General features: G+C 66.4%; 54 protein-coding genes and 1 pseudogene (2 of these 55 only partly in view). 26 read left to right on the plus strand and 29 right to left on the minus strand.

The features are described 5' to 3' along the window. Positions 1 to 605, plus strand: partial view of a YoaK family protein gene (locus HBE63_RS26420; protein WP_166907634.1) — the 3' portion only. Its footprint begins 82 nt before the window's first position; the window shows 605 of its 687 coding nt (coding positions 83–687); its start codon lies off the left edge, out of view; the stop codon is at positions 603 to 605. On the opposite strand, the gene HBE63_RS26425 is transcribed toward HBE63_RS26420, so the two are convergent. After that, on the minus strand, positions 568 to 1,320 hold the full coding sequence (locus HBE63_RS26425) for a DUF2919 domain-containing protein (RefSeq protein ID WP_166907636.1): 753 nt from the start codon (positions 1,318 to 1,320) through the stop codon (positions 568 to 570). The two genes, HBE63_RS26420 and HBE63_RS26425, sit on opposite strands and share 38 nt — an antisense overlap. A 413-nt stretch (positions 1,321 to 1,733) precedes the next feature. On the opposite strand from HBE63_RS26425, the gene HBE63_RS26430 reads away from it, so the two are divergent. After that, on the plus strand, positions 1,734 to 3,848 hold the full coding sequence (locus HBE63_RS26430) for an AAA family ATPase (RefSeq protein ID WP_208301217.1): 2,115 nt from the start codon (positions 1,734 to 1,736) through the stop codon (positions 3,846 to 3,848). A gap of 7 nt (positions 3,849 to 3,855) precedes the next feature. Here HBE63_RS26430 and HBE63_RS26435 read toward each other — a convergent pair whose 3' ends face one another. Both HBE63_RS26435 and HBE63_RS26440 read right to left on the minus strand, forming a co-directional pair. Continuing rightward, positions 3,856 to 4,134 (minus strand): antibiotic biosynthesis monooxygenase, encoded by a 279-nt coding sequence (locus HBE63_RS26435; RefSeq protein WP_243858299.1) that lies wholly within the window; start codon positions 4,132 to 4,134, stop codon positions 3,856 to 3,858. Between the two features lie 57 nt (positions 4,135 to 4,191). Next, a complete protein-coding gene (locus tag HBE63_RS26440) occupies positions 4,192 to 6,333 on the minus strand; it encodes an SGNH hydrolase domain-containing protein (protein WP_166910229.1) in 2,142 nt (713 codons plus the stop codon). A gap of 91 nt (positions 6,334 to 6,424) precedes the next feature. Between HBE63_RS26440 and HBE63_RS26445 the strand changes: the two genes are divergently transcribed. Both HBE63_RS26445 and HBE63_RS26450 read left to right on the plus strand, forming a co-directional pair. Beyond that, the gene (locus HBE63_RS26445) at positions 6,425 to 6,859 is read left to right on the plus strand and encodes a ribonuclease domain-containing protein (protein ID WP_243858301.1); all 435 of its coding nucleotides are present in this window, start codon (positions 6,425 to 6,427) and stop codon (positions 6,857 to 6,859) included. After that, on the plus strand, positions 6,856 to 7,134 hold the full coding sequence (locus HBE63_RS26450) for a barstar family protein (protein WP_166907640.1): 279 nt from the start codon (positions 6,856 to 6,858) through the stop codon (positions 7,132 to 7,134). The genes HBE63_RS26445 and HBE63_RS26450 overlap by 4 nt, the downstream gene beginning before the upstream one ends. A 3-nt stretch (positions 7,135 to 7,137) precedes the next feature. On the opposite strand, the gene HBE63_RS26455 is transcribed toward HBE63_RS26450, so the two are convergent. From HBE63_RS26455 to HBE63_RS26485, 7 genes are all read right to left on the minus strand, one after another. Next, complete coding sequence (locus HBE63_RS26455; protein ID WP_371814823.1) at positions 7,138 to 8,235, minus strand: phosphodiester glycosidase family protein; 1,098 nt, start codon at positions 8,233 to 8,235, stop codon at positions 7,138 to 7,140. Positions 8,236 to 8,280: 45 nt separating this feature from the next. Continuing rightward, positions 8,281 to 9,012 (minus strand): TMEM165/GDT1 family protein, encoded by a 732-nt coding sequence (locus tag HBE63_RS26460; RefSeq protein WP_166907642.1) that lies wholly within the window; start codon positions 9,010 to 9,012, stop codon positions 8,281 to 8,283. Between the two features lie 303 nt (positions 9,013 to 9,315). After that, positions 9,316 to 11,691, minus strand: a complete 2,376-nt coding sequence (locus HBE63_RS26465) for an excinuclease ABC subunit UvrA (protein WP_166907644.1) — start codon at positions 11,689 to 11,691, stop codon at positions 9,316 to 9,318. Positions 11,692 to 11,694: 3 nt separating this feature from the next. After that, positions 11,695 to 12,105 (minus strand): VOC family protein, encoded by a 411-nt coding sequence (locus HBE63_RS26470; RefSeq protein ID WP_166907646.1) that lies wholly within the window; start codon positions 12,103 to 12,105, stop codon positions 11,695 to 11,697. 5 nt (positions 12,106 to 12,110) lie between these two features. Continuing rightward, complete coding sequence (locus tag HBE63_RS26475; RefSeq protein ID WP_166907648.1) at positions 12,111 to 12,545, minus strand: helix-turn-helix transcriptional regulator; 435 nt, start codon at positions 12,543 to 12,545, stop codon at positions 12,111 to 12,113. A 15-nt stretch (positions 12,546 to 12,560) separates the two neighbouring features. Continuing rightward, the gene (locus HBE63_RS26480) at positions 12,561 to 13,802 is read right to left on the minus strand and encodes a sorbosone dehydrogenase family protein (protein WP_166907650.1); all 1,242 of its coding nucleotides are present in this window, start codon (positions 13,800 to 13,802) and stop codon (positions 12,561 to 12,563) included. Next, complete coding sequence (locus HBE63_RS26485; RefSeq protein WP_166907652.1) at positions 13,780 to 14,493, minus strand: pirin-like bicupin family protein; 714 nt, start codon at positions 14,491 to 14,493, stop codon at positions 13,780 to 13,782. The genes HBE63_RS26480 and HBE63_RS26485 overlap by 23 nt, the downstream gene beginning before the upstream one ends. Before the next feature lie 72 nt (positions 14,494 to 14,565). Between HBE63_RS26485 and HBE63_RS26490 the strand changes: the two genes are divergently transcribed. After that, complete coding sequence (locus tag HBE63_RS26490; protein ID WP_166907654.1) at positions 14,566 to 15,342, plus strand: SDR family NAD(P)-dependent oxidoreductase; 777 nt, start codon at positions 14,566 to 14,568, stop codon at positions 15,340 to 15,342. Positions 15,343 to 15,475: 133 nt separating this feature from the next. Then, complete coding sequence (locus HBE63_RS26495) at positions 15,476 to 16,348, plus strand: type IV toxin-antitoxin system AbiEi family antitoxin domain-containing protein (protein ID WP_166907656.1); 873 nt, start codon at positions 15,476 to 15,478, stop codon at positions 16,346 to 16,348. A gap of 79 nt (positions 16,349 to 16,427) precedes the next feature. On the opposite strand, the gene HBE63_RS26500 is transcribed toward HBE63_RS26495, so the two are convergent. After that, positions 16,428 to 17,552 carry an NDMA-dependent alcohol dehydrogenase gene (locus HBE63_RS26500; RefSeq protein WP_166907658.1) on the minus strand — a complete coding sequence of 375 codons (1,125 nt, stop codon included), beginning with the start codon at positions 17,550 to 17,552 and terminating at the stop codon, positions 16,428 to 16,430. Positions 17,553 to 17,727: 175 nt separating this feature from the next. Here HBE63_RS26500 and HBE63_RS26505 point away from each other — a divergent pair, with 175 nt between their 5' ends. Beyond that, positions 17,728 to 18,219, plus strand: a complete 492-nt coding sequence (locus tag HBE63_RS26505) for a VOC family protein (protein ID WP_166907660.1) — start codon at positions 17,728 to 17,730, stop codon at positions 18,217 to 18,219. A gap of 41 nt (positions 18,220 to 18,260) precedes the next feature. Here HBE63_RS26505 and HBE63_RS26510 read toward each other — a convergent pair whose 3' ends face one another. Continuing rightward, the gene (locus tag HBE63_RS26510; protein WP_166907662.1) at positions 18,261 to 19,286 is read right to left on the minus strand and encodes a sigma-70 family RNA polymerase sigma factor; all 1,026 of its coding nucleotides are present in this window, start codon (positions 19,284 to 19,286) and stop codon (positions 18,261 to 18,263) included. A 44-nt stretch (positions 19,287 to 19,330) separates the two neighbouring features. Between HBE63_RS26510 and HBE63_RS26515 the strand changes: the two genes are divergently transcribed. From HBE63_RS26515 to HBE63_RS26535, 5 genes are read left to right on the plus strand one after another with little or no spacing between them, the layout of a single operon-like run. After that, positions 19,331 to 20,170 carry an alpha/beta hydrolase gene (locus HBE63_RS26515; protein ID WP_166907664.1) on the plus strand — a complete coding sequence of 280 codons (840 nt, stop codon included), beginning with the start codon at positions 19,331 to 19,333 and terminating at the stop codon, positions 20,168 to 20,170. Then, positions 20,167 to 21,153: a hypothetical protein gene (locus tag HBE63_RS26520; protein ID WP_166907666.1), complete on the plus strand. Its 987-nt coding sequence runs from the start codon at positions 20,167 to 20,169 to the stop codon at positions 21,151 to 21,153. Before HBE63_RS26515 ends, HBE63_RS26520 begins: the two co-directional genes overlap by 4 nt. Before the next feature lie 9 nt (positions 21,154 to 21,162). Beyond that, positions 21,163 to 21,906, plus strand: a complete 744-nt coding sequence (locus tag HBE63_RS26525; protein ID WP_166907668.1) for a DUF2786 domain-containing protein — start codon at positions 21,163 to 21,165, stop codon at positions 21,904 to 21,906. Further along, on the plus strand, positions 21,903 to 22,373 hold the full coding sequence (locus HBE63_RS26530) for a TIGR04338 family metallohydrolase (protein ID WP_166907670.1): 471 nt from the start codon (positions 21,903 to 21,905) through the stop codon (positions 22,371 to 22,373). The genes HBE63_RS26525 and HBE63_RS26530 overlap by 4 nt, the downstream gene beginning before the upstream one ends. Before the next feature lie 22 nt (positions 22,374 to 22,395). Beyond that, the gene (locus HBE63_RS26535; RefSeq protein ID WP_166907672.1) at positions 22,396 to 23,052 is read left to right on the plus strand and encodes an O-methyltransferase; all 657 of its coding nucleotides are present in this window, start codon (positions 22,396 to 22,398) and stop codon (positions 23,050 to 23,052) included. Positions 23,053 to 23,145: 93 nt separating this feature from the next. On the opposite strand, the gene HBE63_RS26540 is transcribed toward HBE63_RS26535, so the two are convergent. Genes HBE63_RS26540 through HBE63_RS26550 form a run of 3 tightly spaced genes read right to left on the minus strand, consistent with a single transcriptional unit; the run spans position 23,146 to position 26,749 of the window. Continuing rightward, a complete protein-coding gene (locus HBE63_RS26540) occupies positions 23,146 to 26,052 on the minus strand; it encodes an RND family transporter (RefSeq protein WP_166907674.1) in 2,907 nt (968 codons plus the stop codon). Then, on the minus strand, positions 26,049 to 26,477 hold the full coding sequence (locus HBE63_RS26545; RefSeq protein ID WP_166907676.1) for an MmpS family protein: 429 nt from the start codon (positions 26,475 to 26,477) through the stop codon (positions 26,049 to 26,051). The genes HBE63_RS26540 and HBE63_RS26545 overlap by 4 nt, the downstream gene beginning before the upstream one ends. A 47-nt stretch (positions 26,478 to 26,524) precedes the next feature. Then, positions 26,525 to 26,749: a class I SAM-dependent methyltransferase gene (locus tag HBE63_RS26550; RefSeq protein ID WP_166907678.1), complete on the minus strand. Its 225-nt coding sequence runs from the start codon at positions 26,747 to 26,749 to the stop codon at positions 26,525 to 26,527. A 140-nt stretch (positions 26,750 to 26,889) separates the two neighbouring features. On the opposite strand from HBE63_RS26550, the gene HBE63_RS26555 reads away from it, so the two are divergent. Continuing rightward, positions 26,890 to 27,471, plus strand: a complete 582-nt coding sequence (locus HBE63_RS26555; RefSeq protein ID WP_166907680.1) for a TetR/AcrR family transcriptional regulator — start codon at positions 26,890 to 26,892, stop codon at positions 27,469 to 27,471. Between the two features lie 6 nt (positions 27,472 to 27,477). On the opposite strand, the gene HBE63_RS26560 is transcribed toward HBE63_RS26555, so the two are convergent. From HBE63_RS26560 to HBE63_RS26575, 4 genes are all read right to left on the minus strand, one after another. Continuing rightward, positions 27,478 to 29,181, minus strand: a complete 1,704-nt coding sequence (locus HBE63_RS26560) for an aldehyde dehydrogenase family protein (protein WP_166907682.1) — start codon at positions 29,179 to 29,181, stop codon at positions 27,478 to 27,480. A 146-nt stretch (positions 29,182 to 29,327) separates the two neighbouring features. Beyond that, entirely contained in the window at positions 29,328 to 30,143 is an 816-nt protein-coding gene (locus tag HBE63_RS26565) for a dienelactone hydrolase family protein (RefSeq protein ID WP_166907684.1), read from the minus strand. A gap of 32 nt (positions 30,144 to 30,175) precedes the next feature. Further along, complete coding sequence (locus HBE63_RS26570; RefSeq protein WP_243858303.1) at positions 30,176 to 31,012, minus strand: helix-turn-helix domain-containing protein; 837 nt, start codon at positions 31,010 to 31,012, stop codon at positions 30,176 to 30,178. 36 nt (positions 31,013 to 31,048) lie between these two features. After that, the gene (locus HBE63_RS26575; protein WP_166907686.1) at positions 31,049 to 32,503 is read right to left on the minus strand and encodes a hypothetical protein; all 1,455 of its coding nucleotides are present in this window, start codon (positions 32,501 to 32,503) and stop codon (positions 31,049 to 31,051) included. Between the two features lie 146 nt (positions 32,504 to 32,649). On the opposite strand from HBE63_RS26575, the gene HBE63_RS26580 reads away from it, so the two are divergent. The 3 genes from HBE63_RS26580 (at position 32,650) to HBE63_RS26590 (ending at position 36,938) form a co-directional block, all read left to right on the plus strand. Beyond that, the gene (locus HBE63_RS26580; RefSeq protein WP_166907688.1) at positions 32,650 to 33,090 is read left to right on the plus strand and encodes an SPW repeat protein; all 441 of its coding nucleotides are present in this window, start codon (positions 32,650 to 32,652) and stop codon (positions 33,088 to 33,090) included. Positions 33,091 to 33,277: 187 nt separating this feature from the next. Further along, positions 33,278 to 35,881: a LuxR C-terminal-related transcriptional regulator gene (locus HBE63_RS26585; protein WP_166907690.1), complete on the plus strand. Its 2,604-nt coding sequence runs from the start codon at positions 33,278 to 33,280 to the stop codon at positions 35,879 to 35,881. Positions 35,882 to 36,053: 172 nt separating this feature from the next. Continuing rightward, positions 36,054 to 36,938 carry an aldo/keto reductase gene (locus tag HBE63_RS26590; RefSeq protein ID WP_166907692.1) on the plus strand — a complete coding sequence of 295 codons (885 nt, stop codon included), beginning with the start codon at positions 36,054 to 36,056 and terminating at the stop codon, positions 36,936 to 36,938. 9 nt (positions 36,939 to 36,947) lie between these two features. Here the strand turns inward: HBE63_RS26590 and HBE63_RS26595 are convergent, their stop codons facing one another. From HBE63_RS26595 to HBE63_RS26605, 3 genes are all read right to left on the minus strand, one after another. Then, entirely contained in the window at positions 36,948 to 38,084 is a 1,137-nt protein-coding gene (locus tag HBE63_RS26595) for an ankyrin repeat domain-containing protein (protein WP_166907694.1), read from the minus strand. A 151-nt stretch (positions 38,085 to 38,235) separates the two neighbouring features. After that, positions 38,236 to 39,939 carry a dihydroxy-acid dehydratase gene (ilvD, locus tag HBE63_RS26600; protein WP_166907696.1) on the minus strand — a complete coding sequence of 568 codons (1,704 nt, stop codon included), beginning with the start codon at positions 39,937 to 39,939 and terminating at the stop codon, positions 38,236 to 38,238. Positions 39,940 to 40,003: 64 nt separating this feature from the next. Further along, the gene (locus tag HBE63_RS26605) at positions 40,004 to 40,429 is read right to left on the minus strand and encodes a hypothetical protein (RefSeq protein ID WP_166907698.1); all 426 of its coding nucleotides are present in this window, start codon (positions 40,427 to 40,429) and stop codon (positions 40,004 to 40,006) included. Positions 40,430 to 40,527: 98 nt separating this feature from the next. On the opposite strand from HBE63_RS26605, the gene HBE63_RS26610 reads away from it, so the two are divergent. Both HBE63_RS26610 and HBE63_RS26615 read left to right on the plus strand, forming a co-directional pair. After that, positions 40,528 to 40,833, plus strand: a complete 306-nt coding sequence (locus HBE63_RS26610) for a metal-sensitive transcriptional regulator (protein WP_166907700.1) — start codon at positions 40,528 to 40,530, stop codon at positions 40,831 to 40,833. Positions 40,834 to 40,835: 2 nt separating this feature from the next. Beyond that, positions 40,836 to 41,063, plus strand: coding sequence for a hypothetical protein (locus HBE63_RS26615; protein ID WP_166907702.1), 228 nt, complete (start codon positions 40,836 to 40,838; stop codon positions 41,061 to 41,063). Here HBE63_RS26615 and HBE63_RS26620 read toward each other — a convergent pair. Then, positions 41,060 to 41,359, minus strand: a complete 300-nt coding sequence (locus tag HBE63_RS26620; protein WP_166907703.1) for an MTH1187 family thiamine-binding protein — start codon at positions 41,357 to 41,359, stop codon at positions 41,060 to 41,062. The two genes, HBE63_RS26615 and HBE63_RS26620, sit on opposite strands and share 4 nt — an antisense overlap. A gap of 171 nt (positions 41,360 to 41,530) precedes the next feature. On the opposite strand from HBE63_RS26620, the gene HBE63_RS26625 reads away from it, so the two are divergent. Both HBE63_RS26625 and HBE63_RS26630 read left to right on the plus strand, forming a co-directional pair. Continuing rightward, complete coding sequence (locus tag HBE63_RS26625; protein ID WP_166907705.1) at positions 41,531 to 42,778, plus strand: MFS transporter; 1,248 nt, start codon at positions 41,531 to 41,533, stop codon at positions 42,776 to 42,778. Positions 42,779 to 42,920: 142 nt separating this feature from the next. Next, positions 42,921 to 43,937, plus strand: a complete 1,017-nt coding sequence (locus HBE63_RS26630) for a L,D-transpeptidase family protein (RefSeq protein WP_166907707.1) — start codon at positions 42,921 to 42,923, stop codon at positions 43,935 to 43,937. A 113-nt stretch (positions 43,938 to 44,050) separates the two neighbouring features. Here the strand turns inward: HBE63_RS26630 and HBE63_RS26635 are convergent, their stop codons facing one another. Beyond that, on the minus strand, positions 44,051 to 46,069 hold the full coding sequence (locus tag HBE63_RS26635; protein ID WP_166907709.1) for a M13 family metallopeptidase: 2,019 nt from the start codon (positions 46,067 to 46,069) through the stop codon (positions 44,051 to 44,053). A 65-nt stretch (positions 46,070 to 46,134) separates the two neighbouring features. On the opposite strand from HBE63_RS26635, the gene HBE63_RS26640 reads away from it, so the two are divergent. Beyond that, the gene (locus HBE63_RS26640; protein ID WP_166907711.1) at positions 46,135 to 46,734 is read left to right on the plus strand and encodes a hypothetical protein; all 600 of its coding nucleotides are present in this window, start codon (positions 46,135 to 46,137) and stop codon (positions 46,732 to 46,734) included. Further along, complete coding sequence (locus HBE63_RS26645) at positions 46,731 to 47,420, plus strand: hypothetical protein (RefSeq protein WP_166907713.1); 690 nt, start codon at positions 46,731 to 46,733, stop codon at positions 47,418 to 47,420. Before HBE63_RS26640 ends, HBE63_RS26645 begins: the two co-directional genes overlap by 4 nt. 24 nt (positions 47,421 to 47,444) lie before the next feature. Here the strand turns inward: HBE63_RS26645 and HBE63_RS26650 are convergent. Both HBE63_RS26650 and HBE63_RS26655 read right to left on the minus strand, forming a co-directional pair. After that, positions 47,445 to 47,906, minus strand: a pseudogene (locus HBE63_RS26650) (hypothetical protein); the annotation flags it as partial. 449 nt (positions 47,907 to 48,355) lie between these two features. Continuing rightward, positions 48,356 to 51,217: an MMPL family transporter gene (locus HBE63_RS26655; protein WP_166907715.1), complete on the minus strand. Its 2,862-nt coding sequence runs from the start codon at positions 51,215 to 51,217 to the stop codon at positions 48,356 to 48,358. Positions 51,218 to 51,485: 268 nt separating this feature from the next. Here HBE63_RS26655 and HBE63_RS26660 point away from each other — a divergent pair, with 268 nt between their 5' ends. The 4 genes from HBE63_RS26660 (at position 51,486) to HBE63_RS26675 (ending at position 54,710) form a co-directional block, all read left to right on the plus strand. After that, positions 51,486 to 52,040, plus strand: coding sequence for a hemophore (locus HBE63_RS26660; RefSeq protein ID WP_166907716.1), 555 nt, complete (start codon positions 51,486 to 51,488; stop codon positions 52,038 to 52,040). A gap of 168 nt (positions 52,041 to 52,208) precedes the next feature. Beyond that, positions 52,209 to 52,592 carry a heme-binding protein gene (locus HBE63_RS26665; protein WP_166907718.1) on the plus strand — a complete coding sequence of 128 codons (384 nt, stop codon included), beginning with the start codon at positions 52,209 to 52,211 and terminating at the stop codon, positions 52,590 to 52,592. Between the two features lie 4 nt (positions 52,593 to 52,596). Next, a complete protein-coding gene (locus tag HBE63_RS26670; RefSeq protein WP_305848713.1) occupies positions 52,597 to 53,337 on the plus strand; it encodes a response regulator transcription factor in 741 nt (246 codons plus the stop codon). Positions 53,338 to 53,363: 26 nt separating this feature from the next. Further along, on the plus strand, positions 53,364 to 54,710 hold the full coding sequence (locus HBE63_RS26675; RefSeq protein WP_166907720.1) for a HAMP domain-containing sensor histidine kinase: 1,347 nt from the start codon (positions 53,364 to 53,366) through the stop codon (positions 54,708 to 54,710). Positions 54,711 to 54,748: 38 nt separating this feature from the next. Here the strand turns inward: HBE63_RS26675 and HBE63_RS26680 are convergent, their stop codons facing one another. The 3 genes in view from HBE63_RS26680 to HBE63_RS26690 are tightly spaced (at most 23 nt apart) and all read right to left on the minus strand, a layout consistent with a single transcriptional unit that may run on beyond the window. Continuing rightward, the gene (locus tag HBE63_RS26680; RefSeq protein ID WP_208301219.1) at positions 54,749 to 55,147 is read right to left on the minus strand and encodes a DUF3054 domain-containing protein; all 399 of its coding nucleotides are present in this window, start codon (positions 55,145 to 55,147) and stop codon (positions 54,749 to 54,751) included. Continuing rightward, entirely contained in the window at positions 55,134 to 56,333 is a 1,200-nt protein-coding gene (locus tag HBE63_RS26685) for a M23 family metallopeptidase (protein ID WP_166907722.1), read from the minus strand. Before HBE63_RS26685 ends, HBE63_RS26680 begins: the two co-directional genes overlap by 14 nt. Positions 56,334 to 56,356: 23 nt before the next feature. After that, positions 56,357 to 57,036 carry the 3' portion of a YbhN family protein gene (locus tag HBE63_RS26690; RefSeq protein ID WP_166907724.1) on the minus strand. The gene runs 391 nt beyond the window's last position, so 680 of the gene's 1,071 nt are visible here — the last part of the coding sequence; its start codon lies off the right edge, out of view — the gene reads right to left on this strand; the stop codon is at positions 56,357 to 56,359.

The raw sequence follows: 57,036 nt of genomic DNA on the forward strand, positions 1-57,036 counted from the left end.
CGGTCAGTGTGCTGGTGCTGGGGCACGTGTTCGTCGCCAACATGACCGGGAACGTGATCTTCCTGGGCTTCTGGTTCGTGCCGCACTCGGGCGTAGATGTGACGGGGGCCCTGGTCGCGTTCGCCGGGTTCGTGCTGGGCACTGTGGTGGGTGGGCGGCTGCGACGCCATCTCGACAGCCACGTCCGGAACTGGCTGACCACTGCGTTGGGTGTGGAAGTCGTTCTGCTGACCGTACTTTCGATTCTCTGCGGAACGGGAGTGCTGGCCTATGACGGCAACCGGAAATTGATCCTCGTCGTTCTCGCGATGACGTTCGGGATCCAGAATGCGACGGCGCGTCAGTTCGGCATCCAGGAACTGAGCACCACGGTGCTGACGCAGACGATCGTCGGCATCGGCTTCGACAGCAGACTGGCCGGCGGTACCGGAGACCGCGAGAAGTTGCGTTACGGCGTGGTGTTGACGATGTGTGGCGGTGCGGTGCTCGGCGGAACGGTGTCGCAGTTCACCGTTGCGCCTGTGATCGGAGCGGCGGCGGTGGTGGTGGCGATCAGCGCGCTGATCTTCAGGTTCGGGCCGGCACCTCTGGAGAACGCGCGCTGATCCACGCCGCGCCCTCGTCGGCCGCGTGCCGCAGGGCGCTGAACTCGCCGAAGTAGTCGACCACCGCGCCTACCCCGGGCAGCATCCCGAGGTAGTGGTAAAGCTTTTGCGGGTGTGGCCTTTTCGTGAGTTCGTCACCCGCTGCGCGCAGCGTCCCGGCGAACTCCCACAGCTTCCCGGGCAGCGACTGCGAGGGCGCCGTATCGGGATCGTCGGCCGGCGCGTCGGTGTCGGTGTCAGCGAGTTGTCGGTTGCACAGCACGGCGCCCAGCAGCTGTACCTGATCGTCGTGGTCGGTCACGCCGTCCTCGCGCGCCACGGCGCACAGCACGATGGCCTGGTTGGAGAAGCCCAGGAAGTCCTGAATAGGGAGCCGATCGGTGATGGCCCCGAGTGCGCCGGGGAACGCGACGAGGATGGTGGTCACCGCGCCCACACGATGCACCCACCACTTCACGTGGCCATCCTGATCCATCTCGGACCAGGCCTTGGTGCCGGGCAGCTCGGCGAAGTTCAGCACCGCGGCCGCGACGTCGAGAGACTTGCCTACCGCCCCGTCGGCGGGCTCCTCGCGGTGGGTGCGCCGCCGTAGCCCGAGCGGGTCGAATCGGGCGAAGATGTCGAGCACAGGATTGATCACGGCCACCGCATTTTCGAGCGCGCCCGCGACGTCGGAGTCCGAGAGATGCACAGAAGGCAACAGGTTCATCCCCATCCCAGCTATCTTGCCGGATGCCCACGCGATGCCGACCCAGATGACGGCCGATTGACAGTTTGCCGTCGGCGTGTCAACGACAAGCGCGGAGGGCGCGGCAGACAGCAACCTAATCCCGCTGGAATTGACGGAGCTAAACCAGGTAACTGTCTATAGCGTCAATTTTGATAAACGCCGGGCATCGCCACTTGTCGCGAACATTAACAGTTTGCGGCCCGATGGAAACACGAAAGGTGAAATTCTTTTCAGCAATCTAGTGGCAAAGGTCACAGGAGTGTTAAGTTGCCTGAGATCAACCTGAGAAGACGGCCGAAGGGACTGGTCAGATGGCAGTTAAACATCGTAGGCAGCGGCGGCGCGTCAAGAGGGTTGCGACTCTCGGTGCGGCAACCGCAACAGTCACTGCGCTTACGGTGGGCGTTGCTCCGCCACCCGCCCAGGCGGCCGCGGTCCAGCGTGATCTTCGGCTGCAATCCGGGGTGCAGATCTTCCCGCCGCCCGATCAGATACCGGATCTCACGGGTGGCTTCGGAACACAGGTCTACAACCAGTTGCAGAACGTCGGCGCGCAGTTCGAAACGGCGTTCGTCAACAACTTCAACCTGCTGGCCCTCCTGCAGGCGGCCGGGATCGATCCGACCAGCCCGGTCAAGGGCGCACTCAACGACGCGTTGGGCGGGGCACTTGGTGCGCTGCCTGTCGACGTGGAGGCGCTGCTCGGAATCAATCTCGACGATCCGTTGTCCGCGGCCGGGGTCAACGTCATCACGACCGGCGGGCTCTTCACCCTCATCCGGTTGCTCGGTGTTGACCTCGGCTGGGTGCCGTCGTTCCCGAATTCGGTGGCCGACGAGATCAACAACACCCCGTACCTCGATGTCAGCCTCGAGTCGATCTTCGACGCGCTCGGTCTCCCCACGAGCGGCGCCGGGCTCGTGGCAATCCGCGTTGCGCTCGCAGCGATCGGCATACATCTGCCGGACCTCAGTACGAATGCCGCTGATGTTCGGATACCCATCGTGGCGGGCTGGGGCTTCGGTGCCTTCGCGGCGGGTGCGGCCTACCAACAGGTGGTTGACGATCTACCGAATCAACCGGGTGGCGCCAACTACACCGACACCAACCCGCTGCTGGGCAGTTTCACCATCCTGCCGATGATCCTGATCGACAACCCGGGCCGGGCCAACGGCGGCATCCTGGCGCGGGCCTACCCGCTCTTAGGGTTACTCGGGATCGACACGGTCACCCCCGACACTCAGGTGCAGAGCAGCGGGACCAGCATCGTCTCCGGCATCCCCGTGGTCGGTGACATCCCGTTGCTGGGGCTCACCCCCGGCGGTGCCAACCTGATCCCGATCAAGATCGACGCGACGGCCGAGTACCTGCCGCTCTCGGACTTCGCCGCCTGGCCCAACCCGTTCACGATGGCGAACAATGTTGCGGCAGGCCTGTTCCCGACGTACATCCTGAGAAACCAGTCGCTGGACACGCTCAGTACGGTGCTGATCGATCAGGTTGTGTCGCAACTCGGCTCGGACGTCACCGACTATCTGGACAATCCCGGGGACAACCCTCAATTGGGCCCCAAGCTCAACATCTACATCACGATCCCGGCCAACAGCCTGCCCCTGCTGGAGCCGACATATCTGGCGTACGACGTCGTCAACCTGCTCACCGGGGCGAACCTCAACAACCCGATCGGCACGGCGCTGAGCCCGGTACTGACCAGCCTGGTCAACCTCGGCTACACCGATGTGTCCTACAACGCGACGACGGGCATCTACGAGCGTTCACTCGACGAAGCCGATGTCCCAACGGCTTTCGGCACTCTTCCCGCGGATGTCGATTGGGGGCAGGTGCCCGCGCACCTGGTCGACAACCTCGTCACCGGCATTCAGAAGGCGATCAGCGACGGCCTGGTGAGCCAGACCCCGGTCTCCAATCCCATCAAGACCCTGCTTGGCCTGCTGGGCGTCGGTGGCACGTCGAACCTGACCGGGCTGGATCTTTCTGCTCTCACCGAAGCGCTGGACAACCTCACTCCGGAGGCTCTCGGTAACGCTGGGAATAACGTTGGGGCACGGAGCCTTGCGAAGACAAGTTTCGAACCGCAGGGGATCGCGCAGACCAACGTCGGCACGGACACGGTGAATCTGAAATCTGTTGTGGATGAACCTGCCGTGGATGACACCAAAGTGAAGGTCGAGGACGGCCCGAAGAAGCTGCCCACCGCGGCCGACGAGGCTCGCGTAGAGGTCCAGAAATCGGTCACGGAGGCCGGCGAGCGTGCAAAGGCTTCGGCGGAGAAGGCGCGAGAGCGGACGGCCAAGGCGGTCAAGAACGCTCAGGAGCGGGTGAACAAGCTCGCCGAGGATGGTCGCAAGCAGATCAAGTCAGCCGCCGACGGCATCCAGAAGGGCGCCGAGAAGGCGGTCAACGACGTGAAGGACAACGCCAAGAAGGCCGGCGATTCAGTGAAGCCCGCCAAGAAGACCGAGAAGAAGGACACCAAGAAAGACGCCGCCTGACGGCCATCTAGGCCGCCTGGTGCACCGATTCCACCGTGTAGATGTGGGGATCGAAACTGGTCGCGATGTCAGCGCACCGACTCATGTGCTCCCGTGCGGCGGGGTCGGCGAGCATGGCGCGGAAGTCCTCGGCCCTGCGCCACTGCGCGTAGTTGATGACGCGGGTGCCGTCCGTACTCACATGGATGTTGGCGGTGATGAATCCGGGTATGTGGCGCATCACGTCTTCGGTCGCCTGTCGTAGCAGCTCGACGATCCCGTCGCCGAGGCCTGGCTCCCGTTCCACCTGCCGATGAGCTACCACGGTGCGTTCACCGATCGCGTGGCCGCGCTGTAACCCGAGCTAATTGGGTGCCAGCGCACTGACTGCCAGGTGGTCCAACACCGGGGTCAGCAACTGGGCGTACTCGGCGGTGATGTGGTTGTCGTCGCGGAAGACCAACGTGTTGCCGATGATCACCGGGCAGCGCCGGTCGGTGCAGAAGAACTGGTCCAGCCGCGCGTACTGCCCACCGCCGGCCTGAACCGCCGCCGTTTCGGCAGCTATGCCGGTGTCGTTCAACGCGATCGAACGGGCAGGTGCGCAGACGGAGGCGTCGTCCATGTGCGCGGACAGGCAGGTCGGCACTGTGGTGTGCGGGTCGGGCACGGGGCCGAGCACCAGGACCCGCGCGCCGGTTCCGCGCAACTGCGACACCAGACGCGTCAACCCGTCCAGCCAGGTCGGGTCGTAGCTGACAAACCCGAAATCCGCGCCGTAGCGGCGCACCATGTCCAGCACTATCAGTGCCGGGCGTTCCTGGGCAATCCGGGCCAGCACGTCGGCCCGCCACTGCTGGCACTCGGTGAACTCGCGCTCGAGGTAGGGGCTCAGAATCGGGAGCTTCATCGGTGGGCAGGTAACTTTCGCAAAGGTCTCCAACCGCCAATGTCGCTGCTGTGCAGCGGTTTCCAGGGCCGGTTGCCACATCCCGGCGTGTGAATCGCCGATCAGCGCGACTTTGGTGGCCGACGCGGTGTCGCCGGAGGCGCAGTCCGGCACCGCGACGTCTTTCCAGGACAGAACGCAGCCGTTCACGAACGCCTCTGGTTTGGTGATATTGCCCAGCGGCGGTGACAGATTCGACGGCACCGCGCGCAGATCGGCCGAGGTGGCGACGGCCGCCTGTATCTGCTGTTCGGGCGTCAGAGCCCGCATCGGCGCGGCGGCTGGGGGTGGTCCGATGAGGGCGACCGGGACCGCTGCCGGTCCGGACCCCGTCGGAATCGGGCGCACCGCCAACAGCACCAGACCCGCGCAGACGGCCACGCCTGTCGCCGTCGCGCCGACGGCCAAACTGCGCCACGAGGACGCGCGCAGCGCCGCGGCGAACCGGGCCGGGTTCTCGACCAGATGCAACGTCAGGACCGCCAGGCCCAGCGATATCACCACCATCGCCAACCGGCCGGCGAGGCCCAGGTCGTGGCCGAACAGTGTGGGCGCCAACAGCAGCACCGGCCAGTGCCACAGGTACCACGAGTACGACAACCGGCCGATACCGCGCATCGCCGGTTTGGACAGCAGCCGTCCCACGCCGAGATCGGGTATCGCACAGCCGGCCCCGATCACCAGCGCGGTCCCCATCACCGGCAGCATTGCCGCCGTGCCCGGATAGGGCGTGGCAGTGCCGAGTTGTGTGCAGGTGGCCAGGATCAGCGCCAAGCCACCCCAGCCGACCAACGCCGCACATATCGGCGGCAGGGTGCGCCAGTGCGCCGCGGTCAACGCGATCAGGCCGCCGGCGGCCAACTCCCAGGCGCGGGTCGGCAGCGAGAAGAACGCCCACGGCGGCATGGTCTGGGTCCACGACACCGCCAGGGCGAGCGACGCGGCGGCCACCAGCGCCAGCACGCACGTGTACGGGACGGCGGAACGAGTGCCCCGCCCGCTGCGGGTCAGCAGCCACGCGGTGCCCAGGATCAGCGCGGGCCACAGCAGATAGAACTGTTCCTCCACACCGAGTGACCAATAGTGCTGCAGCGGTGACGCCGCCTTCTCGGCCGCCAGATAGTCGGTGCCCTCCGCCGCGAAGCGGTAGTTGCCGGAGTAGAGCGCACTGGCGATCGCGTCGGCCAGCACCGAGCGGGCCCGCAGCGGCGGGAGTAGGAGGGTGGCCGCAATCGATGTGACGACCAGGACCAGTGCAGCGGCCGGGAGCAGTCGACGGGCCCGTCCGGCATAGAACCGCGCCATTCGAACGGTCCCGGTGTTCGAGGCCTCGCGCCACAGCAGCCCGGTGATCAGGAATCCCGACACGACGAAGAACACGTCGACGCCGATGAACCCGCCGCCGAAACCGGGCACCCCGGCATGGAACAGCACCACGGCGAGCACCGCGACTGCCCGCAGCCCTTCGATGTCGGGGCGAAACTGTTTGTTCGACAGGGGGTTTCGCCCACTCGCGGTGCTGTCGCGGCGGGCGGCGGGCCTCGCGGAGGTGATCACTCTGTTCACTCGAGTAACGATCGTCGCACGGCAACCCGAGTTGACCCTGGATTTACCGGCCTGTTGCGCGCCGGTTGCTAGCCTTATCCCGATGGGGAAATCACGCATGGCGGCGCTGGCAGTGCTGTGCGGTCTGCTCTCGGGCTGCTGCGCCCCGACGCAACCCACGTCATCCCCGGCCGCGCCACCGGTATCGGCCTCGACATCGCCCACGAAGTCGGCGGCGGCCGACGGCACCTGTGATCTGAGCGGCCTCCCGCGGGAAGCCGACAAGACCGTGGAACTGATCCAATCCGGCGGGCCGTTTCCCTACCCGCGCAACGACGGGGTCATCTTCGGCAACTTCGAAGGCCGGCTGCCCAAACACGAGCGCGGCTACTACCACGAGTACACGGTCCCGACGCCGGGCAACAAGCATCGCGGCAAGCGGCGCATCGTCACCGGGGGAGCGCCGCAGAACGACCCGCCCGAGTACTACTACACCGGCGACCACTACGAATCGTTCTGCCTGATCGGAGGCATGTGAAGACGTATCGGATCGACGGGGCCAAGGTGGGTTCCAAGGCGGACTTCTTCACCGAGATCGGCCGTGCGGTCAATGGCGACGGCGGCTACTTCGGCTCAAACCTGGACGCGCTGGCCGACTGCCTGCGCGGTGGGTTCGGTACCCCCGACGATCGCCGCTTCCGGTTCGTCATGACGTCCTACCGCAACATCAAAGAGGCGCTCGGACAAGACACCTGGGGCACCGTGCTGTCGATCTTCACGACCGAGGGCGTCGACCTGTGGCTGGAGAACTGACACTCAATTGAAGGCGAGCCAGCTGGGCAGGGCCCGCTCGCGCGAATCGCACAGCACCTGACGGGTATCGCAGTTCCCGCGCGGTGATCCGGCGCCGCTCCACATGCCGCCGGTGTCGCGACGCAACACGATCGCCGACGAGCCGCCACCGTCGAGCAGCAGCGCGTTGTCGGCGCCCAGTCCGCGGAAAAGATCCTGGATGTTGTCCGGGGTGTAGCTGCCGCCCTGGAAGACGTAGAGCTGATCGGTGGCCCGGTTGTAGCCGACCGCGGTGCGTGCCGCGCTCGGGCCGTTGTCGTTGAGCTGACCGGTGTCGCCGGGCGCGAGCAACCCGATGCCGGCCACCGCGACGAACCGGGCGTTCTGATCGAGCAGGCGCTGGATCACCGGTGAGGCCGAGTCATAGTCGTCGGGCCCCTTGGGCATCACCACATACGGGGCGCCGCCCATCGGAAGGATCATGGTGGCCAATGCCGACCAGTGCTCGTTCCCGCCGGACAGGCCTTGCTTGCCGGCATAGGCCAGAGTGCCGGTGACCGCGGCGTTGGCCCGGCCCTGCCCGCGGGTGTTGTCCACGTAAGCGCCCAGCGGGGATGAGCACTTGGTGTCGCGCCACGAGCCGCCCTGCTGCCCGCGCACGTCGAAGAAGTTGGCATTGACCGCGATGGTCGGCTGACCCAGCACCTGCCAGGCGGCAAGGGGCGCATAGGTTTCCGACGCCTGCCACAGTCCTTCACCGGTGCGTGCACCGGGAGTGCGCTCGCAGCGGGACTGATACCCCTGATGGCTGTCGACGAGCAGGCGCGGATTGAGCCGCCCGGAGGCGTTCTTCATCGCCATCAGGTGGCCGCCGTTGTTGAGCGTGTAGGCACGGCCGTCAGCGGACAGGAACGGCGCGGCGAACTGGCCGCCGAAGTTGTAGACGAGGTACGCGCCCTTGGTATTGGCGATCGCCCCGAGCAGCATTGCCCTGGCGTCCTCGGCCCGCGCGACGGGGGAGCCCGTGGTGGCTAGCGCTGCGCAGACGGCAACGGCGGCCGCAGTAGCGACCGCACGCTGGAAGACTTTTGCCAGGCCTGGCACGAAGTACACAATAACCACACAGGAAACTCTGTCAACATACGTAACAGCCTGGTCACGGTTGAATCAAGACGGGATCGCACCTGGTTGATCGGTGTTAGCTGGCTCAGCGGCATTGCGCTTGCGGAGCACTGCCGGCCGCAAATGTGCGGGCAGCGCGCGCAGGCCGGCCGCGCCCAGGGCCGTCACCGCAATCGCCCCCGCGGTGGTCAGCAGCACCGGGGCCGCCGGGAACGCGCCCTCCAGCAGCATTGCGACACCGAAGATGACGAACAGGGCTGCCGCGCCCAACTGGATCGTCCGCTCGGGCAGGTGCTTGCCCGCGATCGCCCCGACCACGATGGCCAGCGCGTCAGCGGCCACCATGCCGATGGTCGAGCCGATCCACACCCCCACCCAGTCGTTGTCGGCGGCCAGCGTGATCGTCGCGAGCATCGTCTTGTCGCCGAGTTCGGCGAGCAGGAAGGCCGAGGTGACCGTGAAGAAGGCCGGCGCGGATGAACGCTGGGCGCGGGTCGCCTCGTCATCGGACAGCTTGTCGCCGCGCAGGGTCCACAGCCCGAAGAACACGAACGCCACACCGGCGAGGATGCCGAGCAGGTGTGTGGGCAGCGCCGCGCCGAGGTAGTGACCGACCGCGACGGAGATCAGGTGAACTGCGGTGGTGGCCGCGGTGATGCCGATGAGCACCACCCACCAGCGGTACCGCAGTGCAAAGGTCATGGCCATCAACTGCGACTTGTCGCCGAGCTCGGCGACGAAGATGACGGCGAAGCTCAAGAGCAGAGCAGCGAGCACTCAACAACTCCTCGGTCGTTGGCTGCCGTTCGGGGCTGAAATAGATGCCTCCGGCCGGCAAACCAATGGTCTACGGCCGAAGGTCTCGCCCACCGGGCAGTGACCGGTTCGGATATCCGGGCCGTCAACACGTCGCTGCGCGGCCAGTATGTCGAGTATCCGATTGGGGGCTACTCCCCTTCGCTGTCATCCACCATACGCACGCCGGCAGGGGCGGCGCAAACCGTCCCCGCCGAAAGTGCTTATTCGACAATAAGTTTGGGGATCAACACGAGAATGTTCGGGTTCCCTGACAATGCTGGTTCAGTTGCCCACATATTCGGCGAGGTGCTGACCTGTCAGCGTGGCCCGCTGGGCGACCAGGTCTGTCGGGGTGCCCTCGAAGACCACGCGACCGCCGTCGTGCCCGGCGCCCGGACCCAGGTCGATGATCCAGTCGGCATGCGTCATGACGGCCTGGTGATGCTCGATCACGATGACCGACTTCCCCGAATCCACCAACCGGTCCAGCAGGCCGAGCAGCTGCTCGACGTCGGCGAGGTGCAGGCCCGTGGTCGGCTCGTCGAGGATGTACGTATCGGCCTTCTCGGCTCCGGTATCGCCGAGCCGGGTAGCCAGCTTCAGCCGCTGCCGCTCCCCGCCGGACAGCGTGGTCAGTGGCTGCCCGAGCGTCAGATACCCGAGGCCCACATCGGACATCCGGGACAGGATCTTCTGTGCCGCAGGAGCTTTCGCTTCGCCGTCGGCGAAGAACCGCTCCGCCTCGCTGACCGGCATGGCCAGTACCTCGGCGATGTCGCGCCCGCCGAGGGTGTACTGCAACACCGAGGCGCCGAACCGTTTGCCCTCGCACTCCTCGCAGGTGGTCTCTACGGTGGCCATCACTCCGAGATCGGTGTAGATCACCCCGGCTCCGTTGCATGTCGGGCAGGCACCCTCGGAGTTCGAGCTGAACAGGGCCGGCTTGACGCCGTTGGCCTTCGCGAACGCCTTACGGATCGGCTCCAGCAGCCCGGTGTAGGTGGCCGGGTTACTGCGGCGCGAGCCGCGGATCGGGCTCTGATCGACCACCACCACGCCGTCGCGGCCGGCCACCGAGCCGTCGATCAACGAACTCTTGCCCGAGCCCGCGACCCCGGTGATCACCACCAGCGCGCCCAGCGGGATGTCGACGTCCACGTCGCGCAGATTGTGGGTGTCGGCCCCACGGATCTCCAACGCGCCGTTCGTTTTCCGCACCTCGTCCTTCAGGACCGCACGGTAACCGAGGTGCCGGCCGGTGACGGTGTCGCTGCCCCGCAGCCCCGCCACACTTCCCTCGAAGACCACCTCGCCCCCGGCCGATCCGGCGCCGGGACCCAGGTCGACGACATGGTCGGCGATCGAGATCGTCTCGGGCTTGTGCTCGACGACCAGTACTGTGTTGCCCTTGTCGCGAAGCGCCAACAGCAGGTTGTTCATCCGGGCGATGTCGTGCGGGTGCAGGCCGATGGTCGGCTCGTCGAAGACGTAGGTGACGTCGGTCAGAGACGAGCCCAGGTGACGGATCATCTTGACGCGCTGGGCTTCTCCACCAGACAGGGTGCCCGCGGGGCGGTCCAGGGACAGATAGCCCAACCCGATCTCGACGAACGAGTCCAGAGTGTGCTGCAATGCGGCCAGCAGTGGGGTCACCGATTTGTCTTTGACCGTCCCGAGCCACTCAGCCAGATCGGTGATCTGCATCGCGCACGCCTCGGCGATGTTGACGCCTTTGATCTTCACCGAGCGCGCGGTTCCCGACAGGCGGGTGCCGTCACACTCCGGGCAGGTGGTGAAGGTGACCGCGCGCTCCACGAAAGCGCGGATGTGCGGTTGCATGGCTTCGACGTCCTTGGCCAGGAACGACTTCTGGATCTGGGGGATCAGCCCGAGATAGGTCAGGTTGACCCCGTCGACCTTGAGCTTGGTCGCTTCCTTGTGCAGCAGGGCGTCGAGTTCCTTCTTGGTGAACTTGTTGATCGGCTTGTCCGTATCGAAGAAGCCGCACCCCCGGAAGATCCGGCCGTACCAGCCGTCCATGCTGAAGCCCGGAATCGTCAGTGCGCCTTCGTTCAGCGACTTGGTGTCGTCATACAGCGCGGTCAGGTCGATGTCGTTGACCGCACCGCGACCCTCACACCGCGGACACATCCCGCCGACGATGTTGAAGTCACGACGTTCCTTGACCGTGCGCCCGCCCTTCTCGAGCGTCACCGCGCCGGCCCCGCTGATCGAGGCCACGTTGAACGAAAAGGCTTGTGGCGAACCGATATGCGGAGCGCCCAGCCGGCTGAACAGGATGCGCAGCATCGCCCCGGTGTCGGTGGCTGTGCCGACGGTGGAGCGCGGGTCGGCGCCCATCCGCTGCTGGTCCACGATGATCGCGGTGGTCAGCCCATCGAGCACGTCGACCTCGGGGCGGGCCAGGTTCGGCATGAAACCCTGCACGAAGGCGCTGTAGGTCTCGTTGATCAACCGCTGGGATTCCGCGGCGATCGTGTCGAACACCAATGAGCTCTTGCCCGACCCCGAGACGCCGGTGAACACCGTCAACCGGCGCTTGGGCAACTCGATGTCGACGTCCTTGAGGTTGTTCTCCCGGGCACCGGTGACGCGGATCAGATCGTGGCTGTCGGCGGGATGGGTCTTGGCGGTCATCGGTTAGGGCAGCTCCTGGATACGGACCATGTTTCCGGCGGGATCGCGAAGGGCGCAGTCACGCACACCGTACGGCTGCTCGGTGGGTTCCTGGACCACCTCGACGTCTCCGGCCTGCACCTTTTCAAAAGTACTGTCGAGGTCCTTGGTGGCGAGCAGGAGCGTGCCGAAGGTGCCCTTGGCCATCATCTCGGAGATCATGCGGCGCTCGTCGTCGGTGAGGCCGGGGGTGGCCGATGGCGGGTACAGGACGACGGATGTGTCGGGCTGGTTCGGTGGACCGACCGTGATCCAACGCATCCGGTCCTTGCCGACGTCGAGGCGGACCTCGAAGCCGAGGATGTCGCGGTAGAACGCGAGGGATTCTTCCGGATCGTCGAGCGGCAGCATGCTGGAGTGAATTGTGATGTCCATGGGTTTCACGCTAAGTGGAGGCGGGTGGCGGGCGCTTCTCGATTCCTGATCGGTTTGGTCACCTGCTTCTCCATGCACGACGGTAGGCCGTCGGTCACCGCGGCGGTCTGCTCGCGGTAGCGGCTGGGCGGGATGCCGACCAGTTCGGTGAACCGGGTGCTGAACGTGCCGAGCGAGGAACAGCCGACGGCGAAGCAGATCTCGGTGACCGACATGTCGCCGCGGCGCAGCAGTGCCATGGCGCGCTCGATACGACGGGTCATCAGATAGGAATACGGCGACTCGCCGTAGGCGATCTTGAACTGGCGCGAGAGGTGCCCGGCGGACATATTGACCCCGCGGGCCAGCGCTTCGACGTTCAGCGGCTGCGCGTACTCGCGGTCGATGCGGTCCCGGACCCGGCGCAGCAGCTTGAGATCGCCCAGCTGTTGGTCGGCCACATCGCGATCGTACGGCTACGGCGCCAGTCGGTACACCGCGCCGGCGTAGTCGTCGGTGATGTAGACCGCGCCATCGGGACCCGCGACCGCGGCCACCGGGCGACCCCAGCGGGTGCCGTCATCGGTCTGGAATCCGCCGACCAGCGTCTGTTGCGGGCCCAATGTGCCGTCGTGCCAACCGAAGAACGACACCTCGGGTGCCTGCGGGGACTGTCGGTTCCACGAGCCGTGTACCCCGATCAGCGCACCGGGCCCGTAGCCGGGGAGGTCGGCGAAGCTCATGCCCAGTGGGGCGGAATGCGCACCGAGGGTCTGCTCGACCGGCGGCAGTGCCGCACAGTCCAGCTTGCCGCCGTCGGCATTGGTCTGCATGTCCCGGATGAACCCGGCCGGCGGTGCCCCGTCGGGATTGCAGTACGGCCAACCCAATTCGCGTCCCGGCGTCAACTTGGCGACCGACTCGGGCGGGTGGTCGTCCACGTAGTCCTGCCGGACCAGGCCCTGCGGATCGGGGACATTGTCACGATTGTTCACCGCCGTCCACAGCGAGCCGTCCGGGGCGAGAGCCAGCCCCGTGCCGTTGCGCACCCCGGTGGCGAACGGTGCTGCCGGCCCACCTCCGGGTGGCACCCGCACGATGGTGGCCCGAGGCGGGGTGGCGGTGCGGTCCTCGGCTGAGACATTGCCCGTCGAACCGACTGAGAAGTACACCGCGCCATCGGGTCCCACGACCACGCTCTTGAGTGCGTGGGCATAGGCACCGTGCAGGTCGGGACTCTTGGCGTCGGGTAGATCACCGGCGATCGTGCGGTGGTTGACGGCGCGGCCGTCGACGTAGTCGTAGGCGTCGATGCGGTTGCTCTCGGCGACGTACAGCGTGGGCCCGGCGAAGAAGAGTCCGTGCGGCTGCTCCAGCCCGTCGAGCAGGGTGTGCTGGTCGGGGTGCACCGTCAGTACCTGGCCGGTGGCCGGGACCGACACCAGCAACGCGCCGTCCGGCGCGAACGCGGCCATTCGGGCCTTGGGCACGCGGGCGATCACCTCGATGGTCCACCCGTTCGGGATCAGGGCCCGGCGAGGTTCGTCGAGTGGGGCTTGCGCAAGAGTCTCCGGTACCTGGAGGGGTGCCGCTGCCAGCCCGGCAGGCGGCGTGCTCGACGGCGGTGGTGCTGGCGCGGTGTTCGGGCCGGTCCCACACGCGGTCAGGGTGACCGCGGTGACCAGTGCGATCGCGCTACGCGCCGCCCAGGCCCGCATTCATCTCCCAGACCAGGATCTCGGCGGCCGTGTCGGCCGTGACGCGTTGCCCGCCCGAATCGGTGAACCGGACGGCGTCGCCCTCGGCGAGCGGCCCGGATCCCTCCAGCGTGACGGTGCCGCGCGCGACGAACAGGTGGACGTAGCGGGTCTGCGGAAGGTTGACCGAATCACCGGGCTGCAGACGCGCGCCGTACAGCGTGGCATCGCGGTTGTGCAGCGTGACCGCCGCGTCGATGGCCCCGGAGGCGATCGGGGTCAGCGTGCCGGCCAACTCGATCTCCTGCTGCTGATAGCTCGGCGTCACTCCGGCCGTATCGGGTAGCACCCACATCTGTACGAAATGCACGGGCTCACTGGCAGATCCGTTCTTCTCGGAATGCTGCACGCCGGTGCCCGCCGACATCCGCTGGGCCAGGCCCGGGTAGATCACCCCGGAGTTGCCCATCGAGTCTGCGTGCGCCAACTGACCCGACAACACCCAGGTGACGATTTCCATGTCCCGGTGCGGGTGGGTGTCGAATCCAGCGGCGGGCGCCACGATGTCGTCGTTGTTCACCAGCAACAGGCCGTGATGGGTGTTGTCCGGGTCGTAGTAGTCGGCGAACGAGAAGGAGTGCCGTGAATTCAGCCAGTCGGTTGTGCTGGCGCCGCGGTCCCCGGCGCGGCGGATGTCGACCGTGGCAGGCATGGTGCCAGCCTACCGAGGACCGTAGCTGACCAACCGGTGGATCGGGTTGGGCCGGGGCCTAGTGTGTTGGGCGTGGAACTCAACGGAGCAAGCGCCATCGTCACCGGTGGCGCATCAGGTATCGGCGCGGCGACTGCCCGCCAGTTGGCTGCCAAGGGAGCCCGCGTTGTCGTGGCTGACCTGCAGGCGGACAAGGGCGAGGCCCTCGCCCACGAGATCGGCGGCGTCTTCGTCACCGTCGACGTCACCAACACCGACCAGATCATCGATGCGGTCAAGACCGCCGCGGACCTCGGCCCGCTGCGCGCCCTGGTGAACTCGGCCGGTGTCGGCTGGGCCCAGCGCACCATCGGCAAGGACGGGGAGTTCTCCTCGGCTCACGACCTCGGCCTGTACAAGAAGGTGCTCGACATCAACCTGGTCGGCACCTTCGACTGCATCCGCATCGCAGCCACCCAGATGAGCAAGAACGAGCTCAGCGAAACCGGCGAGCGCGGTGCGATCGTCAACATGACCAGCGTCGCGGCGTTCGACGGCCAGATCGGCCAGGCGGCCTACTCGTCGTCCAAGGGCGGTGTGGTCGGCCTGACCCTGCCGGTGGCACGCGATCTGTCCGCTGTGGGCATCCGTGTCAACACTGTGGCCCCCGGCCTGATCGACACCCCGATCTACGGCGAGGGCGAGGCGTCGGAGGCATTCAAGGCCAAGCTCGGCGAGTCGGTGCTGTTCCCGCACCGCCTCGGCAAGCCCGACGAGCTGGCCTCCATGGTCGTCGAGCTGCTGACCAACTCGTACATGAACGCCGAGGTCGTCCGCGTCGACGGCGGCATCCGGATGCCACCCAAGTAACCCTCGCGAACAGACACAAACCCGTACTTTTTCGCCCGAAAAGGTACGGGTTTGCGTCTGTTGGCGGGGTTATCCACAGGGCAAATGGCCCGATGGTGGTGGTATCGCGTTGCGGCCGCGAGCATCGAACGCCATGGGGGTCGACGAGGTGTTCGCTGTCCACGGCGGAATTGCCACCACGCAGCAATTGCTCGCTGCGATCACCGACAAAACCCTCACCAGCCGCGTGCGGGCCGGCACGTTGTTCCGTGTCTGGCACGGTGTGTACTCGTCGCACCGGCCTGACGCAGCTTGCCGACTTCGCGCACTCGATCTGCTGGCCGGCCTGCCGATCGTCGCGTGCATGCATACCGCGGCGCAGATCTATGGCTTTGACACCGACCCCGACGACCGCATACATATCCTCGACCCGGGTGTGCGTATGCGGCCGTCACCGAACCTCATGGTGCATCAGCGAATTGGTGCTCCGTTGAAGAAGGTCAACGGCCGACTGCTGACGGCGCCGGGGTGGACTGCCGTCGAGATGGCTCGGGTGTTGCGCCGGCCGCGTGCGTTGGCCACGCTCGACGCCGCACTGCGCAGCGAGACCTGCACGATTGCCGACCTCGAGGCGGCACTCAAGGAGCAGCGCGGTCGTCGAGGTGTCGTCAAAGTACGTGAGCTGTTGCCCCACGCAGATGCCAGGGCCGAGTCGCCGATGGAATCCGAGATGCGGCTGGTCTTCCTCGATTGGGGCCTGCCCACTCCGGAGTTGCAATACGAGATTCGTGATCTACACGGAAAGCTGTGGCGGGTGGACTTTGCCTGGCCGGAACGTCGGGTGGCAGCAGAATACGACAGTGTCGACTGGCATGCGAATCCTGATGCGTTCAAGCATGATCGGATGAAATCCGCGCGGCTGCACGAGGCCGGATGGGTCAGCGTGCCCGCCGTGGTCGACGACGTGCGGCGGCACGGAGACGAACTGTGCGCCCGGATCTACCGGGCATTTGACCGCGCCGCATGACCTCCCGCGAACAGACGTAAACCCGTACCAATTCGGGCGAAAAGGTACGGGTTTATGTCTGCTCGCGCAGGGAAGTGACTTACCAGTCCGACTCGTCGAACTTGATGACGCCGCGAATGTTGTTGCCGTCCAACATGTCCTGGTAGCCCTGGTTGATGTCTTCGAGCTTGTAGGTCCGCGTGATCATGTCGTCGATGTTGAGCAGGCCCGACTTGTACAGCGCGGTCAGGCGAGGCGTCTCGACGTGCGAGTTACCACCGCCGAAGATGTTGCCCTTCAACGTCTTCTGCAACATGGTGAACAGGAACAGGTTGAGCTTCACGTCGGCGTCCATGATCGAGCCCATGCCCGTCACCACGCAGGTGCCGGTCTTGGCGGTGAGGATCATCGCCTCTTCGATGTACTCGCCCTTCATATCGCCGACGGCGATGATGACCTTGTCCGCCATCAGACCCCACGTCGTCTCCATCACCGGCGCGACGGCCTCGGCCATCGACGGGTAGACGTGCGTGGCGCCGAACTTGATGGCCTGCTCGCGCTTCCACTCGTTCGGGTCGATCGCGATGACATGCTTGGCGCCCGAGATCACCGCACCCTGCAGGGCGCTCATGCCGATGCCGCCGACACCGACGACGACGACGGTCTCGCCGGGCTTGACGTCGGCGACGTTGGTGGCCGAGCCGAAGCCGGTGGGCACCGCGCAGCCCATGATGGCGGCGGTCTCGAAGGGGATGTCCTTGTCGATCTTGACGACCGAATCCTTGTGCACGGTCATGTACGGCGCGAAGGTGCCGAGCAGGTTCATCGGCGACACCTCACGACCACCGGCGGTGATGCGGTTGGTGCCGTCGGCGATGGCCTTGCCGCCGAGCAACACGGCGCCGCGGTCACAGAGCGAGCGGAAGCCCTTCAGACACGGCGGGCATTCACCACAGGCCGGGATGAAGGCGAGGATGACGTGGTCACCCTCTTCGATGCCGGTGACGTTCTTGCCGACCTTGGTGACGATGCCGGCGCCCTCGTGGCCGCCGAGCGCGGGCAGCGCCATCGGAGTGGCACCGGTGGTCAAGTGGTAGTCGGAATGGCACATGCCCGCGGCGTGCATCCGGATCTGTACTTCGTCGGCGACAGGGTCACCGAGGTCGATCTCGTCGACCTTGAATGGCGAGTTGAGTTCCCACAGCAGGGCGCCTTTGGTCTTCATGAGAGGCGATAATAGAACAGGTTGCAGTACCACTGGGTAACCGGTATCTGACCTGCGGCTATTAAAGCTTGATTTCGTTGTCGAGTGGCTGAGTGTGACACGTGTCAGCGCTGACGCGTGGCCCAACTGGCCACCTCGACGATGAGAAGCGCAATCGCGGCGGGTCTACCTCGACATGACCCACATCAGCGCAAGCATCGTCCCCAACCTCTGGTTCGACCGGGAGGCCGAGCAGGCCGCGCAGCACTACATCGCCGCATTCGGCGGCAACGGCCGCGTCGTCAACACCATCGCCTCGCATCCGGATTCGCCGTCTCCGCAGGATGTGCCGGTGGTGGTCGAGTTCGAGCTCTCCGGGCAGCGCTTCGTCGGCATCAACGGTGGCCCGCACTTCCACTTCACCGAGGCCGTCTCCCTGGAAGTACGCGTCACCGGCCAGGAGCAGCTCGATCAGATCTGGGCGGCACTCGTCGAGGGCGGCGAGGAATTGCCCTGCGGCTGGCTCAAGGACAAGTACGGGCTGGCCTGGCAGATCACCCCGGCCGAGTACTTCGACCTGCTGGCCAAGGGTGATGACGCTGCCAACGGCCGGTTGATGTCGGCGGTGCTGAAGACCGTCGGCAAGTTCAACATCGCCGAGCTGCAGGCGGCCTACCGAGGCGCCTGATGTGGGCGCCGCGTGGCATAACTGGCCACTTGTGCCACTGCTCAGAGCTCTGACGGCAGCCCGAACTTCTCGAACAGCGAGGGCTCCATGAACGCCACCACATGCGAGATGCCGTCCTGGCCGACGTCGAGGACATGCAGCTGAAAGGCAGCGTGCCGGCCCGTCTCGTGATTCAGCAGGTACATCGCCGCCGCGGGCTGGCCATTGGCGCTCGTCGCGATGAACCGCATGTCCCCGGCCTTCTCGGCCGGGCACTTGTAGCGGGACAGGTCGCCGATGGCCTGTGGCCCCTGATACCAGGTATCGAACGGCGGCATCTCCCAGATGGCCTCGGCGGTGAACAGCTCGACGAGCTTGTCGATGTCGTAGGCCTCGAAGGCAGCCATGTAATTGCGCAGCAGGTTCTGTGCGTGCGTGGAATCCGGCGGGTCGATCGCATCGTCCTGGCTGGGGCCCACCGCGTCGAGCTGGGCTCGGGCACGCTGTAGCAGGCTGTTGACCGCCGCTGTCGATGTTCCGATGGCGCCGGCAACCTCGGCGGCCTTCCACTGCAGCACCTCGCGCATCACCAGCACCGCGCGCTGGCGGGCTGACAGATGCTGCAGTGCCGCGACGAACGCCAGCCGCACCGAATCGCGGGTCCCCACGATCGTGCCGGGATCCGCCGGGTCGTCGGTGGAATCGGGGAGCGGCTGCAACCACGGGATCTCGTGGTGCTCGGAAATCTCGTCGGTGGGCGACGAACTCGGATTCCCCAGGCCCGACGGCAGCGGACGGCGTTGCCTGCCCTCCAACGCTGTCAGGCAGGTATTGGTGGCGATGCGATACAACCAGGTGCGCACCGAGGACTTGCCCTCGAAACCCCCGTAGGCCTTCCAGGCGCGCAGGTAGGTTTCCTGCACCAGATCCTCGGCATCGTGCAACGAGCCGGTCATCCGATAGCAGTGGGCCAGCAGCTCACGGCGGTAGCGCTGGGCATCGGCCAGGAATGCATCGGCGGGACTGTCGTCATCGAGGCGGTGAGCGAGGACCGTCACATTCGCGAGCTTACGCAGCACCCCCGACAACTACGACCGGAAATTGTCCGACCAGTGCGGCTACGCTCGCCAGGGTGACCAGCACCCGCAGTGAGCAGACCTTTGACGGCGTCGGCGGGGTCCGCATCGTCTATGACGTATGGACGCCCGACACCGCACCGCGCGGCGTCGTCGTCCTCTCCCACGGCCTGGGTGAGCATGCCGGCCGTTACCACCACGTCGCGCAGCGGTTCGGGGACGCCGGGCTGGTGGTCTACGCCCTGGACCATCGCGGTCACGGCCGTTCCGGCGGCAAGCGGGTGTACCTGCGCGACATGTCCGAGTACGTGGGCGACTTCCACACACTGGTCGGTATCGCCTCCGCCGAGTACCCGCGGCTCCCACGCCTCGTGCTGGGGCACAGCATGGGCGGCGGCATCGTGTTCAGCTACGGCGTCGAATATCCCGACGAATACACCGCGATGGTGCTGTCCGGGCCCGCGGTGGCCGCACAGGCATCGGTGTCGTCGGTACTGGCGGTCGTGGCCAAGGCACTCGGCAAGATCGCGCCCGGGCTGCCGGTGGAGAACCTCGACGCCAACGCGGTGTCCCGCGACCCCGAGGTGGTGGCGGCCTACAAGGCCGATCCGCTGGTGTGGCACGGCAAGGTCCCGGCGGGCATTGCCCGGGCGCTGATCATCGTGGGGGAGACCATGCCGCAGCGGGCCTCGGCCCTGACCGCGCCGCTGCTGGTGGTGCACGGTGAGAAGGACAGCCTGGTGTCCGTCGAGGGCAGCCACCGCCTTGTCGAATGTGTGGCCTCGGAGGATGTGCACCTCAAGGTGTACCCGGGTCTGTTCCACGAGGTGTTCAACGAGCCCGAGAAGGGGCTGGTCCTCGACGACGTGACGGCCTGGATCGAGACGCACCTGTGAGAAAGCTTGTGGTGGCACTGCTTTCGGTGTTGCTGGTCGCGGGTTGCGGTGCGAAGGAGTCGGGGGATCAGCAGCCGACGTGGACTGACACCGACGTCACCTTCGACGCCGATGGACTCACCACCCACGGGACGTACCGGCACGCGGACACGAAGGGCCCGGCAGCGCTGCTGATCTCCGAAAGCGGACCCACCGACCGCAACGGCGACAATAAGGTCGTCGGGCCGATAGGTAACATGCGCCAGCTCGCAGAAACATTGTCGGACAAGGGCGTCGCCACCCTGCGGTACGACAAGATCGGCACCGGCGCCACCAAGCTCGGCCCGTACGAGAAGAAACCCACCGAGGTGGTCAGCGGTGTCTACACCTCCGGCGCGGCCGCCGCGCTGCGCTTCCTGGCCTCACAGCCCGACACCGACGCGGCCAAGCTGTCGATCTACGCGGTGGGCGAGGGCGCCATCCACGCCATGACCCTCGGCGGTGCCGCTGATCCGAAGGTCCACTCGTTGGCTCTGTTTCAACCGCTGTCCGGCCGCTACCTGGACATCATCACCAACCGGGTGCGCGCCGGCGCCACCCCCGAGGTGCTGACCGCCTGGCTGGCCGCTGTGGACGAGATCCGCACCAAAGGAACCGTGCCCGCCGATCTCCCCGAGGGCCTGAGCGCGATCGTCAACAAGGACAACCTCAACGCCATCGTCGAAGCCGACAAGATCGACCCGCTGCAGCTGGCCGCCGCGCTGCCCGACGGCATGCCGGTGCTGCTCACCTGCTCGGACTCCGACGCCCAGGCCGGCTGCGAGACCGAGCGTCCGCTGATCGGCGCGCTCAAGCACACCGCGCTCACGGTGGTCGAGCTCAAGGGCGTCAATCACGTGCTGCGTGACGATCCCACCGACAGCATCGCCAACTACGGCAAGCCCGGAGCATTGTCACCCCAGGTGGTGCAGGCAATCACAAAGTTTGTCGGGGCCGATGGCTAGGTTTGTCGCGTGACCGACGACAAGATGCTGGCGCGTATCGCCGCACTGCTGCGTCAGGCGGAGGGGACCGACAACCTCCACGAGGCCGAGGCGTTCATGGCCGCCGCACAGCGGCTGGCCACGGCCACCTCGATCGACCTGGCCCTGGCCCGCGCGCATTCGGCCGAGCGCACCAAGGCGCAGATGCCTGTGCAACGCACCATCACCGTCGGTGCGGCCGGAACCAAGGGGTTGCGCACCTATGTGCAACTGTTCGTGGTCATCGGGATGGCCAACGACGTGAAATGTGATGTGGCGTCCAACTCGACCTTCGTCTACGCCTACGGGTTCGCCGAGGACATCGACGCCACCCACGCCCTGTACACCAGCCTGCTGCTGCAGATGGTCAAAGCGTCGGAGGGCTACATCGCCTCGGGCGCGCATCGCCCGACCTCGACGATCACCGCCCGGCTCAACTTCCAGTTGGCCTTCGGCGCCCGTATCGGCGAGCGCCTGACCCAGGCCCGCGAGGAAGCCCAACGTGAGGCCGACGCGGCCGACCGCCCTGGCACTGCTATCGCATTGCGGGACAAGGATATCGAGCTACGCAGCTTCTACCGCGAGGCATCGCAGGCCCGCGGGACCTGGCGGGCGACGAGTGCGTCAGCCGGGTACTCGTCGGCCGCCCGCCGGGCCGGGGACCGCGCCGGTCGCCACGCCCGTCTGGGGGCGAGTCAGGAAATCTCCGGCGCCCGCGGCGCGCTGGAGAAGTGAGCACACGCGACAGCCAGCGGGCCCGCGTCTATGCCGCGGAGCAGTTCGTGCGGACGATGTTCGACCGTGCGGCACAACACAGTTCGCGCGCCATCGACTTCTTCGGCACGTCGCTCACCCTGCCGCCGGAGGCGAAGTTCGGATCCGTCGATTCGGTACAGCGCTACGTCGACGACGTCGTCGACCGCATCGGTGCACAACCGCTGACCGTCCGTGCCCGGCGGGGAGCCACCGCGGCGCATTACGAGCTGATCGACGGCAAGGCCGTCATCGCCGTCCCCGAACGCGACACCTGGGCGCTGCGAGAGCTGGTGGTACTGCATGAACTTGCCCATCACCTGAGCCATGCGGCCCCGCCGCATGGACCGGACTTCGTCGCAACCCATATCGACCTGTGCACGGCGGTCATGGGGCCGGAGGTCGGGCTGGTGCTGCGGATGGTGTATGCCAAAGAAGGCGTGGTCTGAATCTGCGGCTAGCCTGGCGCTCATGACCGAACCCCGCGATGTCGACCTCATGTTCAACGAGGTGCTGTGCACCGAGGACGAGGCGCTGGCCGCGGCGCGCCAATCCGCGCAGGACAACGACATGCCCGCAATCGAGGTCTCGGCTCAACACGGCAAGCTGTTGTCGCTGCTGGCCACGATCTCCGGAGCGCGACGGGTGCTCGAGATCGGCACACTCGCCGGCTACAGCACCATCAACCTGGCCCGCGGCGCCGGACCGGACGGCGGCGTCGTCACGCTCGAGTACGAGCCCCGTCACGCCGAGGTGGCACAGGCCAATCTGGTGCGGGCCGGCGTCGCCGATCGCGTCGAGGTGATCGTCGGTGCCGCGCTCGACACGCTGCCCCGGCTGGCCGAGCGCGGTGACGTGTTCGACCTCGCCTTCATCGACGCCGACAAGGAGAACAACGTCGGGTACGTCGAGTGGGCAATCAAACTGGGCCGACCGGGCTCGATCATCGTGGTGGACAACGTCACCCGGATGGGCCGGGTGCTGGCGCCGGCCGCGGACGACGCACAGGCGCGCGGCGTGCGCGAGATGCTCGAGATGATGGGTAACCATCCGCGGCTCGACGTCGCCGCGATACAGACCGTGGGCGCCAAGGGCTGGGATGGCTTCGCCGTCGCGCTCGTCAGGTAAACCGCGAAATCGTCGTTCTCAAACGCGACGAGCGTGCGCAATCTGCTGGTGTTTGTCGGTGTGTCGACCAGCAGACGCGCACGCTCGCGGAAATCAGGCCAGGGAGTCCTGCGGCTCGCGCTGGATCGGCTTCGGCCACGGCTCGGGCTTGGGCCGCTGACGCACCATCTGCGGCCACCAGAACCACTTGCCCATCAGTGCCGCGATCGACGGGGTCATGAACGAGCGGATGACCAGGGTGTCGAACAGCAGACCCAGACCGATCGTGGTGCCCACCTGACCGATCACGGCCAGCTCGCTGACCGCCATCGACATCATGGTGAATGCGAACACCAGGCCCGCCGAGGTGACCACCGACCCGGTGCCGCCCATGGCGCGGATGATGCCGGTGTTCAGCCCGGCATGTATCTCCTCTTTGAACCGGGACACCAGCAGCAGGTTGTAGTCCGCACCCACGGCCAACAGGATGATCACCGACATGGCCAGCACCATCCAGTGCAGCTCCAGCCCGATCAGGTGCTGCCAGATGAGCACCGACAGGCCGAATGATGCGCCGAGGGACAGCACCACGGTGCCGACGATGACCGCGGCAGCGACCATGCTTCGGGTGAGGATCAGCATGATGATGAAAATCAGGCACAGCGAGGCGATTCCGGCGATCAGCAGGTCGTAGTTGGCGCCTTCCTGCATGTCCTTGAACATGGCTGCGGTGCCGCCGAGGTAGATCTTGGAACCCTCCAGCGGGGTGCCCTTGATGGCTTCCTTGGCGGCCAGCTTGATGGGCTCGACGTGAGCGACCCCTTCGGGGCTCATCGGATCGCCCTCATGGCTGATGATGAACCGCACTGCGTGCCCGTCGGGGGACAGAAACATCTTCATGCCGCGCTTGAAGTCCGGATTCTCGAAGGCTTCCGGCGGCAGATAGAACGAGTCGTCGTTCTTGGCGGCGTCGAAGGCCTGACCCATGGCGGTCGAATTGTCCGACGCGGCGGCCTGCTGATCCTGCATGCCGGCGTTGGTGGCCTGCATGGTCAGCATCATGGTCTTCATCGTCTGCATGGTCGTGATCATCGGCTGCATGTTCGCGATCATCACCGGGATCAACGCATTCATCTTGTCCATGTCAGGGACGATCTGCTCGAAATCCGCTGTCATGGTGTCGATGCCGTCAAGGGTGTCGAACACCGACCGGATCGACCAGCACATTGGGATGTTGTAGCAGTGCGGTTCCCAGTACAGGTAGTTGCGGATCGGCCGGAAGAAATCGTCGAAATCCGAGATGTGGTCGCGCAATTCCTTGATGTCGTCGACCATTCCGTGCATCTTGCCGACCATGCTGCCCATGACGTCGCGCATCTGTTCCATGAGCGCGATCATCTTGGTCATCGTGTCGATGGTGACCTGCATGTCGTCGGCCTGCTTGAGCATGTCCTTCATGCGGTCCTGCATGTACTTCTGATTCATGGTCTGGGTCGTGCCCTGCATGCTGATGTTGAACGGGATCGAGGTGTGCTCGATCGGCGATCCCTGCGGGCGCGTGATGGCCTGAACCCGGGAGACACCCGGCACACCGACGATGCGTTTGGCGATCCGCTCGATCACCAGGAAGTCCGCCGAGTTGCGCAGATCGTGATCGCTTTCGATGAGCAGCAACTCGGGGTTCATCCGGGCCGGCGAGAAATGCCGGTCGGCAGCGGCGTACCCGGTGTTGGCCGGCAGATCCGCCGGGAGGTACTTGCGGTCGTTGTAGTTGGTCTTGTACCCGGGCAGGGTCAACAGGCCGACCAGCGAGATGGCGATGGTGGCGATCAGGATCGGCCCCGGCCAGCGGACCACGGCGGCACCGATCTTGCGCCAGCCGCGGGTGCGCATCGCCCGCTTGGGTTCCAGTGTCTTGCCGAACTTGGTGGCCACGGAGATGATCGCCGAGCCCAGGGACAGCGCGACGAGCACCACCATGACCATGCCGATGGCCAGGGGGATACCCAGTGACTGGAAGTACGGCAGGCGGGTGAAGTGCAGGCAGAACGTGGCGCCGGCGATGGTCAGGCCCGAACCCAGGATGACGTGGGCGGTGCCGTGGAACATCGTGTAGTAGGCCTGCTCCCGGTCTTCACCGACACTTCTGGCCTCTTGATATCGGCCTATCAGGAAGATCGCGTAGTCCGTGGACGCCGCGATGGCCAGCATCACCAACAGGTTCGTGGCGAATGTCGAGAGGCCGATGATGTTGTAGTAGCCCAGGAAGGCGACCAGACCGCGGGCGGCCGACAGTGACAACATCACCATGAACAGGGTGAGGAGCACGGTCACGACGGAGCGGTAGACCGACAGCAGCATGATGATGATGACCACGAAGGTCAGGGCGGTGATCATCTCGAGGCTGCGGTTACCGGCGATCTCCTGATCGGCCGCCATCGCCGCCGGGCCGGTCACGTAGGCCTTGAGGCCGGGCGGCGCCGTGACGCTCTGGACGATGTGTTCGGTGGCTTCCACCGATTCGTTGGCCAGCGCCTCGCCCTGGTTACCGGCGGTGTAAACCTGCACGTAGGCCGACAGGCCGTCGGAGCTCTGGGCGCCGGACGCGGTCAGCGGGTCGCCCCAGAAATCCTGGACGTGCTCGATGTGTTTCTTGTCGGCCTCGAGCTTGGCGACGATCTCGTCGTAGTACTTGTGCGCGTCGTCGCCCAGCGGCTTGTCGCTTTCCAGCACGACCATGACCGAGCTGTTGGACTTGAACTCCTGGAACACCTCGCCGACCCGCTTCATGGCGATCATCGACGGCGCGTCGTCCGGCGTCATCGACACCGAGCGCATCTTCCCGACCTCTTCGAGCTGGGGAACGATCACGTTGAGGACAGCAATGACGGCGATCCAGCCGAGGATGATCGGGATGGCCAGCCGTCGGATCCACTTGGCGAGCCCGCCATGCTCGGCGGGCTGGGCGTGCTGTGGACCGCTGACCGGGATCGAGTCGGTCGGGGTGTCGTAATTGCTCATGCAGATTTCACCAAGCAGAAGGTCTGGGCGTTCACGCCGTTGGAAGTTCTCTCGTCCTTGAGCTCGTCATCGACGGTGATGCGGCAGCTGATCGTGTCGCCGTTGCCCTGCGCGACGATGTTGGGGAACACCGATGGTGCGGTGGATTCCAGGCGCAGCGTCCAGGGCAGGGTGACCCCGTCGATGCGCTGGGGCTGGGCGTCGAGATCGAGGTAGTTCACGTCTGCCGTCGCACCGGGCACGCCGTAGATCTCGTAGACCACGACTTTGGGGTCGAAGGGCTTGGTGTCATCGACCTTCGCGCTGGAGATGCCGGAGCCGTCGCCTGCGCCGAAGAACGTGCGCACCCGCATCACCGTGAACCCGCCGACCAACACCACCACGATGATGATCAACGGAATCCAGAACCGTCGCAACAGCTTCATATTCGCTGGTCGGCCTTTCGGAGGTCAGGTACGCAGTCACGTACTGGTTAGCTGCGAAGCTCCATTGCCATTTGGTGAGCAAAGGGTAGTACGCCTTCCACGCTCCACAGGGTGCTCCGGTCGGCGTCGAATCCCGCCCGGGACAGTGCGGCGGGCAAGTTGCCGCTGATGTCGGCGGGGACGCCGCGCACGGCGGTCGTGGATGCGGTGCCGGCCAAGGCGTCGGGACGGTCGAGACGGTCTGCCGGCTGTGACACGCACGTATTTGGCATCAACACTCCTCCCCCGCAGGACTCCTTGCCGGATGTAAAGTGAAACTTATACAGTCGGCTAACTTCAATCAAGTTAGTTTGGCTATTGACGCTGTGATCTGGGCCGCGTTCGGTACGCTCAGCGCGACGAAGGGACGGGTGTGGCGAAGGCTGTTGCGCCGCGTGGCTTTGCCCGCGAGCGGGTGCTGGAGGCGGCGCTGAGCCTGTTCGCAGAGCACGGCGTCAACGGTACGTCGCTGCAGATGATCGCCGACCGCCTCGGCGTCAGCAAGGCGGCGGTCTACTACCAGTTCCATTCCAAGGACGAGATCGCGCTGGCCGTCATCCAGCCCGTCTTCGACGACATGATCCGACTGGTCCGCATCGCCGAGGCGATGTCCACTCCCGAGGCCCGGCGCGAGGCCGCGGTCAGCGGCATGGTCGAGATGGCCGTACGGCACCGGCGGGTCACCGCGGTGTTCCACGGCGACCCCGTCATCGATGGCCTGGTGCACAGCCGGGAAGACCTTCAGGACACGATCGAACGGCTCACCGGGATCCTGCTCGGGCCCGAGCCCGACGCCGCCGGCCGAATCTGCATGTCGGTGCTCGCCTCGGGTGTCTACGGCAGCGCCACCGATCCCGCGCTGAGCGACGTCTCGGACGACGAGTTGCACCGGGTGTTGCTGGACTGCGCGCAACGGTTGTTGCCAGTACCGGCGACACCCGTCGTCTCCGGCTGACCCCACCTAACCCCGCAGTGCCGACGCGAAGATCGCGGGCAGCTTGCCCCAGCCCGGCGCCGCGGCGAAGTCCACCAGCAGCCGGCCCGTCGTCGCCGCGGTGCGGTTGTTGACGAACCACGGCGGCTTCGGCGACAGCGACCACTCGCCGCCGAAGACCGAACGCGGCGCGGGCCGGAACGGGCCGCGGACCACTGTGCGTTCCGGTCGGTCGAGCAGAAAAGCGTTGTGCACCACGCCGGTTCCGCTCTGGATGTCGTTGCGCTTGTGTCCGGGAAAGGCTCCCCAGGTGGCCGTCGGCGTCAGGTAGCCGACGCCGGTCCAGGCGTTGATCGCGATGGTGCCGTAGCGCAACTGCTCGACGAGGTGGTCGAACTTGTCGCGGAGGCTCGCGAGGGTGTTCGGGTGGGCGATGATGTTGACCCCGAGGGTGCCGACGAACTCGTCGTTGACGACGCGCACGGCCTCGCTGAAGAATCGTTCACCGGAACTGTCGTCTTCTGTGTCGAGCTCGATCACGCCGAGCACCGGACCGAAGTATTCGGTGCGCAACAGCGCTTCGCGGTCCGCCGGATCGACCACCAGGACCCGGGCGCCGCCGGAGCCCAGGTGCTGCGCGTCCGGATACGACGTGTCCGCGCTCGCGACCCTGACGTCGGAACCGGGGTAGTAGGCGGCCCGCGCCGGAGCGTCGTTGACGGCCTTGCGGATGGCGGCGATGAACTCGTCGCGCTGCGCCCATCGCTTGGGCAGCACCACCACCTGCGCGGCGACGCAGTTGTAGCCATTGTTGTGCAGGCGTTGCGTGGCAACGTGATTGGCCTGGAACTCGATGTCGGCCTTGCTCCAGGTGCCGGGCAGCACGATTGTCGGAGACACCCCGCCGAGCTCGGCGGTCATCTCCTTGCCGAGCACCGGCTCGTCGGCGGCCTTGCGTCGGGTGCCCTCTTCTCCGGTACCGAACACGATGGCGTCGTGGGTCAGGGCGCTACCAGTCATGTGCACATGGTCGACGAGCTTGTGTCGCACCAGATATGTGCCGGCCTCGGCGTCGCCGGTCAGGATGCGCACCGCGCCGACGGCGATGAACGGAGCCAACACCTTGGTCAGCACGGGCAGCAGCGGATCGGTGATCGGGTTGAGCTTGAGGGCCACCACCCGGTTGTTGGCGAACAGCTCGTAAATGGTGTCCAGCGGCGCGATCGAGAAGATGTTGCCCGCGCCCAGCACTGCGCCCACGCCGTTGGTGCGGGACGGGTCGTGTTGGGCCAGGCCGGCCGCCCGGATTGCCTCGGCTTTCTCGATTCCGGGCTGCAGCCACACCTCGGCACTGAACCCGGACAACAGCAGCTGATCGAAGGTATTGAGCGGCAAGGCCTTTACCGTCGTGCGGCCGCCCGGGGCGTAACCGAACTTGGCGCCGTCGAGCGGGCTACGGCCCGTTTCGAGCTTGGCCAGGCTCTCCGACAGCGCGCCGAGGGCGGCCGCCAGTGAGTACGGGCCGGACATCCATTCCTCGCCGACCAGCGGCGAGGACGGGTCGAGTTGTTTGATCCCGACGGCGGCGTCCACCCATTCGGCGGCGTGACGCGCGGTCAGTGCGCGCACCTCGTCGAGTAGTCCGCGTCGGGCCGCCAATGACAGGGAAGCCCAGGTCTTTTCACCTTCGACGAGTTCCTCGAGGGCCTCGTCGATCTGCGTTTCGGTCATCTCAGCTCGCGCTCTTGTCGAATCGGACCAATGCGTCGTGATGGCAGCGTACTGCTCGAACCGAGTGGTCCGGTCCCGTTTGGCCGGGGCTTCGGCCGAGGCGTAGGTGGTCGACGATGGGTGCCGCGTTCGGTGGCGCCTGAGGGCTATGGGATGAGCCGCGCACGCAGGAAGTCCAGCACCTGGTGCAGCGCAACGTAGGTTGGTTCGCCGGGCTGGTCGATGAGGTGCTCGGTGAGCACCGAGTGCGGGCTCAGCGTGCCGTCCGGGTTCGCCGCGGCGTCGTCGAGTTCGATCGCGATGAACGCATCGCCGAGTTGACCGCGCAGAAACTCAAAGCGTTCGGCCGGTGACCGCCGATCACCGCGGAAGCGTAGCCCCATCACCGACAGTCCATCAGCGCAACGCTTTTTGATCCGATCCAGGTCGGCCGGCGAGACATCGATCGAACATCTCTGGCTGCGGGTGAACCCGAGCGGCAGCCCCGGTTGGGACAGCACCGGTGCGACCAGCCGGTCGTCCACGGCCATCGCCAAGGCGAACCCGCCGGTGAAGCACATGCCCACCGCACCCACGCCGGGACCGCCGCACCGCTCGTGTTCATGTGCGGCCAGCGCACGCAGCCAATGCACGACGGGAGAGGTACGACCGGTGGCCAGCACCACGAACTCCCGGCTGACGCACACCGGGCCGACCTGGCTTGCGATGTTGGCCAATGCCGCGGGCAGACCATGCGCCTCCGGACTCGGGTCGCGGCCAGGGTTGCCGTACAGATGCGGCACCACGGCCGTGCATCCGATCCGGGCGACGCGGCGGGCGAAGTCGAACACCTGTGGAGAGATCCCGGGGAACTCTGCCATCACGATCACGGCGGGACCGTGCCCCAGCCGAAAGGTATTGCGGGTCTTGCCATCGGCGGTGAACGCGACCTGCTGGAAGTCGCTGAGATCGGCATCGGTCATGGGTGGCCCTTCTGGTAGCTGGACCACCACCATCAACCGACCGGGCCCTCGACGTATTGGAGAAATGTTCCCCACGTTTGGCGTCGTAGCTCGGCGATGACGCTGAGGTTCAGGTCGGCCACTGCGCCGGGTGTGGCCTGCGCGAAGCTCGACACATCCCGGCACAGATGGGACTGATCGGTGTATCCGTACGCCGCGGCGACATCGGCCGCGGCGTGGCCTGCGAGCAGGCCCTCGACCGCGAAGCGGAACCGGATCAGCATCGCGGCGCGCTTGGGCGTGAGACCCACTTGGGCCTCGAAGCGACGCCACAGCCGTTTCCGGCTCCACCCACACGATTCGGCCAGCGCACCGATCGGGACCTGCCCCCGAGAGCTGACCAATTGCTGCCAGCTACTGACCACCTCCGGGTCGGGTGTACGCCTCGGATCGGCTGCGGACGCCAGCAGAGAGCGCGTGGCCGCGAACCGGTCCGTCCATTTGGAGGCCTCGGCGAGCTGCGCCGACAGTTGCGTCGCGCGCCGGCCCCATAGGTCGTCGACTCCGACCGCGGCCGGGCCCAGGTCTGCCGGCGCCGAGTCCAGCAGTGAATACGCCTGCAGCGGTGAGAGACGCACCTCCACGCATTCGGCCCGCGGACTGCGCACTCGCATCGCCCCCGCGCTGATGCCCGATGCGAAGCCGGTGACGGTCTGCTGTCCGGCCGCGCCGTCCACGGTGAGATCGTCCCCGAAGCCGAACACCAGCGTGACCGCGGGCATGCCCACCACGTGAAGGTCCAGGCCACAGCTCGAGCGGTCGCGGAACCCGAGCATCGCAACACCGCCCACCCGCCCATGCTGGACGTCCCAGTTGGTCGTGCTGGTCATGTCCATTCCGCGATTCTGCGTCATGCGAGCCCGGGGTCACCACCGGCAGATGTCGGCGCCCCAACCGGAGTCGACGGCGCGGAAGGCGAGCAGATGCCGCTGCCACCACGGTAGTGGCGCCCCGAGCACGGGATCCTGTGTCGCGTCGTCCACCACGCGCGGCGGTCCGTCGTGCAGATAAGCGATCCGGACGCCACTGATGCCTGCGTCCTGCCACAGCATCACACTGCGCCGCAGCTCGAGCCAAGGAATGCGGACCGGGGGATCTTCCGACATCCAACGGAGCTGTCGGCGAAGGTATGTCAGGTCCTCCGACTGCTGTGGAAACTCCATGCCGACCACCGTGACAGTGTCGCGCTGATAGTCGGTCAGCTGGAGCGCGGTGACGCCGGGCAACAGATGATTGGTGGTGCCTTCCTCGGTGTGCAGGTTGCTGAACATCGAGTAGTTCGACACGGTCTTGAGCCCCACATACGGTGTCACCCCGTTGGCGAACGCCAGCAGCGGGGCGATGAGCAGCACCAGAGGGCGAAAACTCCAGTTCGGTGCAGGGACACCTGCTGCCTGCGCGGAGCGGTACGCGCACAGCAGCGCGACCATGAACGGGACCGCCGCGACGAACCAGGTCAGCACGAGCATGGTGTGCCAGGGCAGGCCGACCGGGCTCGTCGGTGATTCGGCCGAACTCGACAGCACACTCAGCAGCACATGGGCCGCAAAGCCGGCGAGCGCGACCCGGCGCAGCGCCGAAGCGCGGGTTGCCAGGGTCACGAACACCTCGGTCGGGACCAGCAGTACGTACACCGCGAAGACGACCGTGGCGAAGTCGTAGAACGAGGCCATCGCCAGTATCGAGTGGAAGCCGACCCCGAGCAGCATGCCCCAGAAACGTAGCTGCGGTACCGCCAGCAACCCGAGAATGGCGGCCTCGATCACCACCGCGGCGATGGCGACGACCTGCCCGACGACCGGGCCCGCTGTCATATCCTCGAAGCCGTTGAGCCAGATCAGCTCGCCGAACAGGTCGCTGCCACACGAGGTGGCCGGGGTGAAATAGGCGGTGTTCAACTTGTCGAAGACCGTGAACAGATAGACCACGAGCAACACAAGGCCGATCGGGCTCCGCGCGGCGTCCAGCCAGCGCTCGACGAAGCCCTCCGGCGCACCCGGTCGGTTCCGGGTGGCCAGTGCCCAGAATGCCGCGGTACCGAGTGCGACGGCGATCAGCAGGCTCAACACCAGATGGTTCGCGGCCGCAGGCAGGTTCAGCGCGGCCATGGTCGCGCCGGCGGCGACGGCCAGACCGGCGGCGGCCACCGAGCCGGGAAATATCAGGGCGGGCAGGGCAGCCAGCAATGCCGGCCACACCGCCAGGGGTTGGCTGTCCGAGTAGTGGAACACCAACGCCATCGCGAAGAGCGTTGCGAACCAGCCGAGTTGCTGATGTGCGCCGGTGGGGTCGTCCATTCGGACGTTGCTGCGCCACCGCATCGAGAACACCTTACTTGGCCGGCGGCGGCCGGCTTCGGCGGGCTTCGGCAGCCGGCGCCATCGGGCCGGTTACGGCGTAATCTGAGAAGTGATGGATGGGTGCGGTAGGGCCCAAACACCTTGCCGTGTAACGGAAAGGATAAGAAATGAGTACGGTCCATTCATCGATCGATCTACATCCGGACATTCTGGCCCTGCGGGCGAGCTATGACCGTGTTGCAGAGTCGATGGCTGCGCAGGTCACCTTCGGCCTGACGTTGCTGACGGCGATGTACGTCGCGCTGTCACCGTGGATCGTCGGCTACGACGCCTTCAACAGGCTGACGGTCAACGATCTGATCGTCGGAGGGGCGATCGCGTTCCTGTCAATGTGTTTCAGCTTCGCGCTGGATCGCGCGCACGGCATGACCTGGACACTGCCGATATTCGGTGTGTGGCTGATCATCTCGCCGTGGGTGTTTGTCAGTGGACCGAGCGCCGGCATGATCTGGTCGCACGTGATCAGTGGTGCGCTCGTGATGGTGCTGGGCTTCAACGCGATGTACTTCGGGATGCGGGTGCGCAATTCCGAAGCGCGGCACGCCTGACCGGCGGACCGGCCGGTAGGCGTACCTGGTAGACCAGCCGGACCCCGGCTGGAGGGAAACTGCGTGCCCGGACCGGCCCCGTTATCCGAGGATGCGTCAATTTGCTCCCCGTGGGCGGGTTTGACGCCATATCGTGGGCAATCGCGGGACTTTGAGAAGACGGCGATGGCGGGTACGAACTGCTGACATGAAGCTGGCGGGGCGGGAAGAAGAACTGGCGACGATCCGTCGCTGCCTTGGTGGGCCGGGAACCCACCACGGTGTGGTGATCGTCGGCAGTGCCGGCGTCGGGAAGACGCGGCTGGCCCGGGAGGCCCTCAGCCACGCCGCGGCATCCGGGCACCGGACCAGCTGGTTCGTCGGAACCGAATCCGCGCGGGCCATCCCGCTCGGGGCCTTCACCGGATCGATCAGCCAGAGCATGTGCGACCCGTTGCCGGACGTGCGGCGCGTGATCGATTCCTTCGTCGACCAACAGCGCATGGGCAAGGTTGTCATCGGCATCGACGATGCCCACCTGCTCGACGCGCTGTCCGCGCACGTCGTCCACCAACTGGCGCAGACCCACGGGGTGCGGCTCGTCGTCACCGCACGTTCCGGGGGACCGGAACCAGACGCGGTGACCGCCCTGTGGAAGGACAGCCTGCTCGACCGGATCGACCTCGAGCCGTTGTCCGCCGCGGCGGCCGCCACGCTGATCGAATTGGCGGTCGCCGGCCCGGTGGACAGCCGCAGTACGCGCCGGTTCTGGAAACTGACCGGAGGCAACGCGCTGTACCTGCTGCAGCTGGTCAAGGACCAGATCGCCGCCGGGCGGATGCGCAAATCCGCCGGGGTATGGATGTGGGACGGCGATGTGGCGGTGTCCCAGAGCATCACCGACATGGTCGGACGCCGCCTCGGTGAACTCGAACCCGGGATGGCGCTGGTGCTCGACACGCTTTCGCAGTGCGAACCGCTGAGCGTCGACGTCTTGGGTGACCTCGTGGAGCCCGCTGACCTGGAGGCAGCCGAGCAGATGCACCTGGTCAGGGTCGACCGCGCCGGGCGCGGACTGGTGGCGACCCTCGCGCATCCGCTGTACGGCGAATTGCGTAGGGCCACTGCCGGTGAGATGCACCTGTCGAGGATCCGGGGTCGGCTCGCGCGACTGCTGGAGTCGGAGGCCGACGCGGATATGCGGGCGACGGTCCGCCGGGCACTGTTGACGCTGCACTCCGACCTGCCACCGAATCCGGAGCTATATCTCACCGCAGCCCGCTGCGCCGCGGTCCTGCTCGATCCTGATGCCGCCGACCGATTCGCCGCTGCCGCAGCCGAATGCGGTGCACCGGAGGCCGCGCCGATGCGGGCCATGACGCTGATCCTGCTGAGCCGAGGTGAGGACGCTGAGGCAGTCCTGCGTGACATCAGCGCCGACGGACGTCCCGACAGCCACCACTGGGCGACTGTTCGGGCGGCCAACCTGGCGTGGATGCTGAGCCGGCCGCGCGATGCCGGCGAGATCTTGGAGAAACTTTCCACCACAACCGAATCCGAAGAGCAGCGGATGGAACGCCTGGCCATGCAGGCTTGTGTCGACGCGGTACTCGGCCACTGTATGAGTGCGGAGGAAAACGCCAGGACCGCCCTGGATTCGGGCGGGCTCCCCGATCTGCACGCGATGATGGCCTCGATCGCGCTGATGATGGCATTTGGTGCGCTCGGACATGTCGACGAGATCAACGACGTCGCAGAGCAGGCCATCGAACGAGCCACCTCGTCGTTCGAATCCTCGCCCATGCGGTTCTGGCTCGGCGCGGTTCACGGCCGTGCCTGCCGGCTGACCGGCGGTATCGACGACGTCACGGCCATGGCGGAGCGTCTGGACGAGTCGGCGCGTGACATGCCTGGTCTGGTGTATGCCAACCTCGCTCACCTGCTCGGCCACGCCGAACTGGTTCGCGCCGATCTCGGTGCCGCCGTCAAACACCTGCACGAGGCGTACGCCGGTGCCGAAACACACGAAATTACAACGGGTTTGCGGGTTGCCAGCTGTTTTTCGCTGGCCGAGGCGCACGCCAAGCTCGGCCAAACCGCCGCTGCCGAGGAGGCGCTGGCGTGGGCCGAGCAGCGGGTGCCCGACGGTTACGTATTCATGAACACCGCGATGTCGGTAGCCACCGGGTGGACGCTGGCCGCCGGTGGTGCCCTGACCGATGCCATCGATGTAGTGCGCAAAGCGGGTCGCGATGCCGCGCGATGCGAACAGCCGACGCATGAACTGCTGTGTCTGCAGACGGCCGCGCAGTGGGGCGACACCGCCGGTGCGGCACGCGCACGGGAACTCGCGGACACGCTCAAACTGCCGCTGGCCGAAACGGTGGCGCGTCATATCGAGGCGCTGGCAGTCGACGACGGCGCCGGATTACTCACTGCCGCCGAGGAATACCGGGCCCTTGGCGACCGAGCCACCGCTACCGACGCGATGGCACAGGCCGCGGTCGCGTTCGGCCACCACGGTCAGGGTAAGCGCAGTGCGTATGCGGCCGCGTTGGCGCAGGAGAGCGCCGATGAGTGCGGGGGGCTGTGCACCCCGGCGCTGCGCAACCCGGCCGGGCAACCGCTGACCGGCAGGCAGCGCGAGATCGTCGAACTCGTCGTCGCGGGGCTGACCAACAAGCAGATCGCCGAGCGGTTGGTGATGTCGGTGCGCAGTGTCGAAGGCCATCTGTACCGGGCCTGCCAGCGGGTGGGCGCCAGCTCACGCGAGCAACTCGCCGCGATCATCCGGCGTGGTCCGAAGGGGTAGGTGGGGGGAACTGCCAGTACCTGTATCAGCAGGCACTTCCCGATCGGTGGGGCAGCTGCTTGGCTTGGTGGCGTGACCTCGAAACCTGATCTGATCGTTCCAATCTGGTTAGCCGACCGCGAGGCAGGTAATACCAATATTCCGAACAAGCTTGGAAAGCGATGGTCAAACCATGAGTGTTCCCACTTTTACCCTGAACAACGGCGTGAACATGCCGGCCCTCGGCTTCGGCGTCTACCAAACTCCGCCGGATGAGACAACGGAGGCTGTCCGGGTCGCCTTGGAGACCGGCTACCGCCACATCGACACCGCCGCGGCCTACGGCAACGAGCGGGGGGTGGGTGAGGGGATCCGTCGCTTCGGACTGGACCGCGACGACGTCTTCATCGAGACCAAGGTGTGGATCACCGACTACGGATACGACGCCACCCTTCATGCCTTCGACAAAGCGGCCGGAAAGCTGGGCATCGACACGATCGACCTGCTGATCCTGCACCAGGCGCTGCCGGGCGAGTTCGATCGGACCGTCGGTGCCTACAAGGCGCTGGTGAAGCTGTATGACGACGGCAGGGTACGCGCGATCGGTGTCTCCAACTTCATGCCCAACCACCTCGATCTGCTGCTGGCCGAGACGGAGGTGGTGCCTGCGGTCAACCAGATCGAGCTACACCCCTACTTTCGGCAGTCTGACCTGCTCGACATCGACGATCAGCTCGGCATCCTCAACCAGGCCTGGTCGCCGATCGGCGGCATCACGTTCTACCGGGATGGCTCCCACGGCTCCACCCTGCAGGATCCGGTGATAGGGGAAATCGCGACCGCACATGGCAAGTCGCCGGCGCAGGTGATGTTGCGCTGGCATCTGCAGCAGGGTCGCCAGGCGATCCCGAAATCGGTGACGCCGTCGCGGATTCAAGAGAACTTCGACATTTTCGACTTCGAACTCACCGCCGACCAACTCGCCGTGATCGATGCGCTGGACACCGGTGTGCGCGGAGGACCGGAGCCTGAGGACATCACCCGTGAGAAGTATGGGATGGAAATTCCGGAATCCTGAGGCGGGTGGTCACCCACGTAGGAGTTCGGCGGCCTCGGTCTGGTAGGCATGCTCGGCCCAATCCAGTGGGGTGGAGCCGAATATCCGGTCGGTGATGGTGGCATCTGCCCCGGCATCGAGGAGCCGTCGAATCAGCGCGAGGTCGCCGGACCACGCGGCCTGGTGCAGGGCCGTCGCGCCTTCGTCATCGAAGGCATTCGGATCGTCCGGGAGAACCGGAACGACCACATCCACTCCGGATACGTCGATTCCGTGCCGGGCCAACAGGTCGAGCCGGTCGGTGAACCCGTGCTCGGCAGCCCAGCTGACCTGGCGCCGCCACATCTCGGCACGGGTTTCCATCGCCTCGCCGAGACGCGCCTCCCACGGGCTCGGTCCGGCATCGGCCAGGCCGTGGGCGAACAACAGTTCCAGGTGGGCATCGTCGGCGCGGAACATCCGGTTGTACAGCGTCTGCTGGTCGGCCGGATGTGCGCCGCTCGCCAACAGCAAGGTGGCCAGCTCGGGGGCGAACGGATGCCGGGGCTGACGGCGCGGCCCCTGTTCCCCCTCGCCGAACACACCGGTCAGCACCGTGAACGGCGTCGACATCCCGCACCACAGGTACCCGGCATTCGGATCGGCGCCGGCGTCGAGCAGCAGTGCCGCGGTGGCGACGACGTCGCCGGCCGTGCGGCCCAACGGAACCCGCGAATAGCACAGGTACGTCAGCGGCACCCAGCCGAACGGTCCACCCCCGGTCTTCGCGAGTGCGGCCCGGTTCCCGAGATGGCGCGCCAGTGCCGCCGAATCCGCGGCCGACGCTGCGGCCCAGATGTGCTCGTCGACCAGATCCGGGTCGGTGCTGAGCAGCTCCGCGGCGGCCTGCCACCGGGGCGGAGCGTCGGTTTCGTTGTAACGCAACGATGCCCATGAACAGAACCGGTCGGCGGCGTTGAGGGCGTTCTCGTCGAGCGCACCGGGGTCGACGCCGAGCTCAGCGGTGTCGCGAAGATAATGCACGAGCCTGGGCCAGCTGCTGAAACCGTACGATTGGGCAACAGCCAATTGGGCTTCGTGCAGCGGCGCGCGATTCGCGCGTTGCAGCGCGCGGGCTTCACCGCGGAGGTGGTCGATCGAGGGATTGCTCGGCAGACGGCTGGCCATGACGGCCTCCTCTCAAGGGCCCGCGTCCGCGAATCGGGCTGAGAAGAGGTCAGTCACAAGGCAACTCAATGTGCAGGGAGGCTTGGCCTCTTCGAGCGGACGTCGGGCGTTCCTGCACGCCCGACGTCACGCTACCACTGCAGGGGAATCCCTAGTTGCAGACGGCGCCGACCGCGGCCGACTGGACCAGCTTGGTGTACTTGGCCAGCACGCCGGTCTTGTACTGCGGCGGCAGCGGCTCGAAACCGGCCTTGCGGGCCTCGAACTCAGCCTCGTCGACCAGGATGTCGAGCGTGCCGTTGGCGACATCGAGCCGGATCCGGTCACCATCGTTGACGAACGCGATCGGCCCACCGTCGACGGCTTCGGGGGCGATGTGCCCGACGCACAGGCCCGTCGTCCCACCGGAGAACCGGCCGTCGGTCATCAGCAGCACGTCCTTGCCCAGCCCAGCGCCCTTGATGGCACCGGTGATGGCCAGCATCTCGCGCATACCCGGGCCGCCCTTGGGGCCCTCGTAGCGGATGACCACGACGTCACCGTGCGTGATGGTGCCGTCCTCCAGCGCGTCCAGGGCGGCCCGCTCGCGCTCGAAAACCCGTGCGGTGCCCTCGAAGACGTCGGAATCGAAGCCCGCCGACTTCACCACGGCGCCCTCGGGAGCCAGTGACCCGTGCAGGATCGTGATGCCGCCGGTGGGATGGATCGGGTTGCTCATCGCGCGCAGCACCTTGCCGTCGGGGTCCGGCGGCGCGATGTGGGCGAGGTTCTCGGCCATGGTCTTACCGGTGACGGTCAGGCAATCACCGTGCAGCAGACCGGCATCCAACAGCGCGCGCATGACCACCGGCACGCCGCCGATCTCGTCGACGTCCTTCATCACGTGGCGGCCGAACGGCTTCACGTCAGCCAGGTGCGGAACCTTGTTGCCGATGCGGGTGAAGTCGGCCAGGGTCAGCTCGATCTCGGCCTCCCGGGCGATCGCGAGCAGGTGCAGCACGGCGTTGGTGGACCCGCCGAACGCCATCACGACTGCGATGGCGTTCTCGAAGGCTTCCTTGGTCAGGATGTCGCGGGCGGTGATGCCGCGACGCAGCATCTCGACGACGGCCTCGCCGGACTTGCGGGCGAACTCGCCGCGCCGCTTGTCCACGGCAACCGGAGATGCGCTGCCCGGCAACGACATTCCGAGTGCCTCGGCCGCCGACGCCATGGTGTTGGCGGTGTACATACCACCGCATGCACCCTCACCCGGACAGATCGCACGCTCGATGATGTCGACGTCCTCACGGGACATCAGCCCACGAGCACACGCACCGATCGCCTCGAAGGCGTCGATGATGGTGACTTCTTTCTCGGTGCCGTCGGTGAGCTTGGCGACACCCGGCATGATCGAACCGTTGTAGAAGAAGACGCTTGCCAGGTCCAGGCGGGCCGCGGCCATCAGCATGCCGGGGATCGACTTGTCGCACCCCGCCAGCAGCACGCTGCCGTCCAGGCGCTCGGCCTGCATCACGGTCTCGACACTGTCGGCGATCACCTCACGGCTGACCAACGAGAAGTGCATGCCTTCATGGCCCATCGAGATGCCGTCGGACACCGAGATGGTGCCGAACTCCAGCGGGTAGCCCCCGGCTTCGCGCACACCGTCCTTGACGTCCTGGGCGAGCCGCTGCAGCGACATGTTGCACGGGGTGATCTCGTTCCATGACGACCCGACGCCGATCTGCGGCTTGACCCAGTCGTCGTCGCCCATCCCTACCGCGCGGAGCATTCCGCGGGCTGCGGCCTTCTCCAGGCCGTCGGTGACGTCGCGGCTGCGGGGCTTGATATCGGGCTGGTCGGAGGAAGACATGCAGCCAAGTATGCCCCCGGTTAGTTAGCCACCCAAATTCTTTGCGACGCCCAAGCATCGCAGGTCAGCCAGTCCACTCCGTGGACTTGGTGGTCAGGTCGAGCCCGATGAGGAACCCGATCACGGTGCACACGATCGACAGCAAGGGCCACACCCACAACCAGCGGCGGGTGAAGAAGACCGTGACGACGCTGCCGGCGAATCCGGCGATCAGACCGCCGCCGATCCAGCCGAACGTCGTCGGATATACCAGATCGTCGTACGGGGTCGGGCCGCACGTCGCGTGGCAGGTGTCGGTCGACATCCCGAAGAACAACGACAGCCACGCAGCGGCAGCGGCACCGAGCACAGCCACGATCCACAGCGCGACCGTAAGGATGACGCTGACCACTGTGACCGTGGTGCCGATCGCGGAGGGTCGACCCGCATTCGGCGGCGCGGGATACGCCGGTGGCCCGCCGTACGGACCAGGCCAGGGAGGCTGTGACATCGAGCTCAGCGTATCGGCCCGGCGGCAATCTGTTCCGCGTCATGTCTCCCGGCCAAATGGATATGGATACCCCGGTGGGGTACCGGTATGATGAGGTCATGGACGTGGCTGACAACCCGGGCGCACATGGTTACTCGGCGCAGAAGGAGAACTACGCCAAACGGCTGCGCCGGATCGAAGGTCAGGTCCGGGGCATCGCCAAGATGATCGACGAGGACAAGTACTGCATCGACGTGCTCACCCAGATCAGTGCCGTCAACAGCGCTCTGCAATCCGTGGCGCTCGGTCTGCTCGACGAGCACCTCGGACATTGTGTGACGCAGGCGGTCTCCGAAGGCGGAGACGAGGCGGAGGCCAAGCTGGCCGAGGCATCGGCTGCCATCGCCCGCCTGGTCCGCTCCTGACCATGTTGATCCTCAAGCTCGCACTCGTCGCGTTCCTCGTGGCGGCGGTGGCGTTCATCGTCGTCACAGGCATCCGGCGGTGGCGTAAGGACCCGGGCCTGGTCGACCTGAGCGACGCGTACGCGGCGCGATATGGAGTGCCGATGGCGGGCAACTGGACCCCGCCGGTCGAGGACAACGTCCAGATCGTGGCCGAGGAGCCGTTCGGCGACAACCAGGAACCGCGCTAGCCGCCCAGCGCCTGCTCGATCCGTTCGACCTTCGCAGTGAGCTGCCCGGTGTATCCGGGCCGGATGTCGGCCTTCAACACCAAACTGACTCGCGGGGACACCGCCGCGACGACCTCCACGGCCTGTTTCACCACGGCCATCACCTCGTCCCATTCACCTTCGACGTTCGTGAACATGGCGTTGGTCTCGTTGGGCAGGCCTGAGGCCCGTACCACCCGCACGGCCTCGGCCACCGCGGCGCTGACACTTCCGGTTTCATCCCCGCCCGCGGGGCTGATGCTGAACGCGACAATCACAGTGTCGATTGTGCGCCCGCGTTCGTAACGCTGTGGCGGCCAGAGTGCCGAAATCCCGCCATGGCGCTACGAACGCGGCGGCCGGACCCGTTGGGCACTGCAACCATCGCGCATCCTCTCGGGTCGGCAACCACGCCCGGCAACGTTATGGCACTACCGTGACATTCCAGCATGACCTTCAGCGTCACCGGCGAATCGCTGCCCGCCCACACCAGCCCATGGACACCGCGGGTTGCCACGCAACTCGCCATCCTCGCGGCGGCGGCGTTCATCTACGTCACCGCCGAGATGCTCCCGGTTGGTGCGCTGCCGGCGATCGCCACCGATCTCCAGGTCAGTGAGGGCCTGGTCGCCACGCTGATGGCCAGCTACGCGCTGGTCGCCGCGCTGACCACGGTCGCCCTGGTGCGCCTGACGGCCCGTTGGCCGCGACGACGGACCCTGGTCGCCACGCTGGTCTGCCTGACGGTCTCACAGGTGATCTCGGCGCTCGCACCCAACTTCGCGGTGCTGGCCGGCGGCCGGGTGCTGTGCGCGCTGGCACATGGGCTGATGTGGTCGGTGATCGCGCCGATCGGTGCCCGGTTGGTCCCGGCCAGCCACGCCGGCAGGGCGACCGCCGCGGTCTACGTGGGTACGGGCCTGGCCCTGGTCGTGGGTAATCCGCTGTCCGCGGCGCTCAGCGAGGTGTGGGGCTGGCGGCCTGCGGTGGCGGTGATCGCCGTGACCGCTGCGGTGGTGGCCTTGGCCGCGTGGACGATGCTTCCGCCGCTCGCGCCCGCGTCGGCCGCCGCACAGGCGCCCGGGGCGCCGCGCAGCCACCGGCGCAACCGTCGTCTGCTCGCCCTGTCGATACTCACGCTGATCGGTGTCACGGGCCATTTCATCGCGTTCACCTTCATCGTGGTGATCATCCGGGACGTCGTCGGGATACACGGCCCGCACCTGGCCTGGCTGCTGGCCGGTTTCGGCATTGCCGGTCTGGCTGGGATGGCTGCCATGGCCCGGCCCCTGGACCTGTGGCCGAAGGCCTCGGTGGTGGGCTGTCTGGCCGCACTGGCTGCTGCGCTGCTGACCTTGTCGGTCCTGGCCCTCGAAACGTGGTCCGGGCCGGCCGTGGTGTCGCTCGGTGCGGGCGCGGTGGTGGTCTGGGGCGCGGCGTCCACGGCTTTGCCGCCGATGCTTCAGGCCTCGGCAATGCGCACCGCCCCGGACGATCCCGACGGCGCCTCCGGCCGGTACGTCGCGGCCTTCCAGGTCGGCATCATGGGCGGTGCGCTGATCGGTGGCGGCCTCTACGACCACGGCGGCGCGGCCCCGACCGTCGGCGCCGCCGCTGCCCTGATCATCGTCGCGATGACTGGCGTCACGTTGTCTCGCGGCGTGTTCACAGTTTCCTGCGTGGCCTGCGAGAAGTAACGCAACGAGGCTCACAGTCGATAAAGACCGCAGTTCAGCGCCGTGGAACCGGTCGCTGTCGGGGAATGACGGCTTCTCGCGGCAGTAGCTGGTCGTCGCGCTGTGAGACACTGGAGCAAGTTGTGCTGTCTGGAGGTTACTTATGCCGAAATCGGCAAAACGTCGACTGATCACCGCTTTCATGGCTGCGGGGCTCGCCGGTGGACTGGTGCTCAGCCCATCCGCCTATGCAGACCCCGAGGTGCCGCCGGCACCCGTCGACCCCGTGGTGCCGGGACCCCCGCCGGGTGCGTACATCCCCCCGCCGGCCGACCCAATGGCACCGGCGGCCGCTGCCCCGGATGCCCCCGCGGCAACCGCGCCGATCATCAACTACGGCTCCCCGACGGTTCCGTTCACCGAGGGCACCGCGCCCGGGCAGAACTCCACGCCGTTCACGGGTGAGGCACCGTTCCTGCCGCCGTCGTTCAACCCGGTCAACGGGTCGATGGTCGGTGTCGCCAAGCCCATCTACATCAACTTCCAGCGGCCGATCGCCAACCGGCAGATGGCCCAGGACGCCATCCGGATCACGTCGAACCCGCCGGTGGCGGGCCGCTTCTACTGGGTCACGGACACCCAGCTGCGCTGGCGCCCCCAGGACTTCTGGCCGTCCAACACCGTGGTGAACATCGACGCGGCCGGCACGAAGTCGAGCTTCCGCGTCGGCGACTACCTGGTGGCCACGGTCGACGACAAGGCCCACCAGATGGAGATCCTGCGCAACGGGAAGCTGGAGAAGACCTTCCCGGTGTCGATGGGCAAGCCCGACGGCAAGCATGAGACGAAGAACGGCACCTATTACGTGCTGGAGAAGTTCCCCGACATCATCATGGATTCCTCCACCTACGGTGTGCCCGTGGACTCCAAAGAGGGCTACAAGCTCAAGGTGCAGGACGCCGTCCGCATCGACAACAGCGGCGTATTCGTGCACAGCGCGCCGTGGTCGGTCGCTCAGCAGGGCAAGAGCAACAGCAGCCACGGCTGCATCAACCTCAGCCCCGAGAACGCCAAGTGGTTCTACGACAACTTCGGCAGCGGCGACCCGGTGGTGATCAAGAACACCGGCGGTGGCTGGTACAACACGCCGGATGGTGCATCCGACTGGCAGATGTTCTAACCGCCCTCTGCCGAACAGACGTAAAACTGCCCCTTTTCACGCGAAAAGGGGCAGTTTTACTGGGGGTCCCACCCGCTTGCGGGGGACTACTCGCGGAGCTAACGAACGCGACGCTAGTTCCAGATGCGCACGCGTTGAGCCGGTTCCAGGTACAGCTCGTCGGAATCGGCTACCTCGAACGCCTCGTAGAACGAGTCGATGTTGCGGATGACGCCGTTGCAGCGGAACTCCGGCGGTGAGTGAGGATCCACCGCCAGGCGTCGGATCGCCTCGGCGTCACGGGATTTGGTCCGCCACACCTGCGCCCAGCCGAAGTAGACGCGCTGCACACCGGTGAGCCCGTCGATCACCGGCGCTTCCTGGCCCTTGAGCGACAGCTGATAGGCCAGCAGGGCGATGGACAGACCGCCGAGATCGCCGATGTTCTCCCCGACCGTGAACGCGCCGTTCACGTGATGTGAGGCTTCCAGCGCGCGGGGGGTGAACTGCTCATACTGGTCGATCAAAGCCTTTGTGCGGACCCCGAATTCAGCGCGGTCGGCATCGGTCCACCAGTCCACCAGATTGCCGTCGCCGTCGTACTTGGCGCCCTGGTCGTCGAAACCGTGGCCGATCTCGTGCCCGATCACCGCGCCGATACCGCCGTAGTTGGCGGCGTCGTCGGCTTGGGCATCGAAGAACGGCGGCTGCAGAATCGCTGCGGGAAAGACGATTTCGTTCATCCCCGGGTTGTAGTAAGCGTTGACCGTCTGCGGTGTCATGAACCATTCGTCGCGGTCGACGGCGCTGCCCAGCTTGGCCAGTTCGCGGTCGGAGTTCACCACATGACCACGGTGGTAGTTGCCGTACAGATCGTCACGCTCGACCACCAGCGCCGAGTAGTCCCGCCAGCGCGCCGGGTAGCCGATTTTGGGGGTGAACTTGTCCAGCTTCACCAGCGCCTTGGCCCTGGTCTCCGGCGTCATCCAGTCCAGCTCGTTGATGCTGACCCGGTAGGCCTCGCGCAGGTTGGCCACCAGCTCGTCCATCCGGGCCTTGGCCTCGGGCGGAAAGTGCAGCTGAACGTAGAGCTTGCCCAGGGCATCGCCCATCAGACCCTCCACCAGAGAGACGCCGCGCTTCCAGCGATCGCGGTTCTGCTCGGTGCCGCTCAGGGTGCGGCCGTAGAAGTCGAAGTTCTCGGCCACCAGCTCGTCGGTCAACAGTCCGGCGCGTGAGTGGATGAGGCGCCAGCGTGTCCAGGCCTTCCAGTCCTCGAGGTCCTCGCCCGCCCACAGTGCGGCGAACGCCGTCACGTAGTCAGGCTGACGCAGTACCAGCTCGGAGACCTTCTCGGGGGTGGTGCCGATGGCGCCGAGCCAGCCGGTCCAGTTGAATCCGGGGGCATCGGAGGACAGGTCGGTGAACTTGCGCAGGTTGTAGGTCAGGTCGGCGTCGCGGCGCTTGACCACATCCCAGTGCGCGGCGGCCAGTTTGGACTCCAGCGCGACGATCCGGGCCGCGGTCTCGCCCTGCTCGGCCGCCGTATCCCCGCCATAGACCAACGTGAACATCCGGGCGATGTGGTCCGGGTAGGCGGCCAGGATCTCGGCGTGCTGCTCGTCGCGGTAATACGACTCGTCGGGCAGCCCGAGGCCGGACTGGCTCATGTGCAGCAGATACCGCGTCGAATCCTTGGAATCGGTGTCCACGTACACACCGGCGCCGCCGGACACCCCGGTGCGTTCCAGCCCGCCCAGCACGGCGGCCAGCGCATCGCTGTCGGCAGCACCGTCGATCAGGGCGAGCTCTGCCAGCAGCGGCGCCAGGCCGCGGGTGGCGATGGTCTGCTCGTCCATGAAACTGGCGTACAGATCACCGATGCGCTGCTCGTCGGTGCCTGCCGAGGAATCAGACGAGGCCGCCGCCCCGTCCGATGTCGCCGCCGAAGCGGCTGCGACGATCAGATCGCGGATCTGTTCCTCGGCGCGGTCGTGCAGCAGCCGGAAGGCGCCGTCGGTGGCGCGGTCGGCGGGAATCTCGTAGTCGGTCAACCAACGGCCGTTGACGTGGCCGAAGAGGTCGTCTTGGGGGCGGGACTGCGGGTCGACATGGCTCAGGTCGATACCCGACTTGATCGCTTCTACCGTCACCCCGACATTCTTCCAGAAGGCTGCGGGTGCGCTGGGACGGTTTGGCTGCCGGTACCCTCACGGCCATGCCTGAGGCGCCGAGCAAGGACAACACCGACGAGCATTCCGGCGGTGCGATCACCGGCTTCGGCTTCGCATCGGCGGTGGCGGGACTGATCGCGGTTGTCGCGGTGGTCCTGGCGGTCATGGTGTGGTCTGGCCACCGCAGTGAGTCCGATGAGCGCGCGTACCAGACTCGGGTGCTGCGGACTGCGGCCGACTGGACCAGTGTCCTGATCAACATCAACAAGGACTCTGTCGATGCCGGTATGCAGAAGCTGCACGAGGGCACCGTCGGTCAGCTCAATGCCGACTTCGACGCCGCCGTGCAGCCCTACCGCGATCTGGTGCAGCGGCTGCAGGCCCGCACCACCGGCCAGATCGATTCGGTGGCCATCGAATCGCTGTACCACCCGCCGCCAGGCCCTGACGGGCGCCCGGTGCCTGCGCCCAAGGCGGAGCTGGCCGGGATGGTGTCGCGAACCGACACCGTGCTCGTGGTGGCCACTTCGGTCAGCGAGAATGCCGGTACCGACAAGCCCCAGACGGTGCGCTGGAACCTGCGGCTGGACGTCTCCGACGTCGACGGCAACCTGATGGTCTCGCGCCTGGAGCCGATCCGATGAGGAACCGGTTGCGTGTCCTGGCGTTCGACATCGGCGCCCCGCTGGCTGCGATCGCGGCGCTGGTGTACATCGGCCTGGCGCTGTCCTGGCCGCTGTGGTGGGTCTCGCTGTGCTCGGTGCTGTGCCTGCTGATCGTGCAGGGCGTCGTCGTCGACATCGTGCTGGCCCGTCGCGACGGTGTGACAGTGGGCACCGACGACGATGCCCCCGGACTGCGGCTCGCGGTCGCCGGCGTGGCCGCCGCCGCCGTGGTGGCCGCGGTGACGGTGGGTTACCTGCGCTGGACGGTGCCCGACCGCACTTTCAACAACGACCGCGACGAGGTGGTGCGCATCGCCAGCAGCGTCTCGGAGGCCACCGCCACCTTCAGCCCGCAGAGCCCGACCGCCTCCATAGACCGAGCCACCGCCATGATGTCGCCGGATCAGGCCGGGCAGTTCAAGAATGAATTCGCCAATGTGGCAAAGGAATTGACCAACAAGAACGTGTCAGCGACCGCTTCCACGATCTCGGCCGGGGTGGAGGCGCTGGGACCGCAGGTGGCCAGTGTCGCAGTGGTCATGCGCGGAACGCAGAGCGCGCCGGGCAAACCCACCGACAACGCGGTCCTGGCGTTGCGGGTCGCCTTGAGCAAGACCGACGGTCGCTGGCTCGTCGACAACGTGACCCCGCTGCACTCCCGCTGACGCGGCGCCTCGCCGAGGCGGGGGCTACTTGGCCGAACGCTGTGAGGAGAGCTTGGCGAACCGATCCGAGAGCCGTTGCATGCGCAGGAGCAGCGAGGCCGGTGGGCTGATGGTGCCTTCCAAATAGTCGGCGAAGGACTCGTTGGATATCCCGATGCGCGAGGCGAACTCGGGCGCTTGTAGTTCGGAGCGGCGCAGCATGGCCTGGATCTGCTGGGCCACCTCGGTGCGCTCGGTGGCCTCCAGGTGCTCACGGGTACGCACCAGGACTTCCGACAGCGCCTTGGACACCCCGTACGGCCGGGCGGTCTGCAGCACTTCTTCGACCTGACGGGCGGTCCGGCCGTAGGGGTCACGCTTGATCGCGGCGACAATGCGCTGCCAGACCGCCATGTCGTCGGTCTCCAGGGCCGCACGGATCGCCGCGGTCGGCCAGTACTCGACCGGCCGGTCGTCGAAGGTGGGTTGACGCTGCGGCGGCGCGGCCTGGCCCTGACGCGGTTGTCGTGGCTGTGCCGGCTGCTGCGAGCGCTGTACCGGTGTGCGTGGTGTCTGCGTTCCTTGCCCCTGTGTGCGCTGTCCCTTGGAGTCCTGCCCAGGAGTGCGTTGCTCCTGTGTCCGTTGTACCTGTGCGGGCGCGTTCTGGGAGCGTTGTGCCGAACTGCGTTGCCCGGAAGTGCGTGACGCCGTATCGCGGGGTGTCGTCGTGCGCTGAGTCGAGGCGGCGCGCTGAGCGGATGTAGGCCGCGGAGTCGACGCGGGCCGTTGGGCGTTGGCCCGTGGGGTGGTGGTAGTGCGCTGGGTCGACGAGCGCTGCCCGGCGGTGCGTTGGACCTGAGGTCCCTGGGGACGCCGACCGGACGATTGAGCCGGCTGAACCTCGTCACGGCGCGCACTCCGCGCATCCCTCGGTTCCCGGACGTCGGGGGCCAACGTCACTTCGCCTCCTCCAGCATCGCTACCGCAACTGACAGGCAGCGCTGCCTGACCTTCTCCCATTCGGCAGCTGCATCCGGGGCCGACATCGCGAACTCGTGTTCATCGGACGGCTGCGGGTCAGCCAGCCGCCGCACCAGCTGCGTGGCCACCCATCTGCTCTTCGGGTTCTGCCCACAGTAATACCGGTCCATGCCCGACAACACCAGAGCTGCAGTCTCGGTTTCCATCGACTCGACAAGATCAGCAAACTCTTCAAAGTCTTTGGTGCTGTTGCGGCACATGACCAGATAACTCTTCAGCCGCAGCGTTTCGGCGCCCGTCGGGATCTGCAGCCGATCACCGGTCGGCAGTTGCACGTTGGTGGTCTCGACCGGGCCGAGGCGTTCCATCGGAGCCCGCTGCGCCTCGGCCTCGGCCTCCAGCGCGTCCACAGCTACCGAAAGCCTGCCCCGCCACATCGTCACCGGGTGCACCCCGGGGCAGCGTTTCGGGCCGCCCGGCCGCCGCGCCGCGAGCCGCGCGGACGATTTGCTGCAGCCGCTGAACGCCAGCGGATCGGTGACGATGATCGTCTGTGGGGCAAGATGTTTCATCCGGGCCGCGGTTCGGACCATCATGCGCAGGTCTGATCCGCTCGGACCCAGCGCGGAGATGTCGTCGGGGATGATCACCAGATCGGTGACCTCGATCTTGGGCAACGGCTTCTCGAAGTCCACCTCGGGCAACACCCGGTCCAGCCAGTGCGGCAGCCACCAGTTCCATTCGTCGAACATGGCCATCAGGGCGGGCACGAGGATCAGCCGGACCACGGTCGCGTCGACGGCGATGGCCACCGCGCAGGCCACACCGAGCTGGGCCACCAGCGGCATGCCGGCAAAAGCGAACCCGATGAACACCGCGATCATGATCAACGCGGCGCTGGTGATGGTGCGCGCGCTGGTGCTGACTCCGTAGGCAACCGCGTCGCGGGTGTTGTTGGTCTGTAGGAACCGTTCCCGAATCCGGGTGAGCAAAAAGATCTCGTAGTCCATCGACAGGCCGAAGGTCATTGCCAGGACCAACGGCGGAACGGTGCTGTCGAGCGAGCTGATCTTCTCGAATCCCAACTCCTCGAACCAGCCCCACTGGAAGACGACCACCAGGCTGCCGTAGGCCGCGGCCACCGACAGCACCGTCATCAGCACACCCTTGAGCGCCAGGAATACCGACCGGATCGACACCAACAGCATCACGAAGGCGATCAGCGCGACGAACAGGAACACCAGCGGCTGGGTGCTGGACACCCGATCGTCGAAGTCCTTGATCAGGGCGGTCGGGCCGCCGACGTCGACACGTGCGTTCCCCCCGGCCGCCGCGGGCAGGTTGTCCCGCATCCAGTCGATGGCCTCGCGGGCAGCCAGGTCTTCTGGGTCCACCGACAGCACGGCAGACAGCAGCGCGCTGGTGTTGTTGTCGGCGAACACGGGCGGCTGGACGTTCACCACATGCGGTGTCCTGGTCATCTCCTGGCGGACCGCGTCGATCGTGGCGGTGCCTTTGGATGAGGATGCGCCGTCGTCCCCGGGGAACGTCACCAGTACCCGCACCGGGCCCAGCGCACCGGGGCCCAACGCATCGGCGGCGGCGTTGACCCCGCCGCGGATCTCGTGAGTGGGCTCGAACTGGCGCTGCATGCTGTTGCCCAGCACCATGCCGAACGCCGGTGCCGCCAGGATCAGCAACAGGATCGTCGCACCGACAGCCGAGGCCCACGGACGACGCATGACCGCGCCGGTCCACCGGGTCCAGAAACGCGACTGGGTGGCCTCGGCGCGCCTCGACCAGTGCAGATAGGAGGATCGCTTGGCTGCGGCATTCCCGAACGTCGCGAGCACCGCCGGGGTCAGCGTGGTGGAGGTCAGCACCGCGACTGCGACGGCCAGGATCGCGCCGGTCGCCATCGACACCAGGACGGGGGTGTTGATGATGTAGATGCCGGTGACCGAGGCGATCACCGTGAGTCCCGACAGCGTCACCGCCAGGCCGGAGGTGGCCATCGCCGCGTCGACCGCATCGGACGGATCACGCCCGGCGCGCAGCTCTTCGCGGTACCGCATCAGGATGAACAGGGAGTAGTCGATGGCCAGGGCGATGCCGAACATCGACACCGTCGAGGTGACGAACACGCTCATCTGCGTATACATCGACAGCAGATAGACCAGGCCCATGGTCACCACGACTGTGCAGATGCCGAGCACCAGCGGCAGCGCCGCCGCGGCCAGCGAGCCGAACACAGCCAGCAGCACGATCAACACGATCGGCAGGTTCCACTTCTCGGCTGCGGCGATGTCGTGCTTGGTGGCCTGGGTGGCGGCTGCACCGAGGGCGCCCTGCCCGATGACGTAGAACTTGACCTTGCCGTTCTCGCTCTCACCAGGGTCGTCGCCGTGCACCCCGATCTTTTGGCGCAGCTGCTTGGCCACGTCCACCGCGCCGGTGTTGTTGAAGTCCAGCTGCAATGTGATGACGTACGGCCGGTCCGGCTGCGGGGCCGGCTGTTGCGGATTCGGCACCATCTTGACGCTGGGGACCTGGCCGGCGATCTTCTCCAGCGTGGCCACCGCGGCGTTCATGTCCTCGAACGAGGCATCTGCGCGCGGAGAGGCGATCAGGGCAAGCGGGGACGCGCCCTGATCCGGGAAATGTTGCTCGAGCTGCCGCTGGACGTGGAGCGACTGTGAACCTTCAACGTCGAAACCGCCGCCGGTCAGATTGGACGACTGGTTGATCGCGAGGTAGATCGAGGGCACCAGAAGCAACAACCATGTCGCGAAAACCGCCCAGCGGAATCTGCGCAGATAGCTGCTCAAGCGCATCATGAACTGCTGGATGCGACGTCCCCGCTTTCTCCCCCCACCATGGCTGGGCGTGTCCTGGCTTGTGTCAGCGAGAGCGTACCTCCACCGGTGTAGGGTGGCCCGCTCTCTTCCGGTTCTGAGATCGCCCTGAGACTTCTCACAGCAATATCCACAGCCGACCTCCGTAGCGTTACATCACTGTCGCTAACGGAACGGCGCCGTCGGGCGACATAGCCAAGGACGACCCCGGCTGACGTGTGCGCCGGGGCCCACGCTGAAGGAGTTCTCCATGCAACCGACCAACGGTGGATTGCGCCGCTCGCTGGCGGTCGCCTTCGCGGCGACTGCGGCGGGCGGTGCGACGGTGGCCGCGCTCATGGTCCCGTCCGCCACGGCCGCGACCGATCCGTGTGCGGCCAGTGAGGTCGCCCGCACCGCCGGGGGTGTAGCCACCAACATCGGCAACTATCTGGACACGCATCCGCAGACCAACCAGGCCCTGACCACGATCAGTCAGCAGCAGGGTGGAGCCCAGTCGATCGTGGCCCTCAAGACCTACTTCGATGCCAACCCGCAAGCCGCCAAGGACATCCAGCAGTTGCAGCAGCCCCTGACCGCCCTGGGCACGCGCTGCAAGCTGCCGGTCACCCTGCCGCAGCTGATGGGCCTGGTGCAGGCCACGCAGTCGCCGGGCGGGACGACCACCGGTTTGCCGGGAACGCTGCCCTCGGCGCAGAACGTCGGGGTGCCCAGCGTCGCGGCGCCGGCGCAATCCTCACCGGCCTCGGCTGCGAGACCGGGCTCCGGTCCGCTTCCGGGTCCCGCCGCGGCCTCGGCGCGCTGAGTCCGCCGCCGTCGCGTCGCGGCGGTGACACCGCTGAACTGCGGGTTCACGAGCCGGCGCGGCGGTTTGCGCACAAGGCAGGAAAGTCGTCACGGATTCTGCTTAGCTTTCTTGAGCCGATAACCGTTTGGGGTTACGGCCTTCCCCATTCGATGAAGGAGCTTGACCATGTTGCTCTCGGCCCGAAATGCGCGGCGCGTGGTAGCTGGCGTGGCCGGCGCCGGCGCGGTAGCCGGTGCGATGCTGTTCGGCGCCATCCCGTCGGCGCTTGCCGACGACCCGGCGAACAACCCTCCCAACTGCAGCGCAGCCGATCTGGCCGGCGTGGCTTCGGGCGTGTCGGCATCGACCTCGGCGTACCTGTTCACCCATCCCGATGTGAACAACTTCTTCACCAGCCTGGAAGGCCTACCGCGCGAAGACGTCCGCACCAAGGTGCACGACTACCTGGAAGCAAACCCGCAGACCAAGGCCGAGCTGACCGGTATCCGCCAGCCGCTGGTAGACCTGAAGAACCGCTGCGGCGAAGCTCCGGCTCCCTCCATCCCGTAACCGAATGCGGGTGGAAGCTACCCCCGCCAGCGGCGAAGGACACGTGACACCCGAGAGCGTGAACCGCACGGTGCTGATGGTCGACGACGACCCGGATGTGCGTACTTCGGTTGCCCGCGGATTGCGGCATTCGGGGTTCGACGTCCGGGTCGCGGCGTCCGGCAAGGAGGCACTGCGCCTGCTGTCGAATGAGTCGCACGACGCGCTTGTTCTCGACGTCCAGATGCCGGAACTCGACGGCGTCGCCGTGGTCACCGCCCTGCGGGCATTGGGCAACGAGATACCCATCTGCGTGCTGTCGGCGCGTGACACGGTCAACGACCGCATCGCGGGACTGGAAGCCGGCGCGGACGACTACCTGACGAAACCGTTCGACCTCGGCGAACTCGTGGCACGCCTCAACGCATTGTTGCGCCGGGCCAGCCACACCGACCATCCGTCGGACACCATGACCGTCGGGACGCTGACCATCGACACCGCTCGCCGGTTGGTGTTCGTCGGCGGGGACCGCGTCGACCTGACCAAGCGGGAATTCGACCTGCTGGCCGTGTTGGCGGAGAACACCGGTGTGGTGTTGTCCCGGCAGCGGCTCCTCGAGCTGGTCTGGGGATACGACTTCGACGTGGACACCAATGTGGCTGACGTCTTCATCTCGTATCTGCGGCGCAAGCTCGAGCGACCCGACGTGCCCCGGGTGATCCATACCGTCCGGGGGATCGGGTACGTCCTGCGGGAAGATGCGTGATGGCTTCCGTGAGAAACCAGGGATAGGTGCGAGCCTTCGGCTTCATCCGTTCCGCGTCGTTGCGCACCAGGGTCGCGGTGGCCGCGGCGCTGGCCGCAGCGGCAGTGGTCGCAGTGTTCACCATCCTGACCTCGGTGGTGTTGGCCAACAACGACTCTGCGCAGTTGGATCGCAGGCTCGATTCGATTGTTGATGCGAGCATCAACCCCGAGCATCTCCAGGATCCGACGCGCGGCGTGTTGACCACGGGTCGGTCGCGTTCGACGGGGCAGGTGGTGTTCCAGCGGGGCTTCCAGTTGCCTGCGCTGCCGCCGGGCACCGAGACCGTCGACGTCAACGGCGTCGACTACCGGGTCCGCACTGTTCACGTGGACCAGCACGGCGGCGTGCTGATGTCCATCGGTATCCGCGCGGACAGTATTTTGTTGAGCCCCAACAGGATTCCGCTGTATAGCGTGTTCGGTGTGGCGACGGTGTTGGTGGCAGGCGGTCTGGGCTGGCTGTTGGCCGGGCCGGCCATCCGGCCGCTGCGCAAGCTCACCGAGCACACCTCGAAACTGGACAGTGGCACCGACACGATGCCGAAGGTGCGCGGCGTGCGGGAGGCCGAGGACCTGTCCGAGGCGATGGCAGGCATGCTCACCCGCCTGGCCGCTGCGCAGCGCGCCACCACCAATTCCCTTCAGGCCGCACAGGATTTCGCCGCCAACGCCGCGCATGAACTGCGTACCCCACTGACTGCGATGCGTGCGGATCTGGACACCCTGCGCATCCACAACCTGCCCGAATCCGAACGGGACGAGGTGGTCGCCGACCTGTCCCGCGCGCAGCGCCGGGTGGAGGCCATCATCACCGCGCTGGGCCAACTCGCCTCAGGGCAACTGGCCCAGGCCGAGGACCGCGAACTGATGGACATCACGGACCTGCTCGACCGGGTGGTCAGGGAGAACACCCGTGCCGGCGGGACCATCCGCATCGACGTGCACGTGGCCGATGACGTCGGGCTGGTGCTGGGCTGGCCCGGTGGGCTACGCATCGCGGTGGACAACCTGGTGCGCAACGCGGTCGTCCACGGCGAGGCCACCCGGATCGTGCTGACCGCCCACCGCAGCGAGCAGTTCCTGATCATCACCGTCGACGACAACGGGCGCGGACTACCGGTCGAGGAGCATCGGACCGTGCTGGGCCGGTTCCGTCGGGGCAGCACCGCGATGGCGGGCGGCTCCGGACTGGGCTTGGCGCTGGTGGCGCAGCAGGCCCTGTTGCACGGCGGTGAGATCACGTTGTCCGACGGGCCGCTCGGCGGTTTGCGGGCCACGTTGACCTTGGCCACGTCGGCCTCACCGACAGGGGATGCGGCTCAGGCAGATTGACGGCGCCGCGCTCAGGCTGATTGCGTGCGCCCGCGCACTCAGGCTGATTTCGCGCGCCCGCGCGCGGCGGCGAGCACGGCGCGCCAGCCCAAGAGCAGCACGGCGGTGGTCAGCGAGGCGACCACGATGAAGCTGACGGCCACTCCCGCCGAGGTCAGTTTTCTCAGCACGATGCCCACCACCACCGTGCTGATCCACACCACGACCCCGGTAGGGGCCAACGACGTCGGACGCTGCCAGCCTCGCGACAGCAACCAGCCCACCACGGTTCCTGTCAGGAACGGCCACGCGGTCTCGGCGACCCCGGCCACGGTCAGTCCCTCGGCGTGGCTGCGCCGTCCGATCGTGCAGAACACCACCACACAGATCAGGTCGCCCAGGAAGGCGGCGGAGCCGCTCCGGCGGCGACATTCGGCCGGCGCGCTAGCTCGTCGCATAGGTCATCACATCCAATACCAGTGGGCTGACGTCGGTTTGGTCGCGTTCGGCGAAGCCCGGTTGCCGTGCGGCCGGTTTCCCGTCGAAGAGTGCGTCGGCGGCGCTCAGCGACGTGAGCCGGGAATCCAGCCGGAACGATTTGAAGGTAAATGGTAAACCATTGGATGCCAAAGGATCCGGGCCGTCCATCACGTGGAAGTGCAGGTGTGGTGCATCGGAGTTGCCGGAGTTGCCCAGGGCTCCGATGACCTGACCGGTGCTGAGTTTGTCCCCAGGCTTGACCCTGAGACTGTTCGGCTGCAGGTGCGCGTAGAAGGCGTAGTTGCCGTCACCGATGTCCTGCACGATGTGGTTGCCGCCGTACTGCTGAAGAGCGAGACCCTTCGGCGTAACACCGGGGATCTGCTCGTTCAGGCCGTCGAGCACCGCCACCACCGGTCCGTCGGCGACTGCGTGGATCTCGGAGCCGAAGTACGGGTAGCTGGCGACCTTGGCCCGGTCGCCCGCGAATATCCGGCCATCGGCGCCGAGCTGTACATAGTCGATCGCGAATCGCTCTGCCGCCCAGATCTTTCCGTTGATCGGGTTGAGTGCCATGCGGTGCGGTGTCATATCGCAGCAACTGTTGGCGTCCACCCAGTTGTCGCCGGTCAGGGGCGGGGAGATGGACACCGGCTTACGGGTCTGGACCGACACCGGTGCCAAGGGCTCGGTCAGGGTCGGCGGGACGAGCGGCGGCATCGGCTTGGCCACGGTGATCCCGAGTTCATGGGTGAGTTCTCCTGGCACCTGCGTCGGATCGTCGGCGATCACGTCCAGCCACACGTAGGCGCTCTGTCCGGGGCCGATCACGTTGGTTCCGACAGCGGAATTGCCCACTGCCCTGGTCCAGTATTTGAGGCTGTCCCCGGACAGGGTGAGCAGCTTGCGGTCACCGGTTGCGGTGCTCAGCGAGTTGAGGGTGACCACGCCCGGTGAGGTGTTGGTCAGCATCAACTCGTACACCAGGTGGGTGCGGCCATCGGTGGCCGCCACCGGTATCGGTTCGGCCAGAACCGATCCCACCACCGGCGTGACCACCGGTGGCGGGGTGGTGGTAGTGGTCGATTCCGACTGCGGAGTCTGCGCCGCCGAGCATCCCGCCAAGGTCAGCGTGAGCACTGCGATCGCGAACCGGATTCGCATGGACGTCTCCTAGCGCTCGGGATTCAGGATTCAGGATTCGGGGCCGGGGTGTCTGGATCGATGTCCTTCTCCGTGCGGAACATGAAGAAGAACACCACCCACCCGATCGTCGAGATGAAGATCCAGCTGACCAGCCGGTAGATCAGCATCGCCGAGATGGCCGAGGCCAGTGTCATTCCCGAGGACACCAGCCCGGGTACCAGCACCGCCTCCACCACCAGCAGACCGCCCGGCATCAATGGGATCGCCCCCACCGCCCTGGCCGCGGCGTAGGCGACGGTGACTCCGGCCAGCGACGGATGGCCGCCTGCGGCATAGCAGGCGAAGGCCAGGCAGGCCACGTCGGCGACCCAGTTGAACATCGACCAGCTGAAGGCCACCGCGAGGTCCCGGCGACCCAGGCTGACCGACTCCAGTTGTTGCAGGATTTCGCGCCACTTGGCCAGTCCGGCGTCCAAGGGCTTGCCGCGCAACGAGTTCACCCACGACAACACCTTGGCGCCGATTCCGTCGATCAGTTCCGGTCTGGTGGCCACGGCCTGGGCGAGCAGGATGATCGCCAGGAACGCGCCGAGCGAAAAGATCAGCGACAGTGGGTTTTTGCTGGCGCCCAGCATGAGCGCCCCGCCGAGGCCCAACAATGCCAGGCCCACGATCTGCAGCACCCCTGACATCACCAGCTGCCACGAGGCCACCAGCGGCG

It is taken from the genome of Mycobacterium sp. DL440, from assembly GCF_011745145.1.
GTDB lineage: Bacteria > Actinomycetota > Actinomycetes > Mycobacteriales > Mycobacteriaceae > Mycobacterium.

Coding starts and splice junctions, on each gene's coding strand:
- HBE63_RS26480 (WP_166907650.1), bottom strand. CDS start 13,802: ATGCGGGCCTGGGCGGCGCGTAGCGCGATCGCACTGGTCACCGCGGTC.
- HBE63_RS26640 (WP_166907711.1), top strand. CDS start 46,135: ATGCCTGAGGCGCCGAGCAAGGACAACACCGACGAGCATTCCGGCGGT.
- HBE63_RS26595 (WP_166907694.1), bottom strand. CDS start 38,084: ATGGCCAGCCGTCTGCCGAGCAATCCCTCGATCGACCACCTCCGCGGT.
- HBE63_RS26610 (WP_166907700.1), top strand. CDS start 40,528: ATGGACGTGGCTGACAACCCGGGCGCACATGGTTACTCGGCGCAGAAG.
- HBE63_RS26670 (WP_305848713.1), top strand. CDS start 52,597: ATGCGGGTGGAAGCTACCCCCGCCAGCGGCGAAGGACACGTGACACCC.
- HBE63_RS26605 (WP_166907698.1), bottom strand. CDS start 40,429: ATGTCACAGCCTCCCTGGCCTGGTCCGTACGGCGGGCCACCGGCGTAT.
- HBE63_RS26545 (WP_166907676.1), bottom strand. CDS start 26,477: ATGAAGCTGTTGCGACGGTTCTGGATTCCGTTGATCATCATCGTGGTG.
- HBE63_RS26485 (WP_166907652.1), bottom strand. CDS start 14,493: ATGCCTGCCACGGTCGACATCCGCCGCGCCGGGGACCGCGGCGCCAGC.
- HBE63_RS26500 (WP_166907658.1), bottom strand. CDS start 17,552: ATGAAGACCAAAGGCGCCCTGCTGTGGGAACTCAACTCGCCATTCAAG.
- HBE63_RS26575 (WP_166907686.1), bottom strand. CDS start 32,503: ATGCGGTGGCGCAGCAACGTCCGAATGGACGACCCCACCGGCGCACAT.
- HBE63_RS26425 (WP_166907636.1), bottom strand. CDS start 1,320: ATGGGGATGAACCTGTTGCCTTCTGTGCATCTCTCGGACTCCGACGTC.
- HBE63_RS26495 (WP_166907656.1), top strand. CDS start 15,476: ATGGGGGTCGACGAGGTGTTCGCTGTCCACGGCGGAATTGCCACCACG.
- HBE63_RS26615 (WP_166907702.1), top strand. CDS start 40,836: ATGTTGATCCTCAAGCTCGCACTCGTCGCGTTCCTCGTGGCGGCGGTG.
- HBE63_RS26660 (WP_166907716.1), top strand. CDS start 51,486: ATGCAACCGACCAACGGTGGATTGCGCCGCTCGCTGGCGGTCGCCTTC.
- HBE63_RS26585 (WP_166907690.1), top strand. CDS start 33,278: ATGAAGCTGGCGGGGCGGGAAGAAGAACTGGCGACGATCCGTCGCTGC.
- HBE63_RS26565 (WP_166907684.1), bottom strand. CDS start 30,143: ATGACCGATGCCGATCTCAGCGACTTCCAGCAGGTCGCGTTCACCGCC.
- HBE63_RS26570 (WP_243858303.1), bottom strand. CDS start 31,012: ATGACCAGCACGACCAACTGGGACGTCCAGCATGGGCGGGTGGGCGGT.
- HBE63_RS26540 (WP_166907674.1), bottom strand. CDS start 26,052: ATGAGCAATTACGACACCCCGACCGACTCGATCCCGGTCAGCGGTCCA.
- HBE63_RS26550 (WP_166907678.1), bottom strand. CDS start 26,749: ATGCCAAATACGTGCGTGTCACAGCCGGCAGACCGTCTCGACCGTCCC.
- HBE63_RS26665 (WP_166907718.1), top strand. CDS start 52,209: ATGTTGCTCTCGGCCCGAAATGCGCGGCGCGTGGTAGCTGGCGTGGCC.
- ilvD (WP_166907696.1), bottom strand. CDS start 39,939: ATGTCTTCCTCCGACCAGCCCGATATCAAGCCCCGCAGCCGCGACGTC.
- HBE63_RS26630 (WP_166907707.1), top strand. CDS start 42,921: ATGCCGAAATCGGCAAAACGTCGACTGATCACCGCTTTCATGGCTGCG.
- HBE63_RS26535 (WP_166907672.1), top strand. CDS start 22,396: ATGACCGAACCCCGCGATGTCGACCTCATGTTCAACGAGGTGCTGTGC.
- HBE63_RS26465 (WP_166907644.1), bottom strand. CDS start 11,691: ATGACCGCCAAGACCCATCCCGCCGACAGCCACGATCTGATCCGCGTC.
- HBE63_RS26625 (WP_166907705.1), top strand. CDS start 41,531: ATGACCTTCAGCGTCACCGGCGAATCGCTGCCCGCCCACACCAGCCCA.
- HBE63_RS26445 (WP_243858301.1), top strand. CDS start 6,425: ATGGGGAAATCACGCATGGCGGCGCTGGCAGTGCTGTGCGGTCTGCTC.
- HBE63_RS26685 (WP_166907722.1), bottom strand. CDS start 56,333: ATGCGAATCCGGTTCGCGATCGCAGTGCTCACGCTGACCTTGGCGGGA.
- HBE63_RS26505 (WP_166907660.1), top strand. CDS start 17,728: ATGACCCACATCAGCGCAAGCATCGTCCCCAACCTCTGGTTCGACCGG.
- HBE63_RS26680 (WP_208301219.1), bottom strand. CDS start 55,147: ATGCGACGAGCTAGCGCGCCGGCCGAATGTCGCCGCCGGAGCGGCTCC.
- HBE63_RS26645 (WP_166907713.1), top strand. CDS start 46,731: ATGAGGAACCGGTTGCGTGTCCTGGCGTTCGACATCGGCGCCCCGCTG.
- HBE63_RS26655 (WP_166907715.1), bottom strand. CDS start 51,217: ATGATGCGCTTGAGCAGCTATCTGCGCAGATTCCGCTGGGCGGTTTTC.
- HBE63_RS26560 (WP_166907682.1), bottom strand. CDS start 29,181: ATGACCGAAACGCAGATCGACGAGGCCCTCGAGGAACTCGTCGAAGGT.
- HBE63_RS26580 (WP_166907688.1), top strand. CDS start 32,650: ATGAGTACGGTCCATTCATCGATCGATCTACATCCGGACATTCTGGCC.
- HBE63_RS26470 (WP_166907646.1), bottom strand. CDS start 12,105: ATGGACATCACAATTCACTCCAGCATGCTGCCGCTCGACGATCCGGAA.
- HBE63_RS26590 (WP_166907692.1), top strand. CDS start 36,054: ATGAGTGTTCCCACTTTTACCCTGAACAACGGCGTGAACATGCCGGCC.